At 60.7% G+C, this 56,085-nt stretch carries 51 protein-coding genes (1 of these 51 only partly in view); 30 read left to right on the top strand and 21 right to left on the bottom strand.

Features of this window, described 5'->3' with window-relative positions:
• The 8 genes from pqqB to pedF all read right to left on the bottom strand — a co-directional run.
• Positions 1–788: the 5' portion of a pyrroloquinoline quinone biosynthesis protein PqqB gene (pqqB, locus tag AEQ67_RS16915; RefSeq protein WP_059404980.1), read on the bottom strand. The gene continues 127 nt to the left of window position 1, outside the view; 788 of the gene's 915 nt are visible here — the first part of the coding sequence; the start codon lies at positions 786–788; its stop codon lies off the left edge, out of view.
• 54 nt (positions 789–842) lie between these two features.
• Positions 843–914 (bottom strand): pyrroloquinoline quinone precursor peptide PqqA, encoded by a 72-nt coding sequence (pqqA, locus tag AEQ67_RS33885; RefSeq protein WP_003253598.1) that lies wholly within the window; start codon positions 912–914, stop codon positions 843–845.
• 257 nt (positions 915–1,171) lie between these two features.
• On the bottom strand, positions 1,172–2,692 hold the full coding sequence (gene exaC / locus AEQ67_RS16910; RefSeq protein WP_059404979.1) for an acetaldehyde dehydrogenase ExaC: 1,521 nt from the start codon (positions 2,690–2,692) through the stop codon (positions 1,172–1,174).
• Positions 2,693–3,380: 688 nt separating this feature from the next.
• Positions 3,381–5,156 carry a PQQ-dependent methanol/ethanol family dehydrogenase gene (locus AEQ67_RS16905; RefSeq protein WP_059404978.1) on the bottom strand — a complete coding sequence of 592 codons (1,776 nt, stop codon included), beginning with the start codon at positions 5,154–5,156 and terminating at the stop codon, positions 3,381–3,383.
• Positions 5,157–5,431: 275 nt separating this feature from the next.
• Entirely contained in the window at positions 5,432–6,370 is a 939-nt protein-coding gene (locus tag AEQ67_RS16900; protein ID WP_059404977.1) for a quinoprotein relay system zinc metallohydrolase 1, read from the bottom strand.
• Positions 6,371–6,385: 15 nt separating this feature from the next.
• Positions 6,386–7,129, bottom strand: coding sequence for a quinoprotein dehydrogenase-associated SoxYZ-like carrier (locus tag AEQ67_RS16895; protein ID WP_442965641.1), 744 nt, complete (start codon positions 7,127–7,129; stop codon positions 6,386–6,388).
• 11 nt (positions 7,130–7,140) lie between these two features.
• Positions 7,141–8,019: a substrate-binding periplasmic protein gene (locus AEQ67_RS16890; protein WP_059404975.1), complete on the bottom strand. Its 879-nt coding sequence runs from the start codon at positions 8,017–8,019 to the stop codon at positions 7,141–7,143.
• Between the two features lie 3 nt (positions 8,020–8,022).
• Complete coding sequence (gene pedF, locus AEQ67_RS16885; protein WP_059404974.1) at positions 8,023–8,484, bottom strand: cytochrome c-550 PedF; 462 nt, start codon at positions 8,482–8,484, stop codon at positions 8,023–8,025.
• Between the two features lie 253 nt (positions 8,485–8,737).
• On the opposite strand from pedF, the gene exaA reads away from it, so the two are divergent.
• Both exaA and AEQ67_RS16875 read left to right on the top strand, forming a co-directional pair.
• Positions 8,738–10,627: a quinoprotein ethanol dehydrogenase gene (exaA, locus tag AEQ67_RS16880; RefSeq protein ID WP_082377872.1), complete on the top strand. Its 1,890-nt coding sequence runs from the start codon at positions 8,738–8,740 to the stop codon at positions 10,625–10,627.
• Between the two features lie 99 nt (positions 10,628–10,726).
• Positions 10,727–11,377, top strand: coding sequence for a pentapeptide repeat-containing protein (locus AEQ67_RS16875; protein WP_059404972.1), 651 nt, complete (start codon positions 10,727–10,729; stop codon positions 11,375–11,377).
• Between the two features lie 279 nt (positions 11,378–11,656).
• Here AEQ67_RS16875 and AEQ67_RS16870 read toward each other — a convergent pair whose 3' ends face one another.
• From AEQ67_RS16870 to AEQ67_RS36525, 3 genes are read right to left on the bottom strand one after another with little or no spacing between them, the layout of a single operon-like run.
• Positions 11,657–12,295 (bottom strand): response regulator, encoded by a 639-nt coding sequence (locus AEQ67_RS16870; protein ID WP_059404971.1) that lies wholly within the window; start codon positions 12,293–12,295, stop codon positions 11,657–11,659.
• Complete coding sequence (locus AEQ67_RS16865) at positions 12,292–13,554, bottom strand: sensor histidine kinase (protein WP_059404970.1); 1,263 nt, start codon at positions 13,552–13,554, stop codon at positions 12,292–12,294. Before AEQ67_RS16865 ends, AEQ67_RS16870 begins: the two co-directional genes overlap by 4 nt.
• Before the next feature lie 2 nt (positions 13,555–13,556).
• Positions 13,557–13,679, bottom strand: coding sequence for a hypothetical protein (locus AEQ67_RS36525; protein ID WP_269084739.1), 123 nt, complete (start codon positions 13,677–13,679; stop codon positions 13,557–13,559).
• Positions 13,680–13,836: 157 nt separating this feature from the next.
• Here AEQ67_RS36525 and AEQ67_RS16860 point away from each other — a divergent pair, with 157 nt between their 5' ends.
• The 6 genes from AEQ67_RS16860 (at position 13,837) to AEQ67_RS16835 (ending at position 19,033) form a co-directional block, all read left to right on the top strand.
• Positions 13,837–15,021, top strand: coding sequence for an ABC transporter substrate-binding protein (locus tag AEQ67_RS16860; RefSeq protein ID WP_059404969.1), 1,185 nt, complete (start codon positions 13,837–13,839; stop codon positions 15,019–15,021).
• A gap of 33 nt (positions 15,022–15,054) precedes the next feature.
• On the top strand, positions 15,055–16,014 hold the full coding sequence (locus tag AEQ67_RS16855) for a YVTN family beta-propeller repeat protein (protein WP_059404968.1): 960 nt from the start codon (positions 15,055–15,057) through the stop codon (positions 16,012–16,014).
• Positions 16,011–16,742 carry an ATP-binding cassette domain-containing protein gene (locus AEQ67_RS16850; RefSeq protein ID WP_059404967.1) on the top strand — a complete coding sequence of 244 codons (732 nt, stop codon included), beginning with the start codon at positions 16,011–16,013 and terminating at the stop codon, positions 16,740–16,742. Before AEQ67_RS16855 ends, AEQ67_RS16850 begins: the two co-directional genes overlap by 4 nt.
• Positions 16,739–17,530 (top strand): ABC transporter permease, encoded by a 792-nt coding sequence (locus tag AEQ67_RS16845; protein WP_059404966.1) that lies wholly within the window; start codon positions 16,739–16,741, stop codon positions 17,528–17,530. Before AEQ67_RS16850 ends, AEQ67_RS16845 begins: the two co-directional genes overlap by 4 nt.
• A 223-nt stretch (positions 17,531–17,753) precedes the next feature.
• The gene (locus AEQ67_RS16840) at positions 17,754–18,311 is read left to right on the top strand and encodes a PQQ-dependent catabolism-associated CXXCW motif protein (protein WP_059404965.1); all 558 of its coding nucleotides are present in this window, start codon (positions 17,754–17,756) and stop codon (positions 18,309–18,311) included.
• A gap of 56 nt (positions 18,312–18,367) precedes the next feature.
• The gene (locus AEQ67_RS16835; protein ID WP_059404964.1) at positions 18,368–19,033 is read left to right on the top strand and encodes a response regulator transcription factor; all 666 of its coding nucleotides are present in this window, start codon (positions 18,368–18,370) and stop codon (positions 19,031–19,033) included.
• A gap of 103 nt (positions 19,034–19,136) precedes the next feature.
• Here the strand turns inward: AEQ67_RS16835 and nahK are convergent, their stop codons facing one another.
• The 4 genes from nahK to AEQ67_RS16810 all read right to left on the bottom strand — a co-directional run bounded on the left by nahK (position 19,137) and on the right by AEQ67_RS16810 (position 25,577).
• Positions 19,137–21,731 carry a hybrid sensor histidine kinase/response regulator NahK/ErcS' gene (nahK, locus tag AEQ67_RS16830; RefSeq protein WP_059404963.1) on the bottom strand — a complete coding sequence of 865 codons (2,595 nt, stop codon included), beginning with the start codon at positions 21,729–21,731 and terminating at the stop codon, positions 19,137–19,139.
• Positions 21,700–22,863: a nitric oxide-sensing protein NosP gene (nosP, locus tag AEQ67_RS16825; protein WP_059404962.1), complete on the bottom strand. Its 1,164-nt coding sequence runs from the start codon at positions 22,861–22,863 to the stop codon at positions 21,700–21,702. The genes nahK and nosP overlap by 32 nt, the downstream gene beginning before the upstream one ends.
• A gap of 513 nt (positions 22,864–23,376) precedes the next feature.
• The gene (locus AEQ67_RS16815; protein ID WP_059404960.1) at positions 23,377–24,561 is read right to left on the bottom strand and encodes a porin; all 1,185 of its coding nucleotides are present in this window, start codon (positions 24,559–24,561) and stop codon (positions 23,377–23,379) included.
• Between the two features lie 209 nt (positions 24,562–24,770).
• Complete coding sequence (locus tag AEQ67_RS16810; RefSeq protein WP_059404959.1) at positions 24,771–25,577, bottom strand: sulfite exporter TauE/SafE family protein; 807 nt, start codon at positions 25,575–25,577, stop codon at positions 24,771–24,773.
• A gap of 158 nt (positions 25,578–25,735) precedes the next feature.
• On the opposite strand from AEQ67_RS16810, the gene AEQ67_RS16805 reads away from it, so the two are divergent.
• On the top strand, positions 25,736–26,599 hold the full coding sequence (locus AEQ67_RS16805) for an MBL fold metallo-hydrolase (RefSeq protein ID WP_059404958.1): 864 nt from the start codon (positions 25,736–25,738) through the stop codon (positions 26,597–26,599).
• Between the two features lie 117 nt (positions 26,600–26,716).
• Here AEQ67_RS16805 and bkdR read toward each other — a convergent pair whose 3' ends face one another.
• Positions 26,717–27,205, bottom strand: a complete 489-nt coding sequence (bkdR, locus tag AEQ67_RS16800) for a Bkd operon transcriptional regulator BkdR (RefSeq protein ID WP_017339472.1) — start codon at positions 27,203–27,205, stop codon at positions 26,717–26,719.
• Between the two features lie 185 nt (positions 27,206–27,390).
• Here bkdR and AEQ67_RS16795 point away from each other — a divergent pair, with 185 nt between their 5' ends.
• The 5 genes from AEQ67_RS16795 (at position 27,391) to AEQ67_RS16775 (ending at position 33,701) form a co-directional block, all read left to right on the top strand.
• Positions 27,391–28,626, top strand: a complete 1,236-nt coding sequence (locus AEQ67_RS16795) for a 3-methyl-2-oxobutanoate dehydrogenase (2-methylpropanoyl-transferring) subunit alpha (RefSeq protein WP_059404957.1) — start codon at positions 27,391–27,393, stop codon at positions 28,624–28,626.
• Between the two features lies 1 nt (position 28,627).
• Positions 28,628–29,692 carry an alpha-ketoacid dehydrogenase subunit beta gene (locus AEQ67_RS16790; protein ID WP_059404956.1) on the top strand — a complete coding sequence of 355 codons (1,065 nt, stop codon included), beginning with the start codon at positions 28,628–28,630 and terminating at the stop codon, positions 29,690–29,692.
• The gene (locus AEQ67_RS16785; protein WP_059404955.1) at positions 29,693–30,976 is read left to right on the top strand and encodes a dihydrolipoamide acetyltransferase family protein; all 1,284 of its coding nucleotides are present in this window, start codon (positions 29,693–29,695) and stop codon (positions 30,974–30,976) included.
• A gap of 11 nt (positions 30,977–30,987) precedes the next feature.
• A complete protein-coding gene (gene lpdA, locus AEQ67_RS16780; RefSeq protein WP_059404954.1) occupies positions 30,988–32,370 on the top strand; it encodes a dihydrolipoyl dehydrogenase in 1,383 nt (460 codons plus the stop codon).
• 311 nt (positions 32,371–32,681) lie between these two features.
• Positions 32,682–33,701 carry a branched-chain amino acid aminotransferase gene (locus tag AEQ67_RS16775; RefSeq protein ID WP_059404953.1) on the top strand — a complete coding sequence of 340 codons (1,020 nt, stop codon included), beginning with the start codon at positions 32,682–32,684 and terminating at the stop codon, positions 33,699–33,701.
• A gap of 192 nt (positions 33,702–33,893) precedes the next feature.
• On the opposite strand, the gene AEQ67_RS16770 is transcribed toward AEQ67_RS16775, so the two are convergent.
• A complete protein-coding gene (locus AEQ67_RS16770) occupies positions 33,894–34,775 on the bottom strand; it encodes a LysR substrate-binding domain-containing protein (protein ID WP_059404952.1) in 882 nt (293 codons plus the stop codon).
• A 105-nt stretch (positions 34,776–34,880) separates the two neighbouring features.
• Between AEQ67_RS16770 and AEQ67_RS16765 the strand changes: the two genes are divergently transcribed.
• Positions 34,881–35,489, top strand: coding sequence for a LysE family translocator (locus tag AEQ67_RS16765; protein WP_059404951.1), 609 nt, complete (start codon positions 34,881–34,883; stop codon positions 35,487–35,489).
• Here the strand turns inward: AEQ67_RS16765 and AEQ67_RS16760 are convergent.
• Positions 35,486–36,241: an ArsR/SmtB family transcription factor gene (locus tag AEQ67_RS16760; protein WP_059404950.1), complete on the bottom strand. Its 756-nt coding sequence runs from the start codon at positions 36,239–36,241 to the stop codon at positions 35,486–35,488. The genes AEQ67_RS16765 and AEQ67_RS16760 overlap by 4 nt on opposite strands.
• Positions 36,242–36,323: 82 nt before the next feature.
• On the opposite strand from AEQ67_RS16760, the gene AEQ67_RS16755 reads away from it, so the two are divergent.
• The 5 genes from AEQ67_RS16755 to AEQ67_RS16735 all read left to right on the top strand — a co-directional run bounded on the left by AEQ67_RS16755 (position 36,324) and on the right by AEQ67_RS16735 (position 40,825).
• Positions 36,324–37,445 (top strand): cytochrome P450, encoded by a 1,122-nt coding sequence (locus AEQ67_RS16755; protein ID WP_059404949.1) that lies wholly within the window; start codon positions 36,324–36,326, stop codon positions 37,443–37,445.
• A gap of 227 nt (positions 37,446–37,672) precedes the next feature.
• Entirely contained in the window at positions 37,673–38,704 is a 1,032-nt protein-coding gene (locus tag AEQ67_RS16750; RefSeq protein ID WP_059404948.1) for a D-cysteine desulfhydrase family protein, read from the top strand.
• Between the two features lie 168 nt (positions 38,705–38,872).
• Positions 38,873–40,096 carry an S-type pyocin domain-containing protein gene (locus tag AEQ67_RS16745; protein ID WP_059404947.1) on the top strand — a complete coding sequence of 408 codons (1,224 nt, stop codon included), beginning with the start codon at positions 38,873–38,875 and terminating at the stop codon, positions 40,094–40,096.
• A 15-nt stretch (positions 40,097–40,111) separates the two neighbouring features.
• The gene (locus tag AEQ67_RS16740; protein ID WP_059404946.1) at positions 40,112–40,351 is read left to right on the top strand and encodes a pyocin S6 family toxin immunity protein; all 240 of its coding nucleotides are present in this window, start codon (positions 40,112–40,114) and stop codon (positions 40,349–40,351) included.
• Between the two features lie 138 nt (positions 40,352–40,489).
• Complete coding sequence (locus AEQ67_RS16735) at positions 40,490–40,825, top strand: hypothetical protein (protein ID WP_059404945.1); 336 nt, start codon at positions 40,490–40,492, stop codon at positions 40,823–40,825.
• Between the two features lie 61 nt (positions 40,826–40,886).
• Here the strand turns inward: AEQ67_RS16735 and AEQ67_RS16730 are convergent, their stop codons facing one another.
• Complete coding sequence (locus tag AEQ67_RS16730; RefSeq protein ID WP_059404944.1) at positions 40,887–41,225, bottom strand: FKBP-type peptidyl-prolyl cis-trans isomerase; 339 nt, start codon at positions 41,223–41,225, stop codon at positions 40,887–40,889.
• A gap of 146 nt (positions 41,226–41,371) precedes the next feature.
• Here AEQ67_RS16730 and AEQ67_RS16725 point away from each other — a divergent pair, with 146 nt between their 5' ends.
• From AEQ67_RS16725 to AEQ67_RS16700, 6 genes are all read left to right on the top strand, one after another.
• Complete coding sequence (locus AEQ67_RS16725; RefSeq protein WP_059404943.1) at positions 41,372–42,436, top strand: M4 family metallopeptidase; 1,065 nt, start codon at positions 41,372–41,374, stop codon at positions 42,434–42,436.
• Complete coding sequence (locus AEQ67_RS16720; protein WP_059404942.1) at positions 42,433–42,756, top strand: protealysin inhibitor emfourin; 324 nt, start codon at positions 42,433–42,435, stop codon at positions 42,754–42,756. The genes AEQ67_RS16725 and AEQ67_RS16720 overlap by 4 nt, the downstream gene beginning before the upstream one ends.
• A gap of 80 nt (positions 42,757–42,836) precedes the next feature.
• Positions 42,837–43,910 carry a sensor domain-containing diguanylate cyclase gene (locus AEQ67_RS16715; RefSeq protein WP_059404941.1) on the top strand — a complete coding sequence of 358 codons (1,074 nt, stop codon included), beginning with the start codon at positions 42,837–42,839 and terminating at the stop codon, positions 43,908–43,910.
• 98 nt (positions 43,911–44,008) lie between these two features.
• Positions 44,009–44,614: a DJ-1/PfpI family protein gene (locus AEQ67_RS16710; protein WP_059404940.1), complete on the top strand. Its 606-nt coding sequence runs from the start codon at positions 44,009–44,011 to the stop codon at positions 44,612–44,614.
• A 177-nt stretch (positions 44,615–44,791) separates the two neighbouring features.
• Positions 44,792–46,084, top strand: a complete 1,293-nt coding sequence (locus AEQ67_RS16705; protein WP_059404939.1) for an MFS transporter — start codon at positions 44,792–44,794, stop codon at positions 46,082–46,084.
• Between the two features lie 25 nt (positions 46,085–46,109).
• Positions 46,110–46,886: a substrate-binding domain-containing protein gene (locus tag AEQ67_RS16700; RefSeq protein ID WP_059404938.1), complete on the top strand. Its 777-nt coding sequence runs from the start codon at positions 46,110–46,112 to the stop codon at positions 46,884–46,886.
• Here the strand turns inward: AEQ67_RS16700 and AEQ67_RS16695 are convergent.
• A complete protein-coding gene (locus tag AEQ67_RS16695) occupies positions 46,876–47,790 on the bottom strand; it encodes a LysR family transcriptional regulator (protein ID WP_059404937.1) in 915 nt (304 codons plus the stop codon). The two genes, AEQ67_RS16700 and AEQ67_RS16695, sit on opposite strands and share 11 nt — an antisense overlap.
• Before the next feature lie 211 nt (positions 47,791–48,001).
• Between AEQ67_RS16695 and AEQ67_RS16690 the strand changes: the two genes are divergently transcribed.
• Positions 48,002–49,810: a monovalent cation:proton antiporter-2 (CPA2) family protein gene (locus tag AEQ67_RS16690; protein ID WP_059404936.1), complete on the top strand. Its 1,809-nt coding sequence runs from the start codon at positions 48,002–48,004 to the stop codon at positions 49,808–49,810.
• 158 nt (positions 49,811–49,968) lie between these two features.
• A complete protein-coding gene (locus AEQ67_RS16685; RefSeq protein WP_059404935.1) occupies positions 49,969–51,069 on the top strand; it encodes a DNA alkylation repair protein in 1,101 nt (366 codons plus the stop codon).
• 183 nt (positions 51,070–51,252) lie between these two features.
• Here the strand turns inward: AEQ67_RS16685 and AEQ67_RS16680 are convergent, their stop codons facing one another.
• Positions 51,253–52,149 (bottom strand): LysR family transcriptional regulator, encoded by an 897-nt coding sequence (locus AEQ67_RS16680; protein ID WP_059404934.1) that lies wholly within the window; start codon positions 52,147–52,149, stop codon positions 51,253–51,255.
• A 121-nt stretch (positions 52,150–52,270) separates the two neighbouring features.
• Here AEQ67_RS16680 and AEQ67_RS16675 point away from each other — a divergent pair, with 121 nt between their 5' ends.
• Positions 52,271–53,917 (top strand): GMC family oxidoreductase, encoded by a 1,647-nt coding sequence (locus AEQ67_RS16675; protein ID WP_059404933.1) that lies wholly within the window; start codon positions 52,271–52,273, stop codon positions 53,915–53,917.
• A gap of 201 nt (positions 53,918–54,118) precedes the next feature.
• A complete protein-coding gene (locus tag AEQ67_RS16670) occupies positions 54,119–55,741 on the top strand; it encodes an MFS transporter (protein WP_059404932.1) in 1,623 nt (540 codons plus the stop codon).
• Positions 55,742–56,085: the final 344 nt, after the last annotated feature.

Here is a 56,085-nt window from a genome sequence, read left to right as displayed (position 1 = left end):
CGGGGGAAATCCTCCAGCACTTCAAGCATCCCGCCAGGGCCGCTTTGCGACAGGTGCCCCATTTCACTGCCCAGGCTCTGGCCGACTTCGCACACGCGCATTTCGTCGTCACGCCACAGCGTGCCGTCCAGCAACAGGCAATCGGCGCGTTGCATCCAGCTCAGCACTTCATCGTCGACTTGCCCCAGGCCCGGCGCATAAAACACCGAGGCGCCGCTGCGCAGGTCTTCGATAAACAAACCAATGGTGTCGCCCGGCTGCGGGTTACCCCGATTGGGCGAGTACGGCGGTGCGTTGCTCACCAAGGGGATCGCGCGAAATTGCAGATGCGCGCAAGCGGCGATGCTGAACGGCTCGCGGTCCAGGCCGATGGGTTGCCACTGCAAGCCACCATTCCAGTGCTTGAGCATGGTGAACAAGGGGAAGCCGCTGCTCAAATCCTCATGCACCCGCTCGGTACACCAGACTTGATGCGGGCAACCTTCGCGCAGGCTCAACAGGCCGGTGCAATGGTCGATCTGGCTGTCCAGCAGGACGACACCGGCGATGGCGGTATCGCGTAATTGGCGGGCCGGTTGCATCGCGGGGAAACTTTCGAGCTGCGCGCGGATGTCCGGTGAAGCGTTACACAGCACCCACTCCACACCCTCGTCGCTCAGGGCAATCGACGACTGCGTGCGACGTTGCGCGCGCAGGCTGCCGTTGCGCATCGCGGCGCACTGGCGGCAGTTGCAGTTCCACTGCGGAAAACCACCGCCAGCGGCGGAACCGAGAACGCGGATGTGCATGGGTGTGCTCCAGAAGGCAGGCCCGGCCAACGCAACGGCTGGCCGGGTGAACAATCAGCGGTTGGCGAAATACATCGTCACTTCGAAGCCAATGCGCAGGTCGGTAAACGCGGGTTTAGTCCACATGGGTCAATCCTCTTCTTGTGCCGGGCGATTCCGGTAAAGCCATTAATGCACGAGGCGCCGGGCGGCCGAATGCTACTTTCGAACGAAGTGGCGGCGTGCGTTGGTAGGGGGTGTTACACAACCTCGAAAACAACAAAAAACACTGTGGGAGCGGGCTTGCCCGCGATGGCGGTCTCACATTCAACATCAATGTCGAATGTTCTGGCCTCATCGCGGGCAAGCCCGCTCCCACAGGTTTTTGTGGTGTTCTTGCGGGGTTAGAAGAACCCCATCGGGTTGATGTCGTAGCTCACCAGCAGGTTTTTGGTCTGCTGATAGTGATCAAGCATCATCTTGTGGTTTTCACGGCCGACACCGGATTTCTTGTAGCCACCGAACGCCGCGTGGGCCGGGTACAGGTGGTAGCAGTTGGTCCACACACGTCCGGCCTTGATCGCCCGGCCCATGCGGTAGGCGCGGTTGATATCGCGGGTCCACAGGCCGGCGCCGAGGCCGAACTCGCTGTCGTTGGCAATCGCCAGGGCTTCGGCTTCGTCCTTGAAAGTGGTGATGCCCACCACCGGGCCGAAGATTTCTTCCTGGAACACACGCATTTTGTTGTGGCCCTTGAGAAGGGTCGGCTGGATGTAATAACCCGTCGACAGGTCGCCTTCAAGACGCTCGGCCGCACCGCCGGTGAGCAGCTCGGCGCCCTCCTCCTGGGCAATTTTCAGGTACGAGAGGATTTTGTCATATTGCTGCTCGGACGCCTGGGCGCCGACCATGGTTTCGGTGTCCAGCGGGTTGCCGCGCTTGATCTTGACGATCTTCTGCATCACCACTTTCATGAAGTCGTCGTAGATCGACTCTTGCACCAGGGCGCGAGACGGGCAGGTGCAGACTTCGCCCTGGTTGAAGAACGCCAGCACCAGGCCTTCAGCAGCCTTTTCGATGAACTGCGGCTCGGCGATCATGATGTCTTCGAAGAAGATGTTCGGCGACTTGCCGCCCAGTTCAACGGTACTTGGAATGATATTTTCGGCGGCGCATTTCATGATGTGCGAGCCGATCGGGGTGGAACCGGTGAAAGCGATCTTGGCGATGCGCTTGCTGGTGGCCAGCGCCTCACCGGCTTCGCGACCGAAGCCCTGAACGATATTGAGCACACCGGGCGGCAGCAAGTCGCCGACCAGCTCGGCGAAGACCATGATCGACAGCGGCGTTTGCTCGGCAGGCTTGAGCACCACGCAGTTGCCGGCGGCCAGGGCCGGGGCGAGTTTCCACGCGGCCATCAGCAGCGGGAAGTTCCACGGGATGATCTGCCCGACCACGCCCAATGGCTCGTGGAAGTGATAGGCGGTGGTCAGCTCGTTGATCTCGGCGGCGCCGCCTTCCTGGGCGCGGATGCACCCGGCGAAGTAGCGGAAATGGTCGGCGGCCAGCGGCACGTCGGCATTCAGGGTTTCACGCACGGCTTTGCCGTTGTCCCAGGTTTCGGCGACGGCGAGGATTTCCAGATTCTGTTCGATGCGGTCAGCGATTTTCAGCAGCACCAGCGAGCGATCCTGCGCCGAGGTCTTGCCCCAGGCGTCGGCAACGGCGTGGGCGGCGTCGAGGGCTTTGTCGATGTCGGCGGCGCTGGAGCGCGGGAATTCGGCGATCACTTCACCGGTGACCGGCGAGGTGTTGGTGAAGTACTCACCGTTGACCGGCGGCACGAACTCGCCGCCGATGAAGTTGCCGTAACGCGGTTTGAACGAAACGATGGCGCCAGGTGTTCCAGGTTGTGCGTAGATCATGATGGGCCTCTGTCTGGGTCGATGCCTGTCGGGCAAACAGGCGATGAACCGATAGTAGAGAGCCCCGCGCGCCAGACGAATGCGGCGTTGGCCGGAGGACTCTCGTTATTTGGTCGTAGGCGCCGGCTTGCTGGCGATGGCGATGTCGCGGACGCCTTCGCTGGCAAGCCAGCTCCTGCAGGGGTTGCGGGTGTTTCCGAAATCGCGCACGACGCGGTTTTTGTAGGAGCTGGCTTGCCAGCGAAGAGGCCCCTGAGCCATGCGTTGCCTCTGATGGCGCCTTCGCTGGCAAGCCAGCTCCTACGGAGGTAGCGGGGGTTGCTGAAATCGTGCTCGACGCGGTTTTTGTAGGAGCTGGCTTGCCAGCGAAGAGGCCCCTGAGCCATGCGTCGCCTCTGATGACGCCTTCGCTGGCAAGCCAGCTCCTACAGGGGGTTCCGGGGTTGCTGAAATCGTGCTCGACACGGTTTTTGTAGGAGCTGGCTCGCCAGCGAAGAGGCCCCTGAGGCATGCGTTGCCTCTGATGGCGCCTTCGCTGGCAAGCCAGCTCCTACAAGGGGTAGCGGGTGTGACTGAAATCGCGCACGACGCGTTTTTTGTAGGAGCTGGCTTGCCAGCGAAGAGGCCCCTGAGGCATGCATCGCCTCTGATGGCGCCTTCGCTGGCAAGCCAGCTCCTACGGGGGCGGTCAGTGTTTGGCCACGAGCTCTTTAGGCAGCTTGAACGTCCAGAGCATGCCGCCCTGGTTGAAGTCCTTGATGCGCTTGGCCACCTCGCCGCCCCACAGCGGTACAGCGCCACCCCAGCCGGAGAGCACCGAGACGTATTGTTCGCCGTCCATTTCCCAGGTCACAGGCGAGCCGAGTACGCCGGAGCCGGTCTGGAATTCCCACACCTTCTCGCCAGTCTTGGCGTTGAACGCCTGGAGGAAACCTTCCGGTGTGCCGGTGAACACCAGGTTGCCCTTGGTGGTCAGGACCCCGCCCCACAGCGGCGCGTAGTTCTTGTGGCGCCAGACTTCCTTGCCGGTTTTCGGGTCGATCGCCCGCAGCACGCCGATGTAGTCTTCGTTCAACGGCTTGATGGTGAATCCGGCACCGAGGAACGCCGCGCCTTTCTTGAAGGCGATGCCTTCGTTCCAGATGTCCATGCCCCACTCGTTGGACGGCACATAAAACAACCCGGTGTCCCTGTTGTAGGCCATCGGCATCCAGTTTTTCGCGCCGAGGAACGCCGGGGCGACGAATACCGAACTGCCTTTGGCTTCAGTGCCCGGCGCGCCGGGACGGCTGGCTTCGTTGTAGATCGGCCGGCCATCTTTATCCAGGCCGGTGGCCCAGGTGATCTTGTCCACGAACGGGAAGCCGCGAATGAACTTGCCGTTGGTGCGGTCCAGCACGTAGAAGAAACCGTTACGGTCAGCAGTCGCGGCGGCTTTGATCTCTTTGCCGCCTTCGGTGTAGTTGAACGAGACCAGCTCGTTCACGCCGTCGTAATCCCAACCGTCGTGAGGCGTGCTCTGGAAGTGCCATTTGATCGTGCCGTCGTCCGGGTTGAGTGCCAGGCGCGACGAGGAATAAAGGTTGTCGCCAGGACGCAGGTGCGAGTTCCACGGGGCCGGGTTGCCGGTGCCGAACAGCAACAGATTGGTTTCCGGGTCGTAATAACCGCCGAGCCAAGGCGCGGCGCCGCCGGTTTTCCAAAGATCGCCGGGCCAGGTCTTGCCCGCTTCACCGCCGGAGATACCGTTCTCGACCGCTTTGCCGTCCTTGTAGACGTAGCCCATGTGGCCTTCGACGGTAGGTCGGGTCCACAGCAGGTCGCCGTTTTTCGGGTCGTAGGCTTCGATCTTGCCGACCCCCCCGAACTCGCCCCCGGCCACGCCGGTGATCAGTTTGCCGTTGATCACCAACGGCGCGGCGCTGATCGAATAGCCTTCCTTGTGGTCGGCGACTTTCTTGCTCCAGACGACTTTGCCGGTGTCCTTGTTCAGGGCCACGAGTTTGGCGTCGAGGGTGCCGAAGAACACCAGGTCGCCGTACAGCGCGACGCCACGGTTGATCACGTCGCAGCACGGACGGATGTCATCGGGCAGGCGCGCATCGTATTGCCAGAGTTTCTTGCCGGTGCGCGCGTCCACCGCGAACACCCGCGAGTAGGAACCGGTCATGTACATCACGCCGTCCTTGATCATCGGCTGGGCTTGCTGACCGCGCTGTTTTTCACCGCCGAAGGAGAACGCCCAGGCGGGCCGCAAGTCCTTCACGTTGTCGACGTTGAGGGTGTCCAGCGGACTGTAGCGCTGACCCTGGACGCCCAGACCGTTGGTAACGATCTGCTCCGGGTTCTTGGGGTCCTGGAGAATGTCCTGGTCGGTGACGCCGGCCAATGCCTGGCCGGACAACAGCATGGCACTGAGCAGCACACTCAAGACGAAGGGCTGGCGACGTGCGGGTTGGGTCATGACGGCTACCTCTGCGGTTTTTGTTATACCCGGGAAATTTTCCCGGTCTGGTGCAGATTCTTCGCCGCCACCGCCCTTGCAACAATTGCCCGCAGTGCTGAGATTGCTAGTTCCTTAGTACCGGGTCGGAGGGGATGAACCCCAGAGAGTATGATCGACACCCGTCCCCTGTGGGAGCGGGCTTGCCCGCGATGGCGTTGTATCAGCCAACATAAATATTGAATGTTAAGGCCTCATCGCGGGCAAGCCCGCTCCCACAGGGGGCAACGTGTTGTTCATTTGTTCGCGCTGGAATCGACTCGGGTCATTTCTGCGTGTTCGTAACGCGGGTACAGGTGGCTGACGCTGCGGATCAGTTCGTAGCGGCTCAGGCTGATGCCGGCGAAACGTTCGGGGATGGGGCTGCGGATCATCTCCGCCATGTCGCTGCCGTTGGCGGCGCCATCGCGCATGAGCTGGTCGAGCCAGGTGAGGTAGTCGCGCATCTGTTCGAAGGGCTGCTGATCGCTGGCCACCGGTCCATGGCCGGGCACAATCAACGTCCACGGCAAGCCTTGCAGGGTCGCAATGTCCGCCAGCCACACCGACAACCCCGGACTGTTCGGCGTGGTCAGCGCCCGTTGATAAAACACCAGGTCCCCGGCAAACAACACGCCGGTTTTCTGGTCGAGAATAGCCAGGTCCGCGCCCGTGTGCCCACCCAGGCTCAGCAGGCGCAAATCGTGATTCCCAAAACTTCGCACGCCAGGTGTCAGCGTCTCGGTCGGCAACACCACTTCCGTGCCGCGCATCCAGTCGCCCACCAGTCGATACAGGTTCTCGGCCATGCCATCGCCCTGCTGATGCAACAGTTCAGTGGTGCCGGCCAGCGCGCCGATCGGCACGTCGCTGAAGGCTTGATTGCCCAGCACATGGTCAGGGTGGTGATGGGTCAGCAGCACCTGAATCACCGGTTTATCGGTGGTCGCGGCAATCGCCTTGCGCATCGCTTCGCCGTAGCGCTTCGACGGCCCGGTATCGATCACCACCACGCCGCGCTCGGTGACGATGAACGCGGTGTTGACGATGTTGCCGCCGTTGGCCTTGGCAAAATTGTCGGTACTGCCTTCCAGCAGCCAGGTGTCTTCGGCGATCTGTCGGGGTTTGAGCGAGTAATCGAGGTCGGCCCAGACGGGAAGGCTCAGGCTCAGGCACAACAGCAGCATCCAGCGCATCACGCGCTCCTTGGGTCAGGGTATGGCCGCATCGAATTGATTGCCGCTGTTGTCGCGCAACAACAGGCGCGTCTGCCCTGCCCCTTCGATGTCGAAGGTCAGGTTGGGGTTTTCGCTGACGGCGGGAAACAGCTCAAGACGGGCCAGCACTTGATCGTTTTGATCGCGCAGTTCGGCATGGTTGATGAAGAACTCAGGAATGCCGCTGACCATGCCGTTGTCCATCGGGTGCGCAACCTGCAAGCGCACGCGGCTGAATTCGCCACGGGGATAACGACCGCCAAGCACTTCGCCGATGTGCTCTTCCCAGCCCGGTTGCGTGCGCACCACGCTGGGTGCCGTGCAGCCACCGCCCGCCGCATCGATCAAGGTTGAGCCGACATGCCACAAGCCGTCGCGTGTCAGCACTGCGGCGCGCAACGGGGTGGCCTGTTCGATGCGGATGCGGATCGACAACCATGGCAGTACGCGGTCGAGCGGCTGGAAGTCGACGATTTTCGGCAAGGGATTGAGTTCGGCCCAGGCGAGGATTTTCACCACTTCGCCCTTGAACGCCCGGGCGTCGATTTCCAGCGGCACTTGCCGGGCGTCTTCGGCAAACGGCGGCGCCAGCAGCTTGACCCGCTCATCGAACACGAACGGTGCGTCGCCGAGCATTTGCTTGTGATAGAAGTCCCACATCACCGACGGCACCGGGTCCTTGCCCGGTTCGATGTCCGCCGCGTGCGCGGCAATGGGCAACCAGCAGAGCAGACACATCGCTGGCCAATTCACTGTTGATACATCTCGGGCACGTCATAGCGCAGGCCATAATGGCTATAAATGGTGTTGACCGAGCCCTCGCGGATCAGGCCTTCCAGCGCCTCTTCCACGGCATACGCCAGCTGACGGTTGCTTTCGTGCACCGCCATGCCGATCTCCCAAAGCTGCTTGCCCATGTTCGGGTAGGCGTTTTCCGCCAGCGCTACTTGCGGGTCCGCCGCTTCGTGAACTTGCCAGTCGATCTCGCCGCGCATCGCCATGACGGCGTCGACTTCACCGGCCTTCATCGCGGCAAAGGCCTGGGGCACGCCGGGATAATGGTGAGTCTTGGCGGCGAGCATGCCGCTGAACACCGAAGTCAGGTAAAACGACGGCACGCTGTCGACTTCAACGCCGATCGGGTGCTGTTCAAACACGGCGACGCTGCCGACCTTGTCCAGTCGACGGCGGTCATAGGCGACTTGCCATTGTTCGTTCTGGTACGGCCCGAACATCACCACGTGGCCGTTTTCCAACTCACCCAGTTCGTTGCGTTTTTGCGCGTAATCGCGGTCGTACGGCACGCGCATCATCAGGTCGGCCAATTGCTGGTCGTGCAACTGACTGGCACGCCAGATGTAATCGCGCAGGTCATCGTCGAGCTTCTCGCCGGCCGGTGCCCAGATCAGTTTCAGCTGCACGCCAAGGGCCTTGGCCAGCGCCTGGGCGAGTTCGACGTCAACGCCCCGTGGCTGGCCAGCGTCTTCAAAACTGTAGGGGGCAAAGTCCTTGTAGACCGCCACTTTCAGCTCCCCGGCGGCGATCATTTCGTCATAGGTGCGAACCTGCGCCTGCACGACCTGGCAGCACAGCAACACGGCGCTGATCAACACAGCGAGCAGGCGCATGAATTACTCCTCGACGTGAACGCTATCCAGGTAAGTGCGCACCGCCCACAAGGCTTCCTGGCTCAAGTAGTCGGCCATCTTCGGCATGTAGACCCGGCCGTCACGCACCGCGCCGTGGCGAACCCGCTCGACGAACCACTCGTCACCAGCGTCAGCGACGTCGAGCATGCGCAAATCGGGGGCAATCCCACCGGACTTGGCTTCCAGGCCATGGCACGCGGCGCAGTTCTGGTTGTATGCCGAGGAGCCGATTTCCACGGCCTTGTCATGTTCCGGTGAGCTGCGGTACGGGTTCACCGAGGCCCAACCATCGGCATCGACCGGCACCCCGGAATCCTTGATCGGGGTCAGGCCCGGCGTTTCGACGGCCTGCGGGACTACGTTGCCGTGGGCCCAGACAGAACCTGCGCTGATAAAACCGGCCAGCAGTCCGGCAACGAGTAAGGCGTTGCGTTTTGTTGTCATTGTTATGCCCTCTGGATTGCACGCAAAACCTCTTCGAAGAGGCTAAGGCACCCATCTTAGGAACGACTTCGCGCCAGCCCCATGCTGCTTTGGTGGCCGCCATCTAGTCCCTTGGTAGTAGGGCTTGTGGCGCACACCCAAATCAGCTGCCTGTTGGGAATTCTTCCCGGCAACAGCGGGACTTTTTCCGTATCCGGCAACGGCTGCGCGCACCACCCTGTGCAGGCCAAAACCTCCATTGGGAACTGCAACCATGACAATAAGATCGCTCCCCGCCCTTTCCCCTCTGTCTATCGCCGTGCAGGCTTTTCTGCTGGTGGGCAGCCTGTCCCTGAGCGCGGTCAGCTACGGCGCAACCGCACCGGCCACGACCCGCAACGTCACCTGGGAAGACATTGCCAACGATCACCTGACCACCAAGGACGTGCTGCAATACGGCATGGGCACCAACGCCCAGCGCTGGAGCCCGTTGGCCCAGGTCAACGACAAGAACGTGTTCAAGCTGACGCCGGCCTGGTCCTACTCGTTCGGTGACGAGAAGCAGCGCGGCCAGGAATCCCAAGCCATCGTCAGCGACGGCGTGGTCTACGTCACCGGTTCCTATTCGCGGGTATTTGCCCTGGACGCCAAGACCGGCAAACGCCTGTGGACCTACAACCATCGCCTGCCGGACAACATTCGTCCGTGCTGCGACGTGGTCAATCGCGGCGCCGCGATCTACGGCGACAAAATCTACTTCGGCACCCTCGATGCGCGACTGATCGCCCTCGACAAGAACACCGGTAAAGTGGTCTGGAACAAGAAATTCGGCGACCACGCCGCCGGCTACACCATGACCGGCGCCCCGGTGCTGATCAAAGACAAAACCACCGGCAAGGTGCTGCTGATTCATGGCAGTTCCGGCGATGAGTTCGGCGTGGTCGGGCAACTCTTCGCCCGCGATCCGGACACCGGCGAAGAAGTCTGGATGCGGCCTTTCGTCGAAGGCCACATGGGCCGGTTGAACGGCAAGGACAGCACCACCACCGGTGACGTCAAGGCGCCGTCCTGGCCGAACGACCCGACCACCGAAACCGGCAAGGTCGAAGCCTGGAGCCACGGCGGCGGTGCCCCTTGGCAGAGCGCCAGTTTCGATCCGGAAACCAACACCATCATCGTCGGCGCCGGCAACCCTGGCCCGTGGAATACCTGGGCCCGCACCTCCAAGGACGGCAACCCGCACGATTACGACAGCCTCTACACCTCGGGCCAGGTTGGCGTCGATCCAAGCACCGGCGAGGTGAAATGGTTCTACCAGCACACGCCGAACGATGCCTGGGATTTCTCCGGCAACAACGAGTTGGTGCTGTTCGATTACAAGGACAAGGACGGCAAAACGGTGAAAGCCACCGGCCACGCGGACCGCAATGGTTTCTTCTACGTGGTGGATCGCAACAACGGCAAATTGCAGAACGCCTTCCCCTTCGTCGACAACATCAGTTGGGCCAGCCACATCGATCTGAAGACCGGCAAACCGGTGGAGAATCCGGGCCAGCGTCCGGCCAAACCGTTGCCGGGCGAAACCAAGGGCAAGTCGGTGGAAGTCTCGCCGCCATTCCTCGGCGGCAAGAACTGGAACCCGATGGCGTACAGCCAGGACACCGGCCTGTTCTACATTCCGGGCAACCAGTGGAAAGAGGAATACTGGACCGAAGAGGTCAACTACAAGAAAGGCTCGGCGTACCTGGGCATGGGTTTCCGCATCAAGCGCATGTACGACGATCACGTCGGCACCCTGCGCGCGATGAACCCGACCACCGGCAAAGTCGTCTGGGAACACAAGGAGGCGCTGCCGTTGTGGGCCGGCGTGTTGGCGACCAAGGGCAACCTGGTGTTCACCGGGACTGGCGACGGTTTCTTCAAGGCGTTCGACGCGAAAACCGGCGAGGAGCTGTGGAAGTTCCAGACCGGCAGCGGCATCGTTTCGCCGCCGATCACTTGGGAACAGGATGGCGAGCAGTACGTCGGCGTGACCGTTGGCTACGGCGGCGCGGTGCCGTTGTGGGGTGGCGACATGGCCGAGCTGACCAAACCGGTGGCTCAGGGCGGGTCGTTCTGGGTGTTCAAGATTCCGAGCTGGGATAACAAGAAAGCGCAGAAGTAGCCCCTCCAACGGGCAAGCCCACGCCCACAGGGACGCTGCATACCCTGTAGGAGCGGGCTTGCCCGCGAAGACTCGCTCAACCCACCCGAGAATCGCGCCATGAAATACATACCTCTATTTCTTTTGCTGACTTGCTTCCTGGCCCATGCCGACGACGATGGCGACGACGCGCCGCTGATCATCAACGGCTGCACCATCGCCGATCACAGCCAATGCCCCGGTGCCAATCTCAAAGGCGCCAATTTGAGCAATCAGGATCTGCGCAACATGAACCTCAGCGGCGCCGACCTGCGCGATGCCGACCTGCGTCACGCTCGACTGGACCTCGCCAATCTGGAAAAGGCCCAGCTGCAAGGTGCCAACCTGACTCGGGCCAGTCTGCAGCAAAGCAATCTGCGTTTGGCCGACTTTACCGGCGCGACGTTGATGGCGATCCAGGGTTGGGGGCTGTTTGCTCAGGGTGCGCAGTTTCAGGATGCCAATCTCAGTGGCGCTTACCTGCAATTCGCCCGGCTCTCCGGGGCTAAATTGCACAACGCCAATCTGCGGGCGGCGGATCTGGAGATGACCTGGTTGAGCAAGGCTGATCTCATGGGGGCCAATCTAAGTGATGCCAATTTGCAGGAGGCCAAGTTTGGCGAAAGCAATCTGGAACACGCAAACCTGAGTGGTGCGCGGCAGCATTATGCGAATTTTCAGGATGCGAATATGGAGGGGTGCACGGGGTGTCCAACGAGTTGGGATAAATAACTCACCTTACGCATACCCTTGTAGGAGCTGGCTTGCCAGCGAAGGTCGTTAACGATGACGCGTTTTATCAGGATAAATGTGGTGCATTCGAATGCTTCGCTGGCAAGCCAGCTCCTACATTTACCGTGCGCGGCCCCTCTTCGTTTCATACACCAATCCCCTGTAGGAGCTGGCTTGCCAGCGAAGGTCGTTAACGATGACGCGTTTCATCAGGGTAAACGTGGCGCATTTGAGGCCTTCGCTGGCGAGCCAGCTCCTACATTTACCGTGTGCGGCCACTCAGCCAGCCACCCGCACCACCCCCATATCAATCCCCAAATGCACAAGCTCAGTGTGCGAAGTCACCTGCAATTTACTCTTCAACAACGTCAGGTGATTCGAAACCGTCTTGTTGCTGATACTCAACTGCTCAGCAATCACCCGCGCCGGCGTACCCTTGGCCAGCATCACAAAAATCTCCAGTTCACGCTGAGTCATGCTCTGCAAACGCGGATCACTGGCATCCTGCCGCGGATGACACGCCAATTGAGTAGCCAGCGACTGTTCAATATAGGCATGCCCCGCAAGAATCCGCCGCACCGCCTCAATCAGCACCTCAGGCGCCGAACTCTTGGTCAGATACCCCGAAGCCCCGGCATCCAACGCCTGGCGCACCAACGGCAACTCATCGTGCATGCTGAAAAACAACACCCGCAACTGCGGCAAGCGCTGACGCAACCGCCGCGTAGTCTCCAGGCCACTGATCCCCGGCAAGCCGAAATCCATGATCACCAGATTCGGCACCGCTTCCTGAACCCGCAACAACGCCTCCTCCCCCGTGGCCGCCTCACGCACTTCCATCGCCGGCAGCAGCGCCCGCAACAGACTGGCATAACCCTGGCGAACCACCGCATGGTCATCGACCAACAGAATATTCATGACACCTCCAAAGGCACGCTCAAGGCCAGCGCCCAACCGGCACCGGGGTGACTGATGATCCGCAACTCGCCACCAAGGCTGCGGGCGCGTTCGAACATCGAATACAAACCCACGCCCGGTCGCTGAGGTTGCTGTGCACCGCGACCGTTATCGCGAATCAGCAAACGCAAATGCCCGCCACGATGTTGCAGGCGAACCCGCACTCGGCTGGCGTCTGCGTGGCGAGCGATGTTGGTCAGGGCTTCCTGCAACAAGCGATAGAGGTGGGTTTTGTCCGCCACCGACAGCGCCGGCAACTCAGAGCTGACCCGTAACCGGCAATCGATCCCCTGCCGGCCCTGCCACTGCTCAACCAGCAAACCAAAGGCTTCGGCCAATGGCAGATGTTGCAGTACCACCGGATAGAGGTCGTGAACCAGCGCCCGAAAGCCCTGTTGCAAGTGTTCGCAGTTATGTTCCAGCTCGCGCACCGTGCGTTCGACCACCAAGGGTTGATCCGCCACCAACCGCAGCAGACAAGCCTGCGCGCGAATGCCCGCCCGGTATTGGCCGAGGCCGTCGCGCAGGGTCTGCGCCAGATGAGTGCGTTCCTGCTCCTGCACCGCCAATAGCGTCTGGGTCAATTGGGTGTTGTCGGCACGAGCCTGCTCCAGCGCAGCGGTCATACGGTTGAAATGCGTCGCCAGTTGCCGCGCCTCCGGCAATCCTTCGGCACGCAATCGCACCTGAAGCTGCCCGCCCGAGACCTGTTGCAACGCCCGCAACAACTCATCGAGCAAGCCCATGCCCCGGCGCACGGCCCAGCGGATGGTCAACAGGCTCAACAACAACGCCAACCCGCAGAGGCTCAGCAGCTGCTGCAAGGAGTCCCAGACTTCGTCGATTTCATCTCGCGGATCCACCGCAATCTGCACCCTGCGGCCATCCTGTAAATCCAGCACCCGCGCACTGTGCCGGGCTTCGGCGAACAACAAGCGCCCGAGCCAGGCATCCAGCCCATCCTGCACCGGCAGCCGTGCCGCTTCGCCCGACTCCAGCCAGCGCACCCGCACATGCCGCAGGCTACTTGTCAGCCTCGGCTGCAAGCTGGCGGGGTCGCGCTCGGCGGTTTCGCTCAGGTACTCGACCACCGCTTCGGCGGATTGCAGCTCGCGCTCCACATCCTCTACCGCCTGGTGCACCAGCAAACCCATGCACGCCAAGGTGACCAGGGCGAAAAACCCGCACACCCAGAGGTTGATCCGCCACAGGGCCGACACGCCTAGCGCCCCGGTGTCATGGGCGCGAGCTGTACCAGAGCCGGGCGCGGGCCGTGAAATTTATCGATGCCGATCAGGGTCAGGATCAGCAACAACGGCAGGAGCAGCGCTTTGAGAATACGCATGGTCGATCTCCTCCACAGTAATGGCCGTTGAAACCCATGCTAAAACCGCGCCGCCGGAGATGAGTTACTACCTTGGTACTGGCTCACTGGTACTTTCTGCATATTTCATCCCGGTCCCAGGGTTCCTATGCTGGCGCTACCTGTCATGGAGTGCCTTATGCGCCAGCTTGCCCCATACGCCCTGATCTACCTGCTGGCGATTGCCGGCGCCGCCGGGCTGGCGCCCCAGAGCCAGGCCGCCGACGCGCCGTTGCAGGTGCAGATCGGCTACCTGGGTTATCGCCCCGATCCAGGCCCATTGCTGTCGAACATCATTCCCGAGCCGGTGGATGCCGGGTTGCGTGGCGCCGAACTGGCGGTCACTGACAGCAACAGCCCCGGGCGCTTTCTCAATCAGAGTTACAGCCTGGTCGGCGCCAACGTCGACACCCCGGATGCGCTGCTCGATGCGGCCAAGGCCCAGCATGAACAGGGTCTGCGCCTGTTTGTGGTGAACGCACCGGCCGCCAGCCTGCGTCAGCTCAGTGCCGCGTTGCCCGACAGTTTGCTGTTCAACGCCGGCAGCCCCGATGACAGCCTGCGCACCACCGATTGCCTGCCGAACGTGCTGCACAGTCTGCCGAGCCGGGCGATGCTCGCCGATGCGCTGGCGCAATTTCTGGTGGTGCGCAAATGGCAACGGGCGCTGCTGATCGTCGGCCCGACGCCTGACGATCAAGCCTATGCCGCCGCCCTGCGCCGCGCCGCCAAACGCTTCGGGCTGAAACTGGTGGCGGAAAAAGCCTGGAGCTTCGACAACGATCAGCGCCGCAGCGCCCAGGCCGACATGCCGCTGTTCACCCAGACCGCCGAGTACGACGTGGTGCTGGTGGCCGATGAGCGCGGCGATTTCGGTGAATACGTGCCCTACCAGACCTGGTATCCACGGCCGGTTGCCGGCACTCAGGGCCTGACCCCGGTGGGCTGGCACAAAACCGTGGAAACCTACGGCGCCGCGCAATTGCAAAAACGCTTCGAAGCCATGGCCGGACGCTGGATGAACGATCGCGATTTCGCCGCATGGATCGCCGTGCGCAGCATCGCCAGCGCGGTGAGCAAGCTGCGCCAGGTCGATCCGATGGCGATCCGTACGCTTGAGATCAGCGATCAATTGCCGCTGGATGGCTTCAAGGGTCGCAAGCTCAGTTATCGGCCGTGGAACGGCCAGCTGCGCCAACCGATTCCCATCGTCCAGCCCCGCGCGCTGGTCAGCACCTCGCCCCAGGACGGTTTCCTGCACCCCTTCAACGAGATGGACAGCCTGGGTTACGACAAGCCCGAGGTCAGTTGCCGCTTTCCCTAGTCCCTGATCCATAACAACAACAAGGAATCCGCCATGCGCCGCACCCTGCTCTCTTGCGCCCTCTTGCTCGCCGCCGGGCATGCCGCGGCCAGCACCGCCTGGGTCTCCAACGAAAAGGACAACAGCCTGAGCCTGATCGACCTGCAAACCCTGCAAGTCACCGACACCCTGCCCGTCGGCCAGCGCCCGCGCGGCCTGCTGCTGTCCCATGACAACAAGCTGCTGTACATCTGCGCCAGTGACTCGGACCGGGTGCAGGTGATGGACGTGGCCACGCGCAAGATCATCAAGGAACTGCCGTCCGGCAAGGACCCCGAGCAATTCGCCCTGCACCCCAACAACCGTTGGCTGTACGTGTCCAACGAGGACGATGCGCTGGTGACGGTGATCGACACCGAAACCTCCAAGGTGCTGAGCCAGATCAACGTCGGCGTCGAGCCCGAAGGCATGGCCGTCAGCCCCGACGGCAAATGGGCGGTGAACACCAGCGAAACCACCAACATGCTGCACTGGATCGACACCAGCACCCAGACCCTGGCCGACAGCACCCTGGTGGATCAGCGCCCGCGTTTCGTCGAGTTCACTCCCGACGGTTCGAAGCTCTGGGCCTCGGCGGAGATCGGCGGCACGGTGACCATTCTTGACGTGGCGACACGCAAGATCCTCAAGACCCTGACCTTCCAGATCAAGGGTGTGCACCCGGACAAAGTCCAGCCGGTGGGCATCAAGCTCAGCGCCGACGGCAAGTACGGTTTCGTCGCGCTCGGCCCCGCCAATCATGTGGCGGTGATCGATGCCAAGACCTTCGAAATTCTCGATTACCTGCTGGTCGGTCGACGCGTGAGGCAGATGTCATTCACCCCGGATCAAAAGCAATTGCTCGCGACCAATGGGGACAGCGGCGATGTGTCAGTGATTGATGTCGACAGCCTCAAGGTGACCAAATCGATCAAGGTCGGGCGTTATCCGTGGGGCGTGGTGGTGACGCCATGAACGCACTGGAAGTCAGCGACCTGAGCTTCGCCTATGGCGCGCGCGAGGCCTTGCGTCAGGGGAATTTCAGCCTGGCGCCGGGGCGCTTCGCGGCGCTGTTGGGGCCGAACGGCGCGGGTAAATCGACGCTGATCGCCCTGCTCACCCGGCTGTATGATTTGCAGCGCGGTGACATCCGGGTTGGCGGTTGGTCGCCGCGCAACGCGGCGCGGCCGGCGCTCAGGCAATTGGGCGTAGTGTGTCAGCAGAGCACTCTGGACCTGGACCTCAGCGTCGAGCAGAACCTGCGTTATCACGCCGCGCTGCATGGCATGTCGCGGCGCCAGACTGGCCTGCGAGTCGAGGCTGAACTGGCCCGCCAAGCGCTGACTGAACGCCGTCGCGAGCGGGTGCGCGAACTCAATGGCGGTCATCGTCGCCGGGTGGAAATCGCCCGCGCCTTGCTGCATGAACCCCGCCTGTTGCTGCTCGACGAAGCCAGTGTCGGCCTCGACCCGGCCAGTCGGTTGGCGCTCAACCAACACATTCGCAGCCTGTGCCGCGAGCAAAACATCAGTGTGCTCTGGACCACGCATTTGCTCGATGAAGTGCAGCCCAGCGATGACTTGCTGATTCTCCATCAGGGCCGCTTGGTCGCCAGCGGACAGGCCGATGCGCTGAGCCTGGAACACGGTGGCGATCTCGGCTCGGCCTTCGCTCGCCTGACCACCTCTGGAGCCGCCCGATGAACGCTTATTGGCAATGTTTCAGCGGCATCGTCCTGCGCGAATGGCTGCGCTTTGTGCTGCAGCGCACGCGGTTTCTCAGTGCGCTGGTGCGGCCGCTGCTGTGGCTGCTGGTGTTCGCTGCCGGTTTTCGCGCGGCCCTCGGGATTGCGATCATCGAGCCTTACGACACCTACATTCCCTACGAGGTCTACATCATCCCGGGCCTTGCCTGCATGATTCTGCTGTTCAACGGCATGCAAGGTTCGCTGTCGATGGTCTACGACCGCGAGATGGGCAGCATGCGCGTGCTGCTGACCAGCCCTTTGCCCCGGACGTTTCTGCTGTGCAGCAAGTTGTTGGCCACCTCGCTGATTTCGCTGTTGCAGGTGTATGCCTTTCTGGCGATTGCCTGGCTGTACGGCGTGCAACCGCCGGCCATGGGTTTGTTGATTGCCTTGCCGGCGTTGCTGCTGGTGGCGTTGATGCTCAGCGCCCTGGGCCTGCTGCTGTCCAACGCGATCCGCCAGTTGGAGAACTTTGCCGGGGTGATGAATTTCGTGATCTTCCCGCTGTTTTTCCTGTCGTCGGCGTTGTACCCACTGTGGAAAATGCGTGAGTCCAGTGAGTGGTTGTACGGGTTATGCGCGGTGAATCCGTTTACCCATGCGGTGGAGCTGGTGCGGTTTGCCTTGTATGAGCGCTTCAACCTGTTGGCGCTCGGGGTCTGCGTGGCTTTGACGCTGCTGTTCACCCTGCTCGCCGTGCTCACCTTCAACCCGCAACATGCCGCCCTGCGCAAATCCACCTGATCACCATGCCCCCTGTGGGAGCGGGCTTGCCCGCGATAGCGTCAGTTCAGTCGACATCAATATTGAATGTTCCGGCCTCATCGCGGGCAAGCCCGCTCCCACAGGGATCTCCATTGAATACGGTGAAATTACTACTTTAGTACCGGTTTACCTGTCTATCGTCGCATTCCAATCGCACCGCGACTGGCATGTAATGGGTTCATAACTATAAGGATTGAACCCCATGCCGCGTGCCCGACGCCGTCTGCTGCGCCCTTCTCTCGCTGTGCTGTCGCTGAGCCTGTTGCTGGGCGTCGCACACGCCGAAACCCCGCTGTTCTCCCCCGACGGCTATCGCATCGGCCTGTACCGCAGCCCAACGCCGAATCAACTGGACGGTGCGGCCATCGTCGACACCGCCGCCCTGCAAACCCTGCTGAGCCAAACACCGCATCCGGTGCTGATCGATGTCTACCGCCGCCAATGGCTGCAAGGCCGTTTCATCGAAGACCAGCCCCACGAGAACCTGCCCGGCAGCCATTGGCTGGCCAATACCGGCGACGGTGACCTGACGCCCGACTGGCGCGACTATTTTGCGCGTAAGCTGAATGCATTGACCGCTGGCGATCGCGCGCAACCGCTGGTCTTCTACTGCCGCGCCGATTGCTGGTTGAGCTGGAACGCGGCAAGACGCGCCGCCGCCATGGGCTATAAAACCCTGTATTGGTATCGCGATGGCCTGGACGCCTGGCAAGCGGCGAACCTGCCCGTGGTGCCGGCCCAGCCCGAGCCCTTCCCCTGAGCTTTACGCGTGCGAGTTGTTGCCACACCATAATCAAAATAATGAGGTGAAAGGCTATGTACAAAATTCTGATTGCCGACGATCACCCGCTGTTTCGCGAAGCCATCCATAACGTCATCAGCGACGGTTTCCCCGGCAGCGAAGTGATGGAAACCGCCGACCTCGACAGCGCCCTGGCGCTGACTCAGGATCACGACGACCTGGACCTGATCCTGCTCGACCTGAACATGCCCGGCATGCACGGCCTCAATGGCCTGATCAACCTGCGCAACGAAGCGCCGACCATTCCGGTGGTGATCGTCTCGGCCGAGCAGGACAAACAGATCGTGCTGCAAGCCATTACCTACGGCGCGGTGGGGTTCATCACCAAATCCTCGCCACGGGTGCAGATGACCGAAGCCATCCAGCAAATTCTCAATGGCAATGTCTACTTGCCGCCGGACATCATCCGCACGCAAAAACCCGGCACTCACCGGCGCATGAACGACAACCCGAGCTTCCCTGCGGAACTGCTCCAGGCCCTGACCCGCAAGCAGTTGCTGGTGCTTGAGCGCATGACCAAGGGTGAGTCGAACAAGCAGATCGCCTACACCCTGGAAATCGCCGAAACCACGGTCAAGGCGCATGTCTCGGCGATCCTGCGCAAACTCAATGTGCACAACCGGGTGCAGGCGATTTTGAGCGCCGGGGATATTGATTTCGGTTCCTATCTACGACGTTGAGACCGTGTCGCGCCCATCGCGGGCAAGCCCGCTCCCACAGGATTGTGGAGATCCTGTGGGAGCGGGCTTGCCCGCGATGGCGACAGTAGATACTCCAGAAAATTCAAGGACGACCGAGCAAATGACTCATCGCCGTCTTGAGCTTCATCGGCCGCACCGGCTTATGCATCAACGTGTGCCCCAGCTCGCGAATCTGCAGTTTCAGCTCATTGCTGTAATTGGCAGTAATCATCATCGCCGGGATCGCTGAGCCTCGCCGGGCATTGATCCGGGCCACGGCATCCACGCCGTTCTGATCGTCATCCAGGTGATAGTCGGCGATCAGCAGGTCGGCCTCTTCATGGTAGTTGTCCACTTGCCGAGCCAGGTCCGACTCCGACAACGCCGTCACCACCAAACACCCCCACCCTTCCAGCAAGGTGCGCATGCCGGCGCAAATCGCCGCGTCGTTGTCCAGCACCCACACCCGCGCGCCGCGCAGACGTTCAAGCATCGGCTCACTCATGACCAGACTCGGCAGCGCCTTCGGTGCGGTCGCGCTCAAAGGCACCTCAATCGAGAACATCGAGCCCCTGCCCGGCCACGAACGCACATGAATCCGGTGCCCGAGAATCCCGGCAATCTTCTCCACAATCGCCAACCCCAGACCCAACCCGCGATCCTGATCCGGACGCTGCACATCACCGCGCTTGAACTCCTGGAAAATCTCCTCCAGCCGGTCTTCCGCAATGCCCATGCCACTGTCCCACACCTCAATCGACAACCGCTGATGATGACGCCGGCACCCGAGCACCACCCGACCGCTGTAGGTGTAGCGAATGGCGTTGCTCAACAGATTGCGCAGAATCCGCGCGAGCAACTGGATGTCGCTGCGCACCAGCGCCGAGCACGGGATGAAATGCAGTTGCAGGCCTTCGCTGCGGGCCACTTGGGTGTATTCGGCGGCGAGGTTTTCCAGCAACTCGCTGAGGGCGAATGGCGCAATGTCAGCCTTGATCACCCCGGCATCCAGTTTGGAAATGTCCACCAAGGTGCCCAGCAGGTTTTCCACGTCTTCCAGGGAATTGCTGACATTGCGCACCAGAATCGCGTTGGCCACCGGCTCGCGGCGCTCCATCAGCGCGCTGGTAAACAGCCGCGCAGCATTCAGCGGTTGCAGCAGGTCGTGGCTGACAGCCGCAAGAAATTTGGTCTTCGACAGGTTGGCCTGTTCGGCTTCGAGTTTGGCTTCGCGCAAGCGCGATTCCACCCGTCGACGTTCATCGATCTCGCGCAGCAACTGGTCATTGAGCGTGGTCAGCTCCGCCGTGCGTTCACGCACCCGCAGCTCAAGGTTCTGATAGGCCTGGTGCAGCGCCTCGGCGGTGCGGCGGCGTTCGGTGATGTCGCGGATCAACACGAAAATCCCCACCACTTCCCCGGTGGCCAGGCGATTGGGCACGTAAGAGCGCAGCATGTAGCGCTCCTGATTATTGATGTTGGTTTCGGCGAACTCGAACGTCACGCTCTCACCGGCCAGGGCCCGCGCCACGTAGGCTTCCAGGCGTTGGTAATGCTGTTCGCTGTGCACTTCGCGCAGGCTCTGCCCGAGCATCACGCCGCGCGGCCAGCAGTACCATTCTTCGTAGACTTTGTTGGTGAACTCGTAGACCAGATCGGCGTTGAGGTAGGCGATCAACGCTGGCACATGGTCGGTGATCAGGCGAATCCAGCGCTCGCTTTCGCTGAGGGCTTCGGCGTGCTGATAACGTTCGGTGATGTCGGTGAAGGTGTTGACGAAGCCACCGGTGGGCAGCGGATGGGTGCGGATTTCCAGCACCCGGCCATCGTACAGGCGCTGTTCGCATTCCTGCACGTGGCGCCCGTTAGGATCGCGGCTGGCCGGGGTCAGCAGGTTCAATTCGCTGTCGGCGATCACTTCGGCGAACGGCCGATGCGCGGCCACCGGCGCGAGCCCGCTGAGTTCGAGGAAGCGCCGGTTCCACAGCTCCAGAATGCCCTCGGCGTTGACCATCGCCACGCCTTGGGACAGGTTGTCGACCGCCCGCTGCAATAAATGCGATTTCTGCGCCACGGCTTGTTCACGGCGCACGGTTTCGCTGAGTTTGACGTCGGTGATGTCGGTGAACAGGATCACCCGCCCGCCTTCCTGGGTCGGCCGTTCGCTGACTTGCAGCCAGCGTCCGTTCTGCAATCGATAGAGCAGGTTTTCGTCGGCATGCCCACGGGGTTCTTCGGTGAACAGCCCGGTGGAAGACATCAACCGCTTGACCTCGGCCAGGCGCATGCCGGCGTTGATCCGCACCCGGCTGTTGCCCCAGAACGCCTTGAAGCGGCTGTTGAACAAGACGATTCGCTGGTCGGCATCGAACAGTACAAAGGCGTCGGAAATGCTCTCGATGGCATCGATCAAATGTTGATGGGCAGTTTCCGCGCGCAGCCGCGCTTCGCTGAGCAAGTGGTTGCCCGACTTGAGTTCGGCCATGGCCTGGTTCAAGGCGTCGGTGCGTTCGCGCACCTGTTCAGCCAGCACCACCGAATGCTGGAACGCCGCGTACGGGTCGTTGCCACGGGTGATGCCGGACTCGATCCGCTCGATCAGCGCGCTATTGATGCGCTGCAATTTCTGGTTGTCGTGGCGCAGGCTGGCGACTTGCGCCTGAAGCTCAGCGATGTCCGGGGGACCGGTCTCGGGCAATGGCGACCCCGGTGAAGGTCTGGTTGATGTGCATGCCATTGAACTGTTCTCCGTAGGTGTTGAAACCCATCACCCGTTGGTCACGCAAAAAACTTCCGATCTGCTCTAGACTGCCGCCGTCTTCGAGTTCCAGACGCCTGAGAAAACAGTCGCAGCCGATGGTCAGCAACAGGTCGCCGAGGCGTTCCTGAAGTCCTTCGAACAGGGTTTGCAGGTTCGGCAGCATCGGGCCTGGGGTCATGACCGTGAGGACGATGCCGTTTTCCACCGCGCAGTAGAAACTCAGGCTCAGGTCCGGGTGAACCTGCTGGATCGCGCGCACGTAATACTGATCGTTGATCCGCACGGCCAAGGGGTGCGCGGCGAAAACCCGGTGATCGAGTTCCGCCACCGGCACGCCGATGTGGCGGGCGTACTCCTCGGCGGCGGGTTCGGCATTCAGTTCGAAGACCCGGCGCGAGGCGCTGTCGGCCCCGGTCACCACCAGTTTTTCCGCCCTTGGCAAGATGTGATGGGTGGTGAACACTTCAAAATCCAGCCAGGTGTTGACCAGCACCACCACCGCTGCGCCGCGGTGGAACTCGCCGTTGAAATAGACGTGGGTGTGGGTCAGTCGGTTGTCGTCACCGGCCGAACCGCCGAAATGCGGAATATCGCCCAACGCTGCACTCAGGGCGGCGAGGACCATTTCTTCGCGGCTGGACAGGCCGTCGAGCAAGGTCAGGGCAAAGCTGTTGCCCTTGATCGGCGCCAGGGTGTTGCTGCGACAGCCACTCACCAGACGCTCGACCATTTGCTGGGCGTCGATCAGGCTGAAGTGCTCCATTTCGGAGATCAGTTCGGCATCGATGGAAAAATGCCGATGGTCGAAACCCACTGCGGTCACGCAATTGCGACCGTAGCCCAACGGGGTGATTTCCCCGGCGCTGGTGCAACCGACCAGACGAATGCCGCCGAAGCTTTGTTGCAAGGCCTGGCCCAGCGCCTGCAAGTCGTACTCGGCGGAACAGAAAAACAGCACGAAGCCCAAATGCGGATGCAACAACTGCCGCGCCAGCTCCTGCGCCACCTGCTGTGCATCGGTGGCCTGGGACATCGCACTGACCACCCCTTCACTCTGGACCTGCTGCATTGTCGCCTCCCGCAGGTGCGCGTGTATGAGGCACGAGTGTACGAAGGCTGAGGGCTGCGACGTATGCTACTTGGGTAGCGAGTAGCCGCTTCGATGGGATGAGAGCCGATCTATCGCGGATCTAAAAAACGCCACACATCCCCTGTAGGAGCGAGGCTTGCCCGCGAAAGCGCTGTGCCAGTCGACATCGATGTTGAACGTGACGGCCTCTTCGCGGGCAAGCCTCGCTCCTACAAGGGCTTGGCGTGGGGTTACCAGGTCAGCACCGCTCCCACTGTAGGAGCGAGGCTTGCCCGCGAAAGCGGTGTGCCAGTCGACATCGATGTTGAATGTGACGGCCTCTTCGCGGGCAAGCCTCGCTCCTACAAGGGATTGGCATGAGAATCAGCTCAACACCGCACCCTCTGTAGGAGCGAGGCTTGCCCGCGAAAGCGGTGTGTCAGTCGACATCGATATTGAATGTGACGGCCTCTTCGCGGGCAAGCCTCGCTCCTACAAGGGATTGGCGTGGGGTTACCAGGTCAGCACCGCACCCACTGCGAAGGTATCGGTGTTTTCATTCTGGTCGCTGGTGTCGTGGCCGTTGATTTCGAACTGGTTGTACTCGGCCACCAGCTTGAGGTTGTCGTTGATGTCATGGAACAGCGCGACACCCCGGGTTTCATAGTCCGCACCGCTGCCCACCACGCCGTTGCCATCGTCGTTGGTCTTGCCATAAGACAAAGCCAGACGGTTTTTGCCGAGTTTGTAGGAGCCCTGCAACAGATAGCCGTCGCTGTCGACGTTGCGCAGGGTCGGCTCGCCCGCATTGTTGGTGAAGAACGGGTTGATGCCCTTGGCCTGGAAGCCGGAACCAACGAGGGTCACGCCGCCCATTTTCGCCTGCACGCCGTAGCCGACGCCTTTGGAAGTCACCGAGTTGACGGTGGAATCGGTATTGTCCGACGTCTGGTAGCTGCCGTTGACCCAGCTATAAATCTTCGCCCCGGCGACGTCGAACTGGTAGGTGATCTCACTCTCGGTACGCGGGTTCTCCTGATAGGCCTTGCCCACCGGGCTGCTGTCGTTGGTGTCCACCGGGTCCATGATCCCCACCGCCACCCGCAGTCCCTCCATCACCGGCGTGCGGTAGGTGATCTGCGATGTCGGGAACGGGTACGGATACCCCGTGCCGATGTTGCCGAACGACACCCCGCCACCGTCCACCAACCCCAGGGTGTCACTGACCTGGCCGTAGCCGGCGAGCAACTCGTCGAGCAAGATGTTGGAGCGGGCAAACAGGCCGAAGTCCTTGCCGATCAGCACCTCGCCCCACTCGGGATTGGCCACGGTGCCGTAGAACTGCCGCACGTCGATGGCCGTGTCGGTGCCGTTAGTCTGGCTGTCATTGATGGTCACCCAGAACGACGCCCGGGCGCCGAGCTTGAGGTCATCGACTTGCTTGCCCATGTTGAAGCCCAGGTAGTTGGGCAAGTACCCCATCTTCACTCGCGCCTGCTTGCGATCGAATTGATCGCCGGCACGGTCGACATCGCTGTTCACGTAGAAGGCGTTGATGTAGCCGTCGGTGGAAAACGTGGTCTGGTCCTTGTCGTACAGCATGATCTCGGCCTCGGCCACTGAGCTCAGGCCAAGGGACGACAGGCTGGCGATGAAGGCAGGCAAGAAACGATGCTTGAAGTTCTTATTGTTGTGCATGACGCGCTCCGCAGCGGGGGACTGGATGTCGGAGGCGATTATCGAAAGCTGACCGGCGGCGTCATACGCTGCCTTGGAGGCGGTTTGCAGGTGCTTTGGTTTGGCCGCTGGTGCGCGGCAAGTTCGGTGTAAGACCGGGCCACGGCAAGGCCCGGAACTAAGGGTGTACGCCTTCTCGGCGGACTGGCGTCCAGAGGAACCCCTGCTGGCTAGACGCCCGCTCTAAACAGCATGTAAGCGGCGACCACGACACAGATGGACGCGAAGCCTGTTTGCAGTGCCCGGGGCGGTACGCGTGCGCAAAGTTTTCGGCCAATGACCATGCCGACGATGCTCGCGAGGATGAATGTCACGCCCAAACCGTCGATGCGCACCCCGGCATGAAACGCCCCGATCACGCCGATGGCCGAGATCAGGCTGATCACCATCAAGGAGGTGGCGACAATCCCGCGCATCTGCACATCGGTCAATTGCTTGAACGCCGGGACGATCAGAAAGCCACCGCCCACGCCGAGCAGCCCGGAGACCACGCCGGTCACCGCACCGAGTGCGGCCAGGGTCGCGGTACATTTGGCGGTCCAGGAAAAGCGCCCGGTCTGTTGATCGAGCATGCAGTTTTTCTGGCCCCAGTTGGCGTGGCCGTGGTCGCTCGGCCCTTCGTCCTGGCGCTCGCGACGCAACATCCGCCACGCCACCATGACCATCAGCAGGCTGAACAGGATCATCAGGATTTTTTCCGGCAACTGATGGGCGAAGTAGATGCCGATCGGCGAAAAAATCGCGCCCAACAATGCGATCAGCAGCGCCGCGCGATAACGCACCAGTCCGTGACGCAAGCCGTCGATGGCGCCAACAGCCGCCGCACTGCCCACCGCGAACAGCGCGACCGGCGCCGCTTGAGTCATGCTCCAGCCCAACCCCAGCACCAGGGCCGGCACGGCAAGAATGCCGCCGCCGGCACCGGTCAAACCGAGTACCAGTCCCATCACCACGCCAAAAAAACTTGCCAGCAACATAAAACACTCATGGTCCGCAAAAGCCGGGAACGCCCGGTATCGATGACTGACAGGATAGAGCCCATACAGCTTTTTTCCTTCATTGAATTGAGGCGGGGCTGGTCAACCCGGGGAAAATGAAACTACCCTCAACACTTGTCCCAATAGAAACGGCCACCATGCCCGCCTTGATTGAAGCCTTCCTCGACCCCGCCTCATCGACCTACAGTTACGTGATCTACGAAACCGATGGCGGCCAATGCGCGATCGTCGATCCGGTACTCGACTACGACCCGGCCGCCGGGCGCACCGCCTCCACCCAGGCCGACAAAATCATCGCCTTCGTGCGTCAACATCAACTGCACGTGCAATGGCTGCTGGAAACCCACGCCCACGCCGATCACCTGTCCGCCGCGCCGTACCTGCGCCGGGAACTGGGCGGCAAGATTGCCATTGGCGAGTCGATCAGCAAGGTTCAAGGCGTGTTCAAGACCCTGTTCAATCTTGAGCCGGAGTTTTGTATCGATGGTTCGCAGTTCGATCATCTGTTTGCGCCGGACGAATCGTTCCGCATCGGCAATCTGAAAGCCACGGCCCTGCATGTACCCGGCCACACCCCGGCGGACATGGCTTACTTGATCGACAGTAACGTGATTCTGGTGGGCGACACGCTGTTCATGCCGGACGTGGGCACCGCGCGTTGCGACTTTCCCGGCGGCAACGCCAACCAGATGTTTGCCTCGATCCGCAAACTGCTGGCCTTTCCGGCCAGCGTCAGTCTGTACGTCTGCCACGACTACCCGCCCGAGGGCCGCGAGCCTCGGTGCATGAGTACGGTGGGTGAGCAGCGTAAAAGCAACATTCACATTCATGACGGTATTGATGAGGCCGCCTTCGTCGCCATGCGCACAGGGCGAGATGCCGGGTTGGGCATGCCAACGCTGTTGTTGCCGGCGATTCAGGTGAATGTGCGGGCGGGGAATCTGCCGCCGCCCGAGGACAACGGCGTCACGTACCTGAAAATCCCCCTGAACAAACTCTGACCCTGCCTGTAGGAGCGAGCTTGCTCGCGATGGACTTGAGGGCGACGCGTTTATTCAGGTAACTCGCGTTATCGTTAACGTCCATCGCGAACAAGCTCGCTCCTACAAGGTGATGTTTCAGTTGGCGAGGGTCAAGCCATTGGCCGGCAACGGCAGCGCGGTCTTGTAGCGCACCTGCTTCAGCGCAAAGCTCGAACGGATGTTCGCCACGCCCGGCACTTTGGTCAAAAAATCCATCATGAAACGCTCCAGCGACTGAATCGTCGGCACCAGCACGCGGATCAAGTAGTCCGGGTCGCCGGCCATCAAATAGCACTCCATCACCTCCGGGCGATCCGAGATCGCTTCTTCGAAATGCTGCAACGCCTCCTCCACCTGTTTTTCCAGGCTGACGTGAATAAACACATTCACGTGCAGGCCCAGCAGATCGGCATCCAGCAGGGTCACCTGCTCACGAATAAGCCCCAATTCCTCCATCGCCTTGACCCGGTTGAAACACGGTGTCGGCGACAGGTTGACCGAGCGTGCGAGGTCGGCGTTGGTGATACGGGCGTTCTCTTGAAGGCTGTTCAAAATGCCGATATCGGTACGGTCCAGTTTGCGCATGAGACAAAACCACCTGTTTTTTATGTTTATGCAGATTATTTATCCTCAAATGATCTCCAGCGCAACGAAACAGAGATAAATATTCTTCTGGACCGGGCCTATTATTGTTGTAGGACAAGATTCCTTTTATCGAAGGAAATCTGTCAGCTCACTACAAAAAATTCACAAGATCGAGCGTAGAAGCCATGAACCAAGCGTACGAACCGCTGCATCTGCACGTTCCCGAACCTTCGGGCCGTCCTGGCTGCAAAACCGACTTTTCCTACCTGCGCCTGACCGACGCCGGCACGGTGCGCAAACCCCCAATCGACGTTGAACCGGCTGACACGGCTGATCTGGCCAAGGGCCTGATTCGCGTGCTCGACGACGAAGGCAATGCCCTCGGCCCATGGGCTGAAGGCGTGCCGGTCGAGATCTTGCGTAAAGGCATGCGCGCCATGCTCAAGACGCGGATCTTCGACAACCGCATGGTGGTCGCCCAGCGTCAGAAAAAAATGTCGTTCTACATGCAAAGCCTTGGCGAAGAAGCCATCGGCAGCGCCCAGGCCCTGGCCTTGAACATCGACGACATGTGCTTTCCGACGTACCGCCAGCAAAGCATCCTGATGGCCCGGGAAGTGCCGCTGGTAGACCTGATCTGCCAACTGCTGTCCAACGAGCGCGATCCGCTCAAGGGTCGTCAGTTGCCGATCATGTACTCGGTGAAAGACCACGGCTTCTTCACCATTTCCGGCAACCTCGCCACCCAATTCGTACAGGGCGTGGGCTGGGGCATGGCTTCGGCGATCAAGGGCGACACCAAAATCGCCTCGGCCTGGATCGGCGACGGCGCCACCGCAGAATCGGACTTCCACACCGCCCTCACCTTCGCCCACGTTTACCGTGCGCCTGTGATCCTCAACGTGGTCAACAACCAATGGGCGATTTCCACGTTCCAGGCAATTGCCGGTGGTGAAGCCACGACGTTCGCCGGGCGTGGCGTCGGTTGCGGAATTGCCTCCCTGCGGGTTGATGGCAACGATTTTGTCGCGGTCTACGCGGCTTCTGCCTGGGCCGCCGAACGTGCGCGCCGCAACCTCGGTCCGACCATGCTCGAGTGGGTCACCTACCGCGCCGGTCCGCACTCCACCTCTGATGATCCGTCCAAATACCGTCCTGCCGACGACTGGAGCTACTTCCCGTTGGGCGACCCGATTGCGCGCCTCAAGCAGCACTTGGTGAAAATCGGCCACTGGTCCGAAGAGGAACACGTCGCTGTCAGTGCCGAACTCGAAGCCGAAGTGATTGCCGCGCAGAAAGAAGCCGAGCAGTACGGCACCCTCGCCGGCGGCCAGATTCCAAGCGCCGCGACGATGTTCGAAGACGTCTATAAAGAGATGCCGGAGCACTTGAAGCGCCAGCGTCAAGAGTTGGGGATCTGACATGAACGACCACAACAACACTATTGAGCTGAGCACGGAAACCGCCATGACCACGACCACCATGACCATGATCCAGGCCCTGCGCTCGGCCATGGACGTGATGCTTGAGCGTGACGATAACGTCGTGGTGTTCGGCCAGGACGTGGGCTACTTCGGCGGCGTGTTCCGTTGCACCGAAGGCCTGCAGAACAAGTACGGCACCTCCCGGGTGTTCGATGCGCCGATCTCCGAAAGCGGTATCGTCGGCGTTGCCGTGGGCATGGGCGCCTACGGTCTGCGGCCGGTGGCCGAGATCCAGTTCGCCGACTACGTGTACCCGGCGTCGGACCAGATCATTTCCGAAGCCGCGCGCCTGCGTTATCGCTCGGCCGGCGAGTTCACCGCACCGATGACCCTGCGCATGCCTTGCGGCGGCGGCATCTACGGCGGCCAGACTCACAGCCAAAGTATTGAGGCGATGTTCACCCAGGTCTGCGGTCTGCGCACGGTCATGCCGTCCAACCCTTACGACGCCAAAGGCTTGCTGATCGCCTCCATCGAAAACGATGACCCGGTGATCTTCCTTGAGCCGAAACGCCTGTACAACGGCCCGTTCGACGGCCACCACGACCGCCCGGTAACCCCGTGGTCGAAACACCCGGCCGCGCAAGTCCCGGACGGTTACTACACCGTGCCGCTGGACGTCGCTGCCATCGCCCGTCCGGGCAAGGACGTGACCATCCTGACCTACGGCACCACGGTTTATGTGTCGCAAGTCGCGGCGGAAGAAACCGGCATCGACGCTGAAGTCATCGACCTGCGCAGCTTGTGGCCGCTGGACCTGGACACCATCGTCAAGTCGGTGAAGAAAACCGGCCGCTGCGTGATCGTTCACGAAGCGACCCGCACTTGCGGCTTCGGCGCCGAACTGGTCGCCCTGGTGCAAGAGCATTGCTTCCACTACCTGGAAGCGCCTATCGAGCGCGTCACCGGTTGGGACACTCCCTACCCGCACGCACAAGAGTGGGCGTATTTCCCTGGCCCGACCCGAGTGGGCGCGGCTTTGCATCGGGTTATGGAGGTCTGAATGGGCACGCACGTTATTAAAATGCCGGACATTGGCGAAGGCATTGCAGAAGTTGAATTGTCGGTGTGGCACGTCAAGGTCGGCGACATGGTCGTCGAAGATCAGGTGCTGGCCGATGTGATGACCGACAAGGCGATGGTCGACATCCCTTCACCGGTCCACGGCAAGGTGATTGCGCTGGGCGGTGTGCCCGGCGAAGTCATGGCGGTCGGTAGCATCCTGATCAGCATTGAAGTCGAAGGCGCGGGCAACGTTAAAGAGTCGGCTCAGCCGGCGGCCGCTGCCGTGAAAGAAGCACCAGTGGCGGCACCAAAAGTGGCCGCTGTTGCTGAAAGCAAACCGATGGCTGCTGCAGCGCCACGAGCGGCCGTCTGCCAAGGTCCGATGGTGGCTCGCGAAGCTGATGAGCGTCCGCTGGCCTCCCCGGCCGTGCGCAAACATGCGCTCGATCTCGGCATCCAGTTGCGTCTGGTGCGTGGCACCGGCCCTGCCGGTCGCGTTTTGCATGAAGACCTCGACGCCTATCTGGCTCAGGGTCAACAGCCGCAATCGACCGCCACCGCCGCTTACGCCCAGCGTAACGACGAAGAACAAATCCCGGTGATCGGCATGCGCCGCAAGATCGCCCAGCGCATGCAGGACGCCACGCAACGCGCCGCTCACTTCAGTTATGTCGAAGAAATTGACGTCACTGCCGTGGAAGAGCTGCGCGCACACCTGAACGAAAAACACGGCGCGACCCGTGGCAAGCTGACGTTGCTGCCGTTTCTGGTCCGTGCGCTAGTCGTCGCCCTGCGCGACTTCCCGCAGATCAACGCCCGTTACGACGACGAAGCCCAGGTCATCACCCGCCTCGGCGCCGTGCACGTGGGTATCGCCACTCAAGCCGATATCGGTTTGATGGTGCCGGTGGTGCGTCATGCCGAAGCCCGCAGCCTGTGGGACAGCGCCACGGAAATCTCCCGGTTGGCCACTGCTGCACGCACTGGCAAGGCCAGCCGCGATGAGCTGTCCGGCTCGACCATTACGTTGACCAGCCTCGGCGCCTTGGGCGGGATCGTCAGCACACCAGTGCTGAACCTGCCGGAAGTGGCGATCGTCGGCGTCAACAAAATCGTCGAACGCCCGATGGTGGTCAAAGGCCAGATCGTGATTCGCAAGATGATGAACCTCTCCAGCTCCTTCGATCACCGCGTGGTCGATGGCATGGACGCGGCGCAATTCATCCAGGCCATTCGTGGCTTGCTCGAACAACCCGCTACCCTATTCGTGGACTCTTTTTAACTGGAGCAGGCATGCAGACTTTGAACACCACACTGTTGATCATCGGCGGCGGCCCTGGCGGTTATGTGACGGCGATTCGTGCCGGTCAGCTGGGCATCTCGACGATTCTGGTGGAAGGCGAATCGTTGGGCGGCACCTGCCTGAACATCGGCTGCATTCCGTCGAAAGCGTTGATCCACGTCGCGGAACAGTTCCACCAGACGCAGCACCACAGCCAGCATTCGGCGCTGGGCATCAGCGTGTCAGCTCCGACGCTCGATATCAGCAAGAGCGTCGAGTGGAAGGACGGTATCGTTGATCGCCTGACCACGGGCGTTTCGGCGCTGCTGAAAAAGAATAAAATCCAGGTTATTCAAGGTTTTGCGAAGGTTATTGATGGTAAAACCGTAGAAGTCGGCGACACGCGCATTCAGTGCGAGCACCTAGTGCTGGCCACCGGTTCGAAAAGCGTGACCCTGCCGATGCTGCCAATTGGCGGGCCGATCATCTCTTCCACCGAGGCCCTGGCGCCGACCTCCGTGCCGAAACGGCTGGTCGTGGTCGGTGGCGGTTACATCGGTCTGGAGCTGGGCATTGCCTATCGCAAGCTCGGCGCCGAGGTCAGCGTGGTCGAGGCACAGGAGCGCATCCTGCCAGCCTACGACGCTGAACTGACCCAGCCAGTTCATGACGAATTGAAAAAGCTCGGCATGAAGCTTTACTTGAAACACAGCGTGGAAGCCTTTGATTCAAAAGCAAATACACTGCAAGTTCGTGACCCGAATGGCGACACGTTGAACCTGGAAACCGATCAGGTACTGGTGGCGGTCGGGCGCAAACCCAACACCCAGGGCTGGAACCTCGAAGCGCTGAACCTGGACATGAACGGTTCGGCGATCAAGATCGACAACCGCTGCCAGACCAGCATGCGCAACGTCTATGCCATCGGCGACCTCAGCGGCGAACCGATGCTCGCGCACCGGGCCATGGCTCAGGGTGAAATGGTGGCGGAACTGATCAGCGGTAAATCCCGCGAGTTCAACCCGACCGCGATTGCCGCCGTGTGCTTTACCGACCCGGAACTGGTGGTGGTCGGCAAGACCCCGGACGAGGCCAAGGCTGCGGGTCTGGACTGCATCGTGTCGAGTTTCCCGTTTGCGGCGAATGGTCGGGCGATGACCCTGGAATCGAAAAGCGGCTTCGTGCGCGTCGTGGCGCGCCGTGACAATCATCTGATTGTTGGCTGGCAGGCCGTTGGTGTGGGTGTTTCGGAGTTGTCGACGGCGTTCGGCCAGAGCCTGGAAATGGGCGCAAGGCTGGAAGACATCGCCGGCACCATCCATGCGCATCCGACCTTGGGCGAAGCCGTCCAGGAAGCGGCGTTGCGTGCGTTAGGCCACGCGCTGCACCTGTAAAGGTCACACGCAAACCCCCTGTAGCAGCTGACGAGTACCGCGAGGCAGCGTTCGACGACGAAGTCGTCGCAAAACCGGCCATCGCGTTCTTTCAGGTAAACCGCGTCGGCCGGATTACGACGACTTCGTCGCCGAACGCTGCCTCGCGGTGCTCGACAGCTGCTACAGGGGATCCATCGGGTGTATCGATGGTCGCAGAGATCGAATTGCGGGCTGCGAAACCACCCCGGAATGAAGTATTGTTGTCCCCATCCAAAAAAACGTCAGAAGCCTTGAACCGTTTCGACGGTTGTTCAGTGATAGAGGGTGTCATGGGTAACGAAAGCATCAATTGGGACAAGTTGGGTTTTGACTACATCAAGACAGACAAGCGCTATCTGTCGCACTGGCGTAATGGCGAGTGGGACAAGGGCACCCTGACCGAAGACAATGTGCTGCACATCAGCGAAGGCTCGACTGCCCTTCACTATGGCCAGCAGTGCTTCGAAGGCCTGAAGGCCTATCGTTGCAAGGACGGTTCGATCAACCTGTTCCGTCCGGATCAGAACGCCGCACGCATGCAACGCAGCTGCGCCCGCCTGTTGATGCCACAGGTGTCCACCGAGCAGTTCATCGAAGCGTGCAAGGAAGTGGTTCGCGCCAACGAGCGTTTCATCCCGCCTTACGGCACCGGCGGCGCGCTGTACCTGCGTCCGTTCGTGATCGGCGTGGGTGACAACATCGGCGTGCGTACTGCGCCCGAGTTCATCTTCTCAATCTTCTGCATCCCGGTCGGCGCCTACTTCAAGGGCGGCCTGACCCCGCACAACTTCCTGATCTCCAGCTACGACCGCGCGGCCCCACAAGGCACCGGTGCGGCGAAGGTCGGTGGCAACTACGCCGCCAGCCTGATGCCAGGTTCCCAGGCCAAGAAAGCGCACTTCGCCGACTGCATTTACCTGGACCCGATGACCCACACCAAAATCGAGGAAGTCGGTTCGGCCAACTTCTTCGGGATCACCCACGACAACAAGTTCGTCACCCCGAACTCGCCGTCGGTGCTGCCGGGCATCACCCGTCTGTCGCTGATCGAGCTGGCCAAATCGCGCCTGGGTCTGGAAGTGGTCGAAGGTGACGTGTTCATCGACAAGCTGTCCGACTTCAAGGAAGCCGGCGCGTGCGGTACGGCTGCCGTGATCACCCCGATCGGCGGCATCAGCTACAACGATCACCTGCATGTGTTCCACAGCGAAACTGACGTCGGCCCGATCACCCAGAAGCTCTACAAAGAGCTGACCGGTGTACAGACTGGCGAAATCGAAGCGCCAGCGGGCTGGATCGTCAAGGTTTGATCCAGCGCTCCAGGCACTAAAAAAGCCCACCCCTCGCGAACGCGTCGGGTGGGCTTTTTGTTAGGTCACGCAAAATTGGCAAACTCAAGCATTCCCCTGTAGGAGCTGGCTTGCCAGCGAAGGACGTTAACGATGACGCGTTGCAACAGGATAAACGTTGCGCGCCTGAGTCCTTCGCTGGCAAGCCAGCTCCTACAGGTCCGTCCGGGTAAACAACCACTGCACAAACACCCGCGTGGCCTCCGTCACATCCGGCGCAACCCCGTAGTAATAACGCGGCAACGGCATACGCAACTCGGGCAACGGGCAGATCAGGCGTCCGCTCGACAGGTGGGTGCCCAGCAACGAGGTCGGGCACAAGGCAATGCCCTGCCCCTCCACGGCCGCCTCAAGCACCCGATGCATGTGCTCGAACTGCCGGGTGACCTGGGTGGCTGACTGGCTTTGGCCAAAGTGCAGGGCCCAGTTGTGCCAGTCTTCGCGACGCGCCTTGGCGGTCAGCAACGTGTGCCGGCTCAGGGCCGTGAGGTCTTCAAGCGGCAATCGTTCGATCAGCAAGGGCGCCGCGACCAGCAACAGTTCGTCTTCGAACAGCGCCCGCGCCTCAATCGCCGGTGCCCAGTCGTCACGACCCCGACGAATGACGACGTCGAAGCCGTCGCGTGCATGATCGGGGGCCTGGGTTTGGGTGATGACCTGCGGTTTGATCTCCGGGTGCTGCGCAATGAAGTCCGCCAGCCTCGGCGCCAGCCAAAGCATGGCAAACGACGGTCGGACATTGATCTTCACGGTCGGCAACGAGGCATGCTGCTTCAGCGCTGCAGCGGCGTCGGCGATCTGCGCCAGGCCGGCGCTGACCTGCTCATAAAAGCGCTGGCCGGCCGGTGTCAGCAGCGATTGCCGGATACGCCGTTCGAACAGCAGCACGCCGAGGTGTTCCTCAAGCAATTTGATGTGCCGGCTGACGGCACTGTGGCTGACATGCAGCTCTTCGGCCGCCAGGCTGAAGCTCTGATGACGGGCAGCAACGGCAAAGGCGCGAACAGCATTAAGCGGCGGTAGTGAATTAGTCATGCGTCTAATTTAGTCACATATGCGCCGCAATTAAAGCGTTTGTCACGCCCTCCTCGCCACGCCAATCTGCCCGCACGCAGCCAGCGCCACCTGACGGAGCAAGACATGAACAACTATGGACTCTTTCTACTGTTTGCCACCCTGACCATTTTGAGCCCGGGGCCTGGCGTGCTCCTGACCCTGTCCAACGCGGCGCGCCACGGCTGGACCGGGGCGGTGCCGGGCATTCTGGGGATCGCGTCGGGGGCATTTATCGTCGCCGCCATCAGCGCCACCAGTGTTGGCCTGATCCTCAGCACTTCGGCCAACGCCTTTACCGCGTTGAAATACGCAGGGGCCGCCTATTTGTTGTACCTGGGCTTCAAAAGCTGGCGCTCGGATCGTTTCAGTAAGCTGCTTGAAACACGCCCCTCAAGCCCAGGCTATCGCTTCCTTGAAGCCGCTTCGATCCAGTTTTTGAACCCCAAGGCAGTGTTCTTCTTCCTGGCGGTGTTCCCGCAATTCATCGACACCTCGGCACACTTCTACGGCCAGTTTTTCAAGCTGGTCGCCTCCTACGCCGTACTCGTGGTGCTGGTGCATGGCAGCTACGCGTTGCTCGCCAATGCGGCCAAAGGCTGGTTGTCGAGCCCGAAGGGTTCCTGGGTGGCGGCGAAAGTCTCGGGCGTGACCTTCGCCGGTTTTGGCGTGCTGATGGCCTCGGCCAGTCGTTAAGGTGCGGGACTGGTGATCCGGGCACCAGTGGACGTGGGTTTGGCGGTCGTGAGTTGAACCGGCAGTTCAACGGCGAACCGGCTACTGAGTTCCTTTCGGCCTGTTGCCGTCAACGTCAACGCGCGACTGTCCAGATCCTGAGTCAGCCATTTGCGCTTGATCGCCGTTTGCAGCAACGCCGCCCCCAACGAGCCGCCCAGATGCGGGCGGCGCATGCTCCAGTCCAGGCACGGGCAGGCAAAGCGGCGGCGCAACGTATTCAGGTCTTTGACCTCGATCCCCAACCCTTCAAACAACGCTTCGCCGCTGTCGCTCAGCTGATAAACCTGTTCATCGGTTTCCAGCAGCCAGCCTTTTTCCAGCATCCGGTCATGCAGCAACACCGCCAAGGTGCCGGCCATATGGTCGTAGCACGTGCGGGCGAATTGCAGACGATCCGGGGTGCGCGGGTTGAAGATCGGTGCGGCGTTCTGGCCGACGACCATCAGCGCTTCCAATGCCTGGGCCACCCGTTTGTCCGCGAGGCTGTAATAGCGATGGCGGCCCTGGACGTGTAAACGCACCAATGCCGACTCCTTGAGTTTGCTTAGGTGTGCGCTGGCGGTGGACGCGCTGACCTCGGCAATCGCCGCCAGCTCGGTGCTGGTGCGGGCGTGGCCGTCCATCAGCGAACAGAGGATTTTGGTCCGGGCCGGTTCCGCAATGGCCGCCGCGACTTGAGAGACGCCAATGTCGTGCTGTTCTGCGTTCATACTTCGCTCCCGGACGAATCAAGGCCCTTTTGGACTGGAGATAGTAGCAACACTTTCCCCACCACGAACAAGGCTGCGACCCATGGACCCGATCATCGCTGCGACTCATGCCGATCCTTATCCCTATTACGCACAATTGCGCGCCGAGGGCGGGCTGGTTTTTCACCACGGGCTGAAACTGTGGGCGGCCACTAGCGCCCGCGCCGTGGCAGCCGTGCTGGCGCATCCCGATTGTCATGTTCGACCGGCCCACGAGCCAGTGCCCAAGGCGATTGCGGGCGGCATGGCCGGTAAGGTCTTCGGGCAATTGATGCGGATGAATGAAGGCGAGCGCCAGCGTTGCCCGAGGTCGGCGATTCAGCCGGGGTTGGCGTTGATTGATGTCGAAGAAGTCAACGCGCTGGTCCGCTCGCGGTTGCTCAGCCCGGACGCCGACGGCCTGTACAAGGCGATGTTCCGTGGCCCGGTGTGCGTGGTGGCGGCGTTGCTGGGGTTCACGCCGGCTCAGGGTCGGGTCATCAGCGAGCTGACGGCAGATTTCGTCGCGTGCCTGTCGCCGCTGAGCGATCAGGCACAACTGGACGCTGCCCATGCGGCGGCGGAACAGTTGAGTGGTTATTTCATTGAGCTGCTGGACGACCCAGCCCCTCAAAGCGCCCTGCTCGGCGGTATTCGCCAGCGCTTTGCGGCGACACCAACCGACCCCGACGCGTTGATCGCCAACCTCCTCGGCCTGTTCTCCCAGACGTATGAGGCCACCGCCGGGCTGATCGGCAATGCGTTGGTAGCGCTGATACGAAACCCGTCGTTGTCGAACGGCCCGATTCGTGTCGATGAACTGTTGGCTGAGGTCCAGCGCTTCGATCCATCGGTGCAGAACACCCGGCGATTCGTCGCCGCGTCTTGCGAAATCGACGGCGTGAGCCTGAACCCCGGCGATGTGATTCTGGTGCTGCTGGCCTCGGCCAATCGCGACTCGCAGCTTAATGACCATCCCGATGCCTACCTGCTCGATCGTCCGCAGCGTCGCAGTTTCACGTTTGGCGCGGGGCGGCATCAATGTCCGGGGCAGGTGTTGGCCATGAGCATCGCCAGCGCTACGGTGATGCAGATTATGCAGATGAAACCTGCGCTGGATCGATTGACCTGGCGCTACCGGCCTTCGCTGAATGGGCGGATTCCGTTGTTCGCTGATCTGTCTTAAGCCTGATCGACCGCGTTATAGATCAAAAGATCGCCGCCTTCGGCAGCTCCTACAAAGCGCTCGGCGCACACAAAACCTGTAGAAGCTGCCGAAGGCTGCGATCTTTTGATCTTCCAGCTCTATCGTATTAATTACCTCAAGTAACAACTGAAATGACCGGCAATGCCTATATCCAAAGTGCCTTTCTCCCTAAAGTCACCCTAATAAAAGACCCCGAGGCGCCACTGATGCAAACCCAACTGGACACGGCACTGAACGCTTTTGCCCGCGCAGACTTGCTGCAAGGCCCCACACCCATTCAACGCGGCGAACGCCTCGAACGGCTGCTGGGCCTCGATAAGCAGGGCATCGGCCTGTTTCTCAAGCGCGACGATTACATGCTGATTGGCGGTGGCGGCAACAAACTGCGCAAGCTCGAATTCCATATCGGTGCGGCGCTGGCGGCCGGGGTCGACACGGTCATTACCATCGGTGGCCTACAGTCCAATCATGCACGCCTGACCGCCGCTGTCTGCGCGCGCCTGGGCCTCGCCTGCGAATTAATCCTGACCCGCTCAGTACCCAAAACCGAAGTGGATTACGAGCTCAATGGCAACGTGCTGCTCGACCAGTTGTTCGGCGCAGACATCAGCGTGCTCGCCGGGGGCTCCGACTCTCTCGCCAAAGCCGAGACACGGGCTGCGCAACTTCGGGAATCGGGGCGCAAGGTGATGGTGCTTCCTACGGGCGGCTCAACGCCACTGGGCAGTCTCGGTTACGCGCGCTGTGCAGCAGAGATCGCGCAGCAGGAAACGGCACTCGGTCTCACCTTCAAACAAGTCATTGTGCCCAACGGTAGCGCCGGCACCCACGCCGGGCTCGCGGCTGGCTTCCAGTTACTGGGCCGAGGCACATCGATCGTCAAGTCGTACTCGGTTTTATCCGATCAAGCCACGTCAGCGACCAGAACCCTGACATTGACCCAGGACACCTTGGCGTTACTGGGCAGCAACGCCATCGTGCAGGCCGACGAGATCAGCATCGACGGCAGCCAATTGGGCAACGGTTACGGTCTGCCGACACCAGCCATGCAGGACGCCGTACACCTGATGGCTCGCGCCGAAGGCCTGTTGATCGACCCGGTGTACTCCGGCAAAGCCTTCGCCGGCCTGCTGGCCGACCTCCGGCAAGGACATTTCCGCGCCGGGGACAACGTGCTGTTCGTGATGACCGGCGGCACACCGGGGTTGTATGCCTATCGGGAAACGTTTCAGGGCTAAGCGTTAATCCGGGTTTTCCCGTTTCAGCTCAGCGGATGACGACAAGCTGAGCTAAAACGAGGAACTCCATTTGTAACAACGGCCAGAGTTTCAGACCCGTCCTACATCTATCAAATGCCCGTTGATATAGCGTCCTCATCGCTTTCAGAAGATGAAACAAGGACGCTCATGCCTCGTAACACAGACATCCCTCGGGTTCAAAACCCACCGTCAGGCGACGGGCATCACATCACCAGCCGCTACATGAACGCCACCGAACTGGCAGAGCGCGATGCCAGGCAAAAGAATTTTGACGACATGTTGGCCCGGCAACAGGCATATGAAGACCGTTCCATAAAGCGACCTCAACAACAGGACCCTCCGCCCCCCAAAGGTTGCGTGTTCGCCAAAAGTTGCAACCTTCCCGACGGCGTAATCAATCACGTCAACCCGACCGGGTTTGTCCCCGTCGAGAAACTGGCCGATTACGGAAAATTCTCTCTGCTAGGCGGCCGAGAAAGGGACGCCGCGGGAAACATCCCTCTCAAGAAAATCAGTGGTAGTGCGCTACCGGCAGCCTTGGGAACGCTTGTTTTAGGCGGGGTCGGTGTTTCTGGCACCGGGACAACTGCCGCTGGCGGTGCCGGCGTCGTAGCGGGAGGTGTCGCTGTTGGCATATTAGTGGGAATACTTGCACTGCTCTGGCCGTCGAGTCTGGGAGACAGTTCTCTGTACACAGAAGAACAGCTCAAATCACTCAAGGAAGGCCGCACACGTGTCCGACTGCATATCGAACAACAGGCCGATGGCACCTTGAAAGGATACGGATACAACACCCAGAAGCGCAGCGATTGGGAAATGATTCCTGTGGTGCAGTTCGTCGCTCAAGGCACTCGGCAAGTGGCTGATTTCGGCAACGGGAGAACGCTGATATGGACCCCAGCCGATGCCCTATCTAACACTTTCGGAATCCCGGCGCTGGAAGCTGCCCCACAAGTCCCTCACATCTGGATTTATCCGCCTACCGAGCAGGCAGATAACATCATCGTCGATCCGATTTACCCGCCTGAGTACAAGGACTTCATCCTTGTTTTCCCGGCTGATTCTGGTGTGCAGCCGCTGTATGTTGTGGTTTCAAGAACTGCTGGCAGCGGTGATATAAAGTACCACCGACCACCGCTGGCATTACCTGCATTTCCTGATGCCCTTCCTGTTAAATCAAAAAGCAGTGTTCAGGGCGGAGGGAGTAAGCGCAGCCGGTGGAAAGACCGGAAGGGGCGGATATACGAATGGGACAGCAAGACGGGCGCAATAGAGATCTACGATAAACAAGGTAAGCATATTGGCGAGTTCAACCACGAAACAGGTGAACAGATAGACCCCGCAAAACCTGGTAGAACCACCCCAAAATAAATTAAGAGGCTATTTATGTTTTTATGGATTAGCGGTTTCTTAAAAGGTGATGTCGAGGATGACTCCTTAAAATACGAACTTACGGTTCGACCTCAGTTTGAGGCCTTGGTAATGGGTTGTCTTGGCTGGAAAAGTCTCGATGAAAGTGCGGATGGGGAATGGCTGCTAACCGACGAGCAAGTCCAACAAATCGCCATAGCTCTCAATGAGCGGTTACCGACTGAACTGGACCTCTTCATAGGTGTGCGCGAGTAGGCGAGTGCGAAGTCAGGAACTCTAGGCAAACAACGGGCCACAACGCTCCTTCACACACCAGATGCGCCGTCACCAGCGACCTGCACTTGCCGCCTGCCTGCATGCCCATAAGAAAGGGCAATATTCCAGGAGTAAAAAGTGAGCTTTCTCTACCAAAATCCATCAATGAGCCACGATGAAGCGACGAAGTTTCTGGCCAGCGGCGTGGATACGAACGTTATTGCGGCATTGGTTTCTATCGGGCTGAATGAAGACGATAGAACCTGGGCTCAGAACACGTGCCTCAACTACCTCGCAAGTGAGACTGAATCAGTTGCAGCGTCCGCCGTCACGGCGCTGGGTCACATAGCTCGCAGGCATAGTCGACTGGATAGATACAGGGTCCTTCCAGCACTCGCAACTGTGAAGAACAAATTTCCTTCGCTGGAAGGCATTGTTGCGGACACGCTTGACGATATTGACGCATTCACCTGACCCGCCGAGCGTTCGAATACTGGGATTTGTGGTGAGGGAGCTTGCCCCTCACCACAACGGCTCAATCATCCCGCGTCAGCACTTCCAGCAATTCAATCTCGAAAATCAGATTCGAATGGGGGGTAATCGCCCCCATCGAACGCTCGCCGTATGCCAAATGTGCGGGCACCAGCAGTTTGCGCTTGCCGCCGACCTGCATGCCCATGATTCCCTGATCCCAGCCCTTGATCACGCGACCGGTGCCGATCACACACTGGAAAGGCTTCCCTCGGCTGTAGGAAGAATCGAATTCGGTGCCGTCTTCCAGCCAGCCACGGTATTGAGTGGTGATCAGCGCGCCTTTGACGGCGGCTTTGCCATCGCCTGGTTCAAGGTCAATGATTTGCAATTCGTCGTTCATACTTCTTACTCGTTCACTGTCGCCCGTTCATGAGGGCGCGGACGGTGGTTTTCGCAGAATCCGGCGCTGATGGCAATCCATGGAACCGAAACGTCGCCCGCCTGCTCACATGAGTATCGATTTCGTACTCAGGAAAGGACGCTCTGATGACCGACTCACGATCACTGCGCAGTTTCATTCCGCCCTACATCCTCAACCGCATTATTGCCCACGGCTCCGAGCGGCAGCGCTCCAGCGCACTGATCACGTTGACCCACGTGCGCGCCCTTCGTCATTCGCCGACTCCACCGGTACGTTCCGCGGCGGCGACGATCCTGCCGCCCTCCACTCAACCCGGTCTGGTACAGCGCAGCCTCTATGATGCGCAGGGAAAAATGCTCCTGCCGGGAATGCCGGCGCGCCTTGAAAGCCAACCGCCGACGGGCGATGCAGCGGTCGACGAGGCCTATGATGCGTTGGGCGCCAGCCATGAGTTTTTCTGGAAGGTGCTGGGCCGCGACTCGATCGACAATAAAGGTTTTGCCCTGATCGGCAGTGTGCATTACGGCCAGGACTATGAAAATGCGTTCTGGAACGGTGCACAGATGGTCTTCGGTGACGGCGATGGCGAAATTTTCGAGCGTTTCACCCGCTCACTGGATGTAATCGGACACGAGCTGACCCACGGCGTGATCGAAAGCGAAGCGGGCCTGGTGTACGCCGGCCAGTCCGGAGCCTTGAATGAATCGATATCGGATGTATTCGGGGTGCTGATCAAGCAACACGTACTGGGCCAGACAGCCAAAGAGGCGGACTGGCTGATCGGTGCCGACCTGCTGACGCCACGGATCAAAGGCATCGGACTACGCTCGATGGCCCATCCCGGCACGGCGTATGACGACCCGCTGCTGGGCAAGGATCCACAACCGGAGCACATGCGCAAATTCGTCGTCACGCAGGAAGACAACGGCGGTGTCCACATCAATTCCGGCATACCCAACCGCGCGTTCTATCTCGCGGCCAAGGCACTAGGCGGGTTTGCCTGGGAGAAAGCCGGCCGCATCTGGTACGACACGCTGTGCGACAGGCGCCTGAGCAGCGAAGCGACATTCAGTGCATTCGCCGATCTGACCATCGTGCATGCCCGGCAACTTTTTGGCCCCGATGAGGCCAAGGCGGTGCAGCATGCCTGGTCCGAAGTGGGGGTCGATGTCACTCAGGAGAAACCATGAAAACTTTGCCAATGCTGGGTGATGATGCCGTGGTACGTCTTTCCCGCCAGGGCGGTGTGGCGGCGATCCACGCGTTGACCCGTCCTCGTCGAATCGAATTCGCGCAATGCGACCTCGATCAGCGCACGCGCATCTGTTCATTGCTGGAAGGTTGCCTGCCGCTCGCAGACTCCGCCTCGGGTCGCGGTGATCAGCGTTTCTTTGAAATTGAGGTGCACTTTCGCAGCGGCGAACAGGACGATCGGATGGTGATGAAAGTGCCTGAGGATCGGGCACCGGGTGAATTGGTGCTGCTGTGGGACAAAGGCGAGGTGTTATGAGCCTGCTGTTTTCAGGCCACGTGAACTAACATTAGCGCATCTTTTCTGTACGGCTGATGCGCCATGATGGCAATCCCTGAATGAATCTGGCCTGGACCAGCGCCGCCATCGGTTCGGTGATGCTTGCCCTGATCGTCGCGTTGATCTGTCGCGTGCGCTCGTTGCGCAAGCAGTTGGCCGAATCTCGCGTGCTGATCGCCAGCCTGACCGATGGGCAGAATATTCATCAGGACGGCGATGCCGAGCGCTTCAAACGCAGCCAATACTTCGCTCGCATCGGCACCTGGGATTGGGATGTCGACACCGACAAGCTCTACTGGTCGGACGCGATCTACGGCATGTTCGGTTTCAAGATCGGTGAAGTAACGCCCTCCTACGCATTGTTTTGCGCCTGCGTGCACCCGGACGACCGGGCCAAGGTCCGGGCCGGTGAGCTGCGTTGCCTGGAAACCGGCGAAAATCATGACGAGGAATACCGGGTCGTCTGGCCCGACGGCACTATTCGCTGGTTGCGGGAAACCGGCAATGTGGTCAAGAACGACCACGATGCAACCATCAAGATGATGGGCGTGGTGCGCGATATCACGGAGGAAAAAGCCTCCGCCAGCTACCTGCAACACCTGGCCCACTTCGACCCACTGACCGGTCTGCCCAATCGCCTGGTGCTCGAAGAGCGTCTGTCCGAGGCGCTGGAACAGGCGCGCATCAGCGCTACGAGAGTGGCATTGGTGTTCGTCGATCTGAATGGTTTCAAGGCGATCAACGATGTCTACGGGCATGCCGCCGGCGACCGGGTGCTGATCACCACCGCCACCCGGCTGAAAAGAATCCTGCGCTCAACCGACACCGTCGCGCGGATCGGCGGCGACGAATTTGTGGTCATCCTGCAGGGCCTGGCCCAAGGCATCAGCCTGCAGGATGAGGCTCGCAGCATCTGCCAGAAAATCTTCGTCGAACTCTCGCCGCCCATCAGCATCGGCAACGACCAGCGCCACATCGGCAGCAGCCTCGGTGTGGCGGTATTCCCGGACCACGCGCCGAGCATGGACCGGTTGATTCACATTGCCGACCTGGCGATGTATGAAGCCAAGCGCAGCGGGAATAATCAGTATCGGTTGGGCACTGAAAGCCCGGCGCGCGCCCACAGCGAATAGCCCCCTCGGCGGCGACTGTTGCGACGATTCTGTAGCGGACTGTACGGGCAGCTTCACGCAGTGCCGGCGTAGGCTGAAAAAAACAATCGGGATTCGCCATGCACATCGCCATTTTGACCTTCGACGGTTTCAACGAACTGGACTCTCTGATCGCCTACGGCATGCTCAGCCGGATTTCCCTGCTCGGCGACAAGGATTGGCGCGTGAGCATCGCTTCGCCGACGTCCAGGGTCACGTCCATGAACGGTTTGACCATCGATGCGCACATCGATCTCGCCGAGGCCTGTCAGGCTGATGCGGTGCTGGCGGGCAGCGGCATGAAGACCGGTGAAGTGGCCAATGATGCCGCGATCATGGAGCAACTGCGTTTCGATCCGGCCCGCCAATTACTGGCGGCGCAATGTTCCGGAACCTTCCTGCTGGCCACACTCGGACTGCTCGGCGACGCGCCAGCCTGCACCGACACCACCAGCAAACCCTGGGTGCAGGCGGCGGGTGTCAATGTCGTCAATCAGGCGTTCTATGCCAACGGCAATGTTGCCACCGCCGGAGGTTGCTTGTCGGCGCAGTACCTGTCTGCGTGGTTGCTGGCCCGGCTCAAGGGCACCGAGACGGCGCGGGAAGTGCTGCACTATTTCGCGCCGGTCGGCGAGAAGGATGAGTCTGTGGCCAGGGGGATGGCCCATATCGAGGCGTTTCTCTGACATTTAGGTTGCCAAACCGGACGCTCCCACAGCTGACCCAATTGATCCGCTTCACGCATTAATGCATGCCAACAATGCACTTATCATATCGATCGCCCTGCTCCACCATTCGCCTCAATAAGAACCGTGCGCCGCGTCCAGGCAGCGCACGTCATAAAAGCGGTGGAGTACAGGTCAATGACAACATCAATCCATTCCGGGCGCTCTCGCGCCAGTGCGATTTTCCGGGTTACCTCGGGCAACTTCCTCGAACAGTTCGACTTCTTCCTTTTCGGCTTTTACGCCACGCAGATCGCTGCCGTGTTCTTCCCGGCCAGCAGCGAATTCGCCTCCCTGATGATGACCTTTGCAGTGTTCGGCGCAGGCTTCCTGATGCGTCCATTGGGCGCGGTGGTGCTAGGTGCGTACATCGATGATGTGGGTCGACGCAAAGGGCTGATCGTCACCCTGTCGATCATGGCCAGCGGCACGATACTGATTGTGCTGGTGCCCGGTTACGACACCATCGGCCTGTTTGCCCCGGCCATCGTGTTGATTGGCCGACTGCTGCAGGGCTTCTCCGCCGGCGCGGAAATGGGCGGTGTCTCGGTGTATCTCTCGGAGATCGCCACGCCCGGCAACAAAGGGTTTTTCACCAGTTGGCAGTCGGCCAGTCAGCAGGTGGCGATCATCGTCGCGGCGGCGCTGGGCTATGGCCTGAACCAATGGATGGCGCCAGCGATGATTGCCGATTGGGGCTGGCGGATTCCGTTTTTCGTTGGCTGCATGATCGTACCGTTCATTTTCTTCCTGCGCCGTAACCTGGAGGAAACCGAGGAGTTCGCTGCCCGCAAACACCGCCCGAGCATGGGCGACGTGTTCCGCACCCTGGCGCAGAACTGGGTGATCGTGTTCGCTGGCATGATGATGGTCGCCCTGACCACCACCGCGTTTTACCTGATCACCGTGTACGCGCCGACCTTCGGCAAAACCGTGCTGCACTTGAGCACCGCCGATGCGCTGTTGGTGACCTTGCTGGTGGGCGTTTCGAACTTCTTCTGGCTGCCGATTGGCGGCGCATTGTCGGACCGCATCGGCCGTCGACCGGTGTTGATCGCCATGGCCCTGCTGACCCTCGCCACCGCATACCCGGCGCTGACGTACCTGGTGCACGCGCCGAGTTTCATCAACATGCTGCTGGTGCTGCTGTGGTTGTCATTTATTTATGGCTTGTACAACGGCGCGATGATTGCCGCGCTGACGGAGATCATGCCGGTCGAGGTGCGAGTCGCCGGGTTCTCGTTGGCGTACAGCCTGGCGACGGCGGTGTTTGGCGGTTTCACCCCGGCGATGTCGACCTTCCTGATCCAGTACACCGGCGACAAAGCTGCCCCCGGTTACTGGATGAGTTTTGCGGCGCTTTGTGCGTTGTGCGCGACGTTGTACCTCTATCGCCGAGCCTCCGGACGCCTGCAACCGGCCATTTCCTGAACCCGTCCTTTTCGAGAAACTGCCTATGAAAAAGCTATTCAACTTCGCCGCCCTGGCCCTCGTGGCCAGCCTCGGTCTGACCAGCGTCGCCCAGGCCGAAGAGATCCGCGTGATGACTTCCGGCGGCTTCACCGCTGCCTACAAAGTCCTCGGCCCGAAATTCGCCGAGTCTACCGGCAACACACTGGATACGGCACTTGGCCCGTCCATGGGCAAAGCGCCGGAAGCGATCCCCAATCGGCTGGCCCGCGGTGAAAAGGCCGACGTGGTGATCATGGTCGGCTATGCCCTCGACGACCTGATCAAGCAAGGTAAAGTCGACCCCGCGTCGCGCGTCGAACTGGCCGATTCGCGAATCGGCCTGGTCGTGCGCGAAGGCGCGCCGAAGCCGGACATCAGCTCCGTCGACAGCCTGAAAAAGACCTTGCTCGACGCGAAGTCTGTCGCCTATTCCGACAGCGCCAGCGGCGTGTACATCGAGAATCAGCTGTACAAGCGACTGGGCATCGGAGACCAACTCAAACCCAAGTCAACGATGGTGCCGAAAATCCCAGTGGGTTCAGTGGTTGCTACTGGCGACTATCAACTGGGCTTCCAGCAGGTCAGCGAGTTGTTGCCGGTCCCTGGTGTGAGTTTTGTCGCGAAGATCCCGGAGTCGGTGCAATCGGTGACCCGCTTCGCCGCCGGCATTCCAGTGGGTGCGCAGCATCCGGCCGAAGCCAGGGCGTTGCTGGACTACCTCGCCTCCACCGCGGCACAGCCCGATGTACAAGCCACCGGCCTGGACTCGGTCAGCCGCTGACCGAAGGCTGTTCAACCTTCATTTCCACCACCAGGCGTTCCAACTCCAACGCCGCCGGGGTCAAGGTACGACCCCGGCGCTTGATCAAACCGACGCTGCGCATCACCTGCGGATCGGTCAGTGGCACCCGCGTCAGAATCGGGTGATCCGTCGCCGGCATCGCCATCAATGGCACCGCCGCCACACCCAACCCAGCCTCCACCAGACCAATCATTGTTGTCACATGCCGGGTTTCGCAGATGCTCGGCCGTTGCGGCACGATGCCCGTGAGCGCCTGATCGAGTAAAAAACGATTGCCGGACGTCTTGTCCAGCGAGATGTAATCCTGCTGATAAAACTCGTCCCACGTCACGCTGCTGCGCCCGGCCAACGGGTGATCGCGCCGACAGGCCACCACATAACCTTCCTGCACCAGCGGCTCGAAATCCACTTCGGCCTCCAGGGTGCCCATGAAACTCAGGCCGAAATCCGCTTCACCGTTGACCACCGCACTCAGCACTTCATGGGCGCTGGAGTCGAGCACCTTGACCTTGATCCGCGGAAACTGGCGGTGGTAGTGCGCGATCACCCGGGGCATGAAGTAGTACGCCGCCGAGGGCACACAGGCGACCGTGACGTGACCGAGCCGGGTCGAGGCGACTTCGCTGATGCCGAGCAATGCCACGTCCAGATCATCCAGCAGCCGCTCGACGCTGGGCATGAAACCGCGTCCGGCCTGGGTCAGGCTGACTTTGCGCGTGGTGCGTTCGAACAACCTGACGCCAAGGGCGTCTTCGAGTTTTTCGATGCGTCGGCTCAGCGCTGGCTGCGAGATGCGCACAGCGTCGGCAGCCTTGCGAAAGCTGCCCTGTTCGACCACGGCGCGGAAGGCTTGCAGGTCGTTGAGGTCGAAGTTGATGGCCATGGTGGGGGCTCAAGGGACAGATTGATCAGCTTATCCTATGAATGTAACTAATTGATGCGGAGTTTAACGAGATGGTTGTCGCCAGCCAGGCCGCCTTCGACTTGCTCGCGAAAGCGGTCTATCAGTCAACACCGTTTTATGTTCGAGGCTGACGCATCCCGCATCACCCTTTATCCTTGTCGCCCCGCCGTACCGAGTTCTGGAGTTTGTCATGCCCCATGAAGGCAACCTGTTGCAAGCCGCTGTCGTGTTTCTGCTCGCGGCGGTGCTCACCGTCCCCCTGGCCAAACGCCTGCAACTGGGGGCAGTGCTGGGTTATCTGTTTGCCGGGGTGATCATCGGCCCGTCGGTGCTTGGGTTGGTTGGCAATCCGCAAAGTGTCAGCCACATTTCCGAACTGGGGGTGGTGTTGCTGCTGTTCATCATCGGCCTGGAGCTGTCGCCACGGCGTTTGTGGGTGATGCGCAGATCAGTATTCGGCGTCGGTCTGGCGCAGGTGCTGCTGACGGGCTCGGTGATTGGCGTGGTGGCGTTGTTTGTCTTTGGGCAATCGTTGAATAGCGCGATTGTCCTGGGCCTGGGTCTTGCCCTGTCGTCCACCGCGTTTGGCCTGCAGAGCCTGGCCGAGCGCAAGGAACTGACCAGCCCTCATGGACGGTTGGCGTTCGCGATTCTGTTGTTCCAGGACATCGCCGCAATCCCGCTGATCGCCATGGTGCCGCTGCTGGCCGGCGGCGATCACACCAGCACGGCCGCCGAGGATGTGAACCACGGACTACGTGTGTTGGGCAGCATCGCGGTGGTGGTGATTGGCGGGCGCTATCTGCTGCGCCCGGTGTTCCGGGTGGTGGCCAAGAGCGGTTTGCCGGAAGTCTCCACCGCCACCGCGTTGCTGGTGGTGATCGGCACCGCGTGGTTGATGGATCTGGTCGGCGTCTCCATGGCGCTCGGGGCATTTCTGGCCGGTTTGCTGCTGGCGGACTCCGAATACCGACATGAACTGGAAGCGCAGATCGAACCGTTCAAGGGCCTGTTGCTGGGGCTGTTTTTCATCAGCGTCGGCATGGGCGCGAACCTGAGTCTGCTGCTGAGCGCGCCGATCGTGGTGCTGGGGCTGACCCTGCTGCTGATCGCCATCAAGCTGCCGCTGTTGTTTGTTGTGGGCCGCGTGGCGGGCGGCTTGAGCAAAGTCAGCGCGATTCGCCTAGGCATCGTGCTGGCCGCTGGCGGTGAGTTTGCCTTCGTGGTGTTCAAGATCGGCCGCGACCAAGGCTTGTTCGAGCCGCGCCTGTATGACTTGCTGGTGCTGACGATCACCCTGTCGATGGCCGTGACCCCGTTGTTGTTGCTGCTATGCGCACGACTGGTCAGCCCCAAGGTTCAGCCGGTGGTGGTGCCGGAGAAATTCCGTGAAATCGATACCGACGCGCCGCGCGTGGTGATCGCCGGCATGGGGCGAATGGGGCAGATCGTGGCGCGGATTCTGCGCGCGCAAAACATCAAGTTCGTCGCCCTCGACACCTCGGTCGAAACCATCGAGCTGTCCCGCAGCTTCGGCGGCGTGCCGGTGTTCTACGGCGACCCGATGCGCCCGGAAATCCTCAGTGCGGCCAAGGTCGAGCAGGCAGAGTATTTCGTGATCGCCACTGACGATCCAGACACCAACATCAAGACCGCCGAGCTGGTGCACAAGCTGTACCCGCACATGAAAATCATCGCCCGGGCGCGTAACCGTCAGCACGTTCACCGCTTGGTTGACATCGGTGCCGAGGCGATTCGGGAAACCTATTATTCGAGCCTGGAAATGAGCCGGCGTACGTTGGTCGGGTTGGGGCTGACCCAGGCTCAGGCGGATGCGCGGATCAAGCGCTTCAAGCATCACGACGAACAAGTGCTGGAAGCCCAGCATGCGATTTATGACGATGCGGCGAAGGTGTTGCAGACGGCCCAGGAAGCCCGGGCGGAATTGGCGCGGTTGTTTGAGGCGGATCAGATGGAAGAGGAAGCGGGTAAAAATTGAGGTGAATTAGAGGGCCTCTTCGCGGGCAAGCCCGCTCCCACAGGGTCAATGGGTGTTCACAGAATCGGGGTCACCCGAAACCATTGTGGGAGCGGGCTTGCCCGCGATGAACGATGACGCAGTGCACTGGATAAATGACAACTTCAAAGGAACCCACAATGGCTGCTGACCAACCCTCCCCCGCCCTCAAGGAAATCTTCAACGCCGAGCGCCTCAAGCACATCGCCACCGAGATGAGCGCCGTTTACCCAGAGTTCAACGCCAAGACCTTCCTGAAACTGGCCAACGACGGGCTTGCCGACCTATCGATCATGCAGCGCATGGCCCGGGTCAGCGAATGCCTGCACGCCGTATTGCCGCTGGGTTATGAAGAATCGCTCGACGTCCTGCGCGCCCTCGCGCCGCGCCTGAACAGCGGCTTCGTCAGCATCTCGTTGCCGCATTACGTCGCGACCTACGGCGCCCATGCCTTCGAGCCATCCATGGAGGCGCTGAAATACTTCACCACCTTCGGCTCAGCGGAATTTGCGATTCGTTATTTCCTGCGCAGCGACCTCAAGCGCTCACTGGCCGTCATGCACGACTGGTCCCTGGACGAAAATGACCACGTTCGACGCCTGGCCAGCGAAGGCAGTCGACCGCGCCTGCCCTGGTCGTTTCGTCTGGAGCAGATCCAGGCCGACCCGACCCTGGCGGCTGCGATCCTCGACAACCTCAAGGCAGACAGCAGCCTTTACGTGCGCAAGTCCGTGGCCAACCACCTCAACGACATCACCAAGGACCATCCCGAGTGGGTGCTGGACGTGATCGAAGGTTGGTCACTGGAGAACAAGCACACCGCGTGGATCGCCAAACATGCCCTGCGCAGCCTGATCAAACAGGGTAATCAGCGAGCGCTGGCGATCATTGGCGCAAGCGGCAAGCCTGAGGTCGAGATTATCGATGTGCAGGTGGAACCGGCGGTGATTGCTCTGGGAGAGAAAATCACCCTGTCGTTCACTGTGAAATCGACGGTGCCGGACAGTCAGCGACTGGTGATCGACTACGCCATCGATTACGTCAAAGCCAACGGCAGCACCTCGGCGAAGGTGTTCAAGCTCAAGGCGTTGACGCTTGCCGGCAAGGCCAGTGAATCCATCTTCCGTGGCCAGCACATCAAGGAACTGACCACACGCAAGCATTACGCCGGCAAGCACGCCGTGTACATTCTGGTGAACGGCGAACGCCTGGCCAGTACGCAATTCGAAATCCTCGGTTGACCGATGATTCGATGTGCCAGATCTGACGCCTTCGCGAGCAAGCTCAGCTCCTACAGGGCTAATGGCTGTAGGCAAATTTTGTGATCAACACAGATAACTGTGGGAGCGGGCTTGCCCGCGAAGGCGGCGGCACATCCAGTATGTGTGTGGATGACACACCGCCTTCGCGAGCAAGCTCAGCGCCTACAGGGGATTGGGGCCGAGCAACAGATCCTGCTCATGCTCACACAACTCCACCACGTAATCCCACAACACCCGCAGCCGCACGGATTTGTGCAGCTCGCGGCGGGTGCTGATCCAGTAGCTGCGCTGGATGCTCTCGTCCGGCAACAATGCCACCAGCCCCGGGTCGGCGCTGGCCATGTAGCACGGCAGCACGGCGATGCCCAAACCCGAGCGCGCCGCCTGTTGCTGGGCGATGACGCTGGTGCTGTGGAAGACCACCTGCGGGTTGCGGCAAAAACTGTTGAGGAACATCAGTTCCTGGCTGAACAGCAAGTCGTCGACGTAACCGATCCAGGCGTGGCGGCCGAGGTCTTCGCGGCTGCTCAGCGGTGGCGAGCGGTCCAGGTAATCCTGGCTGGCGTACAGCGCCAGGCGATAGTCGGTGAGTTTGCGCGTGACCAGCATGTCGGCGGACGGGCGCTCCAGGTGGATGCTGATCTCGGCTTCGCGGTTAAGGATGCTGACGAAACGCGGCACCGCCACCAGTTCCACTTCCAGCCCCGGATAGCGTTCGAACAACTCGTTCATGCGACTGGCGAGGAACATGATGCCCAGCCCTTCCGTGACCCCGACGCGGATCTTGCCCAGCGGCGCCGTCGATTGGGTGATTTCTTCCTGGGCCAGCAACGCGACGTTTTCCATCGCTTCAGCGTGCTTGAGCAGCGCTTCGCCAGCCGGGGTCAGCTCATATCCCTGGGCGTGCTGCACGAACAGCGCGGTGCCGAGGCTCTTTTCGATGGCCTCGATGTGCCGCGCCACCGTGGCGTGGGTGGTGTTCAAACGGCGGGCAGCGGTCAGCAAACGCCCGCTACGCTGCAATTCGAGAAAAAACCGAAGGTCATTCCAGTCGAACATGAATCGTCCTTGAGGTGAGGCTGTCTAAAAACGCACAGCGGCTGCGCAAAAACTAACATTCTTTTGACGAAAGCTAACAACTAGGATGACCGACAACAAGAACAACAATACGAGGTCAGGGATGCAGACTTCCCTTGATGAATACGACTACATCGTGGTCGGGGCCGGGCCAGCCGGGTGTTTGCTGGCCAATCGGTTGTCGGCTAACCCACAACATCGAGTGCTGCTGCTTGAAGCTGGCGGTCGCGATAACTATGCGTGGATTCACATCCCCGTGGGTTACCTGTTCTGCATCGGCAACCCGCGCACCGACTGGTGCTTCAAGACCGAGGCGCAACCTGGCCTGCAAGGGCGCGCCCTGAGTTATCCACGAGGCAAGGTGCTCGGCGGCTGTTCCTCGATCAACGGCATGATCTACATGCGTGGCCAGGCCGGCGACTACGACGGCTGGGCGGCCGACGGCAATCCCGGCTGGAGCTGGAACGACGTGCTGCCGCTGTTCAAGAAAAGCGAAAACCATTTTGCCGGCGACTCTGAATTTCACGGCGCTGCCGGTGAATGGCGGATTGAGCGTCAGCGCTTGTCGTGGCCGATTCTCGATGCCTTCCAACAGGCCGCCGCGCAGAGCGGGATCGCCAGCATCGATGACTTCAACCAGGGCGATAACGAAGGCTGCGGCTACTTCCAGGTCAATCAGAAGGCCGGAATTCGCTGGAACGCGGCCAAGGCGTTTCTCAAACCGATCCGCCATCGGCCCAATCTCACCGTACTGACCGACGTCGAAGTCGACCGTGTGCTGCTGGAAAACGGGCGTGCTTGCGCGGTCAGCGCACGTTGGCAGGGTCAGGCGAAAACCTTCAAGGCGCGCCAGGAAATCGTGCTGTGCGCCGGCTCCGTCGGTTCGCCGAGCATCCTGCAACGTTCCGGGATCGGCCCTCGCCCGCTGCTGCAACGCCTGGGGATCGGTGTTGCGCATGAACTGCCCGGGGTGGGCGGCAACCTGCAGGATCACCTGCAACTGCGGTTGATCTACAAACTGGAGAACGCGCGCACCCTCAACCAGATTGCCGGCAGCCTGTGGGGCAAGATGGGCATGGGCCTGCGTTATCTGTATGACCGCAGTGGGCCGCTGTCCATGGCGCCAAGCCAGCTTGGCGCGTTTGCCCGGTCGGGGCCGGAGCAGACCTCGGCGAATCTTGAGTACCACGTGCAACCCTTGTCGCTTGAGCGCTTCGGCGAGCCATTGCACGCGTTCCCGGCTTTCACCGCGTCGGTCTGCGATCTGCGTCCGCAAAGCCGTGGCCGTATCGAAATTCGCTCCGCCGATCCGCAGGAAGCACCGTTGATTCAACCCAACTATTTGAGCCATCCCGAGGATCTTCGGGTTGCGGCCGATGCCATTCGCCTGACCCGACGCATCGTCGCCGCGCCAGCCCTGCAAGCATTCAAACCGGTCGAGTACCTGCCCGGTGACAGCTTGCAGAGCGAAGCACAATTGCAGGAAGCCGCGGCGCGGATCGGCACGACGATTTTCCATCCGGTGGGCACCTGCCGCATGGGCAACGACGCGGACGCGGTGGTCGATGCGCAGCTTAAAGTCCACGGGATCCCCGGCCTGCGCATCGCCGACGCCTCGATCATGCCGCGCATTACCTCGGGCAACACCTGTTCGCCTACGCTGATGATTGCCGAAAAGGCCGCACAACTCATTCTTAACCCCTCGACAAGGAGCCTCACCCCACCCATGGAACTGGTCACGAACCCCTGAACACGAACACCCCTGTAGGAGCTGGCTTGCCAGCGAAAGCGGCGGATCAGTCAATATTGATGTCGCCTGATACACCGCCTTCGCTGGCAAGCCAGCTCCTACAGGACGTTTTCACCCCGATACATCGTAGTAGCGGCGCCAGCCCACAAGGTCGGCGCCGACAGTGGAACAACAAAAACAATCACTGTGAGGGATACCGATATGTCAGAACATGTTCAGCCTCTGCAAGCCGCGCCGGTCGCGGAAATCAGCCACGACACCCGCAAAGTCATCTTCGCTTCATCGCTCGGGACGGTGTTCGAGTGGTATGACTTTTTCCTTTATGGCGCCCTCGCGGCGGTGATAAGTAAACAATTCTTCGCCGGGGTCAACGACACCACGGCCTTCATCTTCGCCCTGATGGCCTTCGCCGCCGGCTTCATCGTGCGACCGTTCGGTGCGTTGGTGTTCGGTCGGTTGGGGGACATGATCGGGCGCAAATACACCTTCCTCGCGACCATCATCCTGATGGGCCTGGCGACCTTCTGCGTCGGGCTGCTACCGACTTACGCCAGCATCGGCATTGCCGCGCCGATCATCCTTGTGGTGCTGCGTATGCTGCAGGGTCTGGCTCTGGGCGGTGAATATGGCGGTGCGGCGACGTATGTCGCGGAACACGCGCCGATGGGCAAACGCGGTTTCCACACTAGCTGGATTCAGTCCACTGCGACCCTCGGCTTGCTGTTGTCGCTGCTGGTGGTACTCGGTTGCCGCTACTTCACCGGTGACCAGTTCGAAGTGTGGGGCTGGCGCATTCCGTTTCTGTTTTCGATCGTTCTGCTGGGCATCTCGACGTGGATTCGCATGAGCCTGCACGAGTCGCCTGCGTTCGTGAAAATGAAAGAGGAAGGCAAACTCTGCAAGTCGCCACTGCGCGACTCCTTCGGCAAGTGGGAGAACCTTAAAGTCGTCTTGATCGCCCTGTTCAGCATCAACGCAGGGCAAGCGGTGACCTTCTACGCGGCGCAGTTTTATGTGCTGTTTTTCCTTACCCAGTTCTTGAAAATGGACCCGGCCCTGGCCAATAGCTTGTTGATCGTCAGCGTGATCATTGGCGCGCCGTTCTTCATCTTTTTTGGCTGGCTGTCGGACAAGGTCGGGCGCAAACCGGTGTTGATGATCGGCCTGCTGCTGGCGACTGCGCTGTACTTCCCGATCTTCAAGACCCTGGCCCACTATGCCAATCCGGCGATCGACCAGGCCAGTCGCCAGGCCCCGATCACCGTGCTGGCCGACCCGGCCACCTGCACCTTTCAGTTCGACCCGGTGGGCAAGGCGAAATTTGATAGCCCTTGCGACAAGGTCAAAACTTTCCTGGTGAAACAGGGCCTGCCCTACACCAGCCAAGCCGCTCCGGCCGGTAGCGCGGTGCAAGTGAGCGTCGGTGAAGTGAAGATCGATGGCTATGACGAAGCGGCGCTGCGTGGCGCGGTGACTCTGGCGGGGTATCCGTCACAGGCCGACACCCAGTTGATCAACAAACCCATGATCGTGGCGCTGATTGTTGCGCTGATCATTATTTCCGCCATGTGCTACGGCCCGCTGGCGGCGCTGATGGTCGAGCTGTTCCCGACGCGCATCCGCTATACCTCGATGTCCTTGCCCTACCACATTGGCAACGGCTGGTTTGGTGGGTTCTTGCCGACGGTGTCGTTTGCGTTAGTGGTGTATACCGGGGACATTTTTTACGGGTTGTGGTATCCGGTGGTGATTACTGGGGTCAGCCTGATTGTGGGGATGATCTGTTTGCGTGAGACCAAGAATGTGGATCTGGATACCAACTGAGATCATAGACGCGCGGCTGTTTGGTGGGTGAGCGAAGGACGTTAACGATGACGCGTTTTAGCAGGATGAACGGGATGCATTGAGATCTTCGCTGGCAAGCCAGCTCCTACGTTGAGCGTGTGTGTCCGCCTATTCATTTCACACACCTATCGCCTGTAGGAGCGAGCTTGCTCGCGAAGGACGTTAACGATGACGCGTTTAAGCAGGACGAACGGGGTGCATTGAGATCTTCGCTGGCAAGCCAGCTCCTACGTTGAGCGTGTGTGTCCGCCTATTCATTTCACACACCTATCGCCTGTAGGAGCGAGCTTGCTCGCGAAGGACGTTAACGATGACGCGTTTTA

The sequence above is a fragment of the Pseudomonas sp. RIT-PI-q genome (assembly GCF_001297125.1).
Classification (GTDB): Bacteria; Pseudomonadota; Gammaproteobacteria; order Pseudomonadales; family Pseudomonadaceae; genus Aquipseudomonas.
The sequence above is the reverse complement of the archived record's forward strand: the minus strand, read 5'-3'. Positions and strand labels throughout refer to the sequence as shown.

What these genes read in the sequence shown, in the direction of transcription:
- AEQ67_RS16770 (WP_059404952.1), bottom strand. Translation starts at nt 34,775, where the DNA reads ATGACTAATTCACTACCGCCGCTTAATGCTGTTCGCGCCTTTGCCGTT.
- AEQ67_RS16895 (WP_442965641.1), bottom strand. Translation starts at nt 7,129, where the DNA reads ATGTGTCTGCTCTGCTGGTTGCCCATTGCCGCGCACGCGGCGGACATC.
- AEQ67_RS16715 (WP_059404941.1), top strand. Translation starts at nt 42,837, where the DNA reads ATGAATCTGGCCTGGACCAGCGCCGCCATCGGTTCGGTGATGCTTGCC.
- AEQ67_RS16745 (WP_059404947.1), top strand. Translation starts at nt 38,873, where the DNA reads ATGCCTCGTAACACAGACATCCCTCGGGTTCAAAACCCACCGTCAGGC.
- AEQ67_RS16795 (WP_059404957.1), top strand. Translation starts at nt 27,391, where the DNA reads ATGAACCAAGCGTACGAACCGCTGCATCTGCACGTTCCCGAACCTTCG.
- bkdR (WP_017339472.1), bottom strand. Translation starts at nt 27,205, where the DNA reads ATGCGCAAACTGGACCGTACCGATATCGGCATTTTGAACAGCCTTCAA.
- AEQ67_RS16710 (WP_059404940.1), top strand. Translation starts at nt 44,009, where the DNA reads ATGCACATCGCCATTTTGACCTTCGACGGTTTCAACGAACTGGACTCT.
- AEQ67_RS16725 (WP_059404943.1), top strand. Translation starts at nt 41,372, where the DNA reads ATGACCGACTCACGATCACTGCGCAGTTTCATTCCGCCCTACATCCTC.
- AEQ67_RS16810 (WP_059404959.1), bottom strand. Translation starts at nt 25,577, where the DNA reads ATGTTGCTGGCAAGTTTTTTTGGCGTGGTGATGGGACTGGTACTCGGT.
- AEQ67_RS16690 (WP_059404936.1), top strand. Translation starts at nt 48,002, where the DNA reads ATGCCCCATGAAGGCAACCTGTTGCAAGCCGCTGTCGTGTTTCTGCTC.
- AEQ67_RS16720 (WP_059404942.1), top strand. Translation starts at nt 42,433, where the DNA reads ATGAAAACTTTGCCAATGCTGGGTGATGATGCCGTGGTACGTCTTTCC.
- AEQ67_RS16840 (WP_059404965.1), top strand. Translation starts at nt 17,754, where the DNA reads ATGCCGCGTGCCCGACGCCGTCTGCTGCGCCCTTCTCTCGCTGTGCTG.
- nosP (WP_059404962.1), bottom strand. Translation starts at nt 22,863, where the DNA reads ATGCAGCAGGTCCAGAGTGAAGGGGTGGTCAGTGCGATGTCCCAGGCC.
- AEQ67_RS16675 (WP_059404933.1), top strand. Translation starts at nt 52,271, where the DNA reads ATGCAGACTTCCCTTGATGAATACGACTACATCGTGGTCGGGGCCGGG.
- exaC (WP_059404979.1), bottom strand. Translation starts at nt 2,692, where the DNA reads ATGATCTACGCACAACCTGGAACACCTGGCGCCATCGTTTCGTTCAAA.
- AEQ67_RS16750 (WP_059404948.1), top strand. Translation starts at nt 37,673, where the DNA reads ATGCAAACCCAACTGGACACGGCACTGAACGCTTTTGCCCGCGCAGAC.
- AEQ67_RS16815 (WP_059404960.1), bottom strand. Translation starts at nt 24,561, where the DNA reads ATGCACAACAATAAGAACTTCAAGCATCGTTTCTTGCCTGCCTTCATC.
- AEQ67_RS16835 (WP_059404964.1), top strand. Translation starts at nt 18,368, where the DNA reads ATGTACAAAATTCTGATTGCCGACGATCACCCGCTGTTTCGCGAAGCC.
- AEQ67_RS16740 (WP_059404946.1), top strand. Translation starts at nt 40,112, where the DNA reads ATGTTTTTATGGATTAGCGGTTTCTTAAAAGGTGATGTCGAGGATGAC.
- AEQ67_RS16730 (WP_059404944.1), bottom strand. Translation starts at nt 41,225, where the DNA reads ATGAACGACGAATTGCAAATCATTGACCTTGAACCAGGCGATGGCAAA.
- AEQ67_RS16805 (WP_059404958.1), top strand. Translation starts at nt 25,736, where the DNA reads ATGCCCGCCTTGATTGAAGCCTTCCTCGACCCCGCCTCATCGACCTAC.
- AEQ67_RS16860 (WP_059404969.1), top strand. Translation starts at nt 13,837, where the DNA reads ATGCGCCAGCTTGCCCCATACGCCCTGATCTACCTGCTGGCGATTGCC.
- AEQ67_RS16875 (WP_059404972.1), top strand. Translation starts at nt 10,727, where the DNA reads ATGAAATACATACCTCTATTTCTTTTGCTGACTTGCTTCCTGGCCCAT.
- AEQ67_RS16870 (WP_059404971.1), bottom strand. Translation starts at nt 12,295, where the DNA reads ATGAATATTCTGTTGGTCGATGACCATGCGGTGGTTCGCCAGGGTTAT.
- AEQ67_RS16785 (WP_059404955.1), top strand. Translation starts at nt 29,693, where the DNA reads ATGGGCACGCACGTTATTAAAATGCCGGACATTGGCGAAGGCATTGCA.
- AEQ67_RS36525 (WP_269084739.1), bottom strand. Translation starts at nt 13,679, where the DNA reads ATGCGTATTCTCAAAGCGCTGCTCCTGCCGTTGTTGCTGATCCTGACC.
- AEQ67_RS16905 (WP_059404978.1), bottom strand. Translation starts at nt 5,156, where the DNA reads ATGACCCAACCCGCACGTCGCCAGCCCTTCGTCTTGAGTGTGCTGCTC.
- AEQ67_RS16845 (WP_059404966.1), top strand. Translation starts at nt 16,739, where the DNA reads ATGAACGCTTATTGGCAATGTTTCAGCGGCATCGTCCTGCGCGAATGG.
- AEQ67_RS16855 (WP_059404968.1), top strand. Translation starts at nt 15,055, where the DNA reads ATGCGCCGCACCCTGCTCTCTTGCGCCCTCTTGCTCGCCGCCGGGCAT.
- AEQ67_RS16685 (WP_059404935.1), top strand. Translation starts at nt 49,969, where the DNA reads ATGGCTGCTGACCAACCCTCCCCCGCCCTCAAGGAAATCTTCAACGCC.
- AEQ67_RS16700 (WP_059404938.1), top strand. Translation starts at nt 46,110, where the DNA reads ATGAAAAAGCTATTCAACTTCGCCGCCCTGGCCCTCGTGGCCAGCCTC.
- AEQ67_RS16900 (WP_059404977.1), bottom strand. Translation starts at nt 6,370, where the DNA reads ATGCGCTGGATGCTGCTGTTGTGCCTGAGCCTGAGCCTTCCCGTCTGG.
- AEQ67_RS16790 (WP_059404956.1), top strand. Translation starts at nt 28,628, where the DNA reads ATGAACGACCACAACAACACTATTGAGCTGAGCACGGAAACCGCCATG.
- AEQ67_RS16775 (WP_059404953.1), top strand. Translation starts at nt 32,682, where the DNA reads ATGGGTAACGAAAGCATCAATTGGGACAAGTTGGGTTTTGACTACATC.
- AEQ67_RS16670 (WP_059404932.1), top strand. Translation starts at nt 54,119, where the DNA reads ATGTCAGAACATGTTCAGCCTCTGCAAGCCGCGCCGGTCGCGGAAATC.
- AEQ67_RS16850 (WP_059404967.1), top strand. Translation starts at nt 16,011, where the DNA reads ATGAACGCACTGGAAGTCAGCGACCTGAGCTTCGCCTATGGCGCGCGC.
- lpdA (WP_059404954.1), top strand. Translation starts at nt 30,988, where the DNA reads ATGCAGACTTTGAACACCACACTGTTGATCATCGGCGGCGGCCCTGGC.
- AEQ67_RS16695 (WP_059404937.1), bottom strand. Translation starts at nt 47,790, where the DNA reads ATGGCCATCAACTTCGACCTCAACGACCTGCAAGCCTTCCGCGCCGTG.
- AEQ67_RS16680 (WP_059404934.1), bottom strand. Translation starts at nt 52,149, where the DNA reads ATGTTCGACTGGAATGACCTTCGGTTTTTTCTCGAATTGCAGCGTAGC.
- AEQ67_RS16890 (WP_059404975.1), bottom strand. Translation starts at nt 8,019, where the DNA reads ATGCGCCTGCTCGCTGTGTTGATCAGCGCCGTGTTGCTGTGCTGCCAG.
- exaA (WP_082377872.1), top strand. Translation starts at nt 8,738, where the DNA reads ATGACAATAAGATCGCTCCCCGCCCTTTCCCCTCTGTCTATCGCCGTG.
- AEQ67_RS16760 (WP_059404950.1), bottom strand. Translation starts at nt 36,241, where the DNA reads ATGAACGCAGAACAGCACGACATTGGCGTCTCTCAAGTCGCGGCGGCC.
- pedF (WP_059404974.1), bottom strand. Translation starts at nt 8,484, where the DNA reads ATGACAACAAAACGCAACGCCTTACTCGTTGCCGGACTGCTGGCCGGT.
- AEQ67_RS16755 (WP_059404949.1), top strand. Translation starts at nt 36,324, where the DNA reads ATGGACCCGATCATCGCTGCGACTCATGCCGATCCTTATCCCTATTAC.
- AEQ67_RS16705 (WP_059404939.1), top strand. Translation starts at nt 44,792, where the DNA reads ATGACAACATCAATCCATTCCGGGCGCTCTCGCGCCAGTGCGATTTTC.
- AEQ67_RS16765 (WP_059404951.1), top strand. Translation starts at nt 34,881, where the DNA reads ATGAACAACTATGGACTCTTTCTACTGTTTGCCACCCTGACCATTTTG.